This is a genomic window from Bacillus sp. SM2101 (assembly GCF_018588585.1).
In the GTDB taxonomy this organism is placed as follows: domain Bacteria; phylum Bacillota; class Bacilli; order Bacillales; family SM2101; genus Nanhaiella; species Nanhaiella sioensis.
In genome coordinates, this window is sequence record NZ_JAEUFG010000010.1 from 115,344 (window position 1) to 173,014 (window position 57,671).

At 35.4% G+C, this 57,671-nt stretch carries 54 protein-coding genes (1 of these 54 only partly in view); 39 read left to right on the forward strand and 15 right to left on the reverse strand.

What is annotated here, in order from left to right; all coding sequences use genetic code 11:
- Positions 1 to 193 precede the first annotated feature (193 nt).
- Positions 194 to 505 (forward strand): metal-sulfur cluster assembly factor, encoded by a 312-nt coding sequence (locus JM172_RS11800; protein ID WP_214482513.1) that lies wholly within the window; start codon positions 194 to 196, stop codon positions 503 to 505.
- Positions 506 to 1,231: 726 nt separating this feature from the next.
- Here the strand turns inward: JM172_RS11800 and JM172_RS11805 are convergent.
- The 4 genes from JM172_RS11805 to JM172_RS11820 are packed head-to-tail and all read right to left on the reverse strand — an operon-like array spanning position 1,232 to position 3,262.
- Positions 1,232 to 1,534 carry a metal-sulfur cluster assembly factor gene (locus JM172_RS11805; RefSeq protein WP_214482514.1) on the reverse strand — a complete coding sequence of 101 codons (303 nt, stop codon included), beginning with the start codon at positions 1,532 to 1,534 and terminating at the stop codon, positions 1,232 to 1,234.
- A gap of 13 nt (positions 1,535 to 1,547) precedes the next feature.
- Positions 1,548 to 2,792: a hypothetical protein gene (locus JM172_RS11810; RefSeq protein WP_214482517.1), complete on the reverse strand. Its 1,245-nt coding sequence runs from the start codon at positions 2,790 to 2,792 to the stop codon at positions 1,548 to 1,550.
- 16 nt (positions 2,793 to 2,808) lie between these two features.
- Positions 2,809 to 3,015, reverse strand: a complete 207-nt coding sequence (locus tag JM172_RS11815) for a DUF2249 domain-containing protein (RefSeq protein ID WP_214482519.1) — start codon at positions 3,013 to 3,015, stop codon at positions 2,809 to 2,811.
- Positions 3,005 to 3,262, reverse strand: coding sequence for a DUF2249 domain-containing protein (locus JM172_RS11820; protein WP_214482520.1), 258 nt, complete (start codon positions 3,260 to 3,262; stop codon positions 3,005 to 3,007). The genes JM172_RS11815 and JM172_RS11820 overlap by 11 nt, the downstream gene beginning before the upstream one ends.
- Before the next feature lie 200 nt (positions 3,263 to 3,462).
- Here JM172_RS11820 and JM172_RS11825 point away from each other — a divergent pair, with 200 nt between their 5' ends.
- Positions 3,463 to 4,584 (forward strand): TIGR04053 family radical SAM/SPASM domain-containing protein, encoded by a 1,122-nt coding sequence (locus JM172_RS11825; RefSeq protein ID WP_214482523.1) that lies wholly within the window; start codon positions 3,463 to 3,465, stop codon positions 4,582 to 4,584.
- A 208-nt stretch (positions 4,585 to 4,792) separates the two neighbouring features.
- Here JM172_RS11825 and JM172_RS11830 read toward each other — a convergent pair whose 3' ends face one another.
- From JM172_RS11830 to JM172_RS11855, 6 genes are all read right to left on the reverse strand, one after another.
- The gene (locus JM172_RS11830) at positions 4,793 to 5,854 is read right to left on the reverse strand and encodes an oxidoreductase family protein (RefSeq protein ID WP_214482527.1); all 1,062 of its coding nucleotides are present in this window, start codon (positions 5,852 to 5,854) and stop codon (positions 4,793 to 4,795) included.
- Positions 5,854 to 7,041, reverse strand: a complete 1,188-nt coding sequence (locus JM172_RS11835) for a carboxylate--amine ligase (protein WP_214482529.1) — start codon at positions 7,039 to 7,041, stop codon at positions 5,854 to 5,856. The genes JM172_RS11830 and JM172_RS11835 overlap by 1 nt, the downstream gene beginning before the upstream one ends.
- A gap of 15 nt (positions 7,042 to 7,056) precedes the next feature.
- Positions 7,057 to 8,199: a glycosyltransferase family 4 protein gene (locus tag JM172_RS11840; RefSeq protein WP_214482531.1), complete on the reverse strand. Its 1,143-nt coding sequence runs from the start codon at positions 8,197 to 8,199 to the stop codon at positions 7,057 to 7,059.
- Between the two features lie 46 nt (positions 8,200 to 8,245).
- Entirely contained in the window at positions 8,246 to 8,431 is a 186-nt protein-coding gene (locus JM172_RS11845; RefSeq protein WP_214482533.1) for a hypothetical protein, read from the reverse strand.
- Positions 8,415 to 9,086: a PIG-L deacetylase family protein gene (locus JM172_RS11850; RefSeq protein ID WP_214482538.1), complete on the reverse strand. Its 672-nt coding sequence runs from the start codon at positions 9,084 to 9,086 to the stop codon at positions 8,415 to 8,417. The genes JM172_RS11845 and JM172_RS11850 overlap by 17 nt, the downstream gene beginning before the upstream one ends.
- A 193-nt stretch (positions 9,087 to 9,279) precedes the next feature.
- Positions 9,280 to 10,332 (reverse strand): M42 family metallopeptidase, encoded by a 1,053-nt coding sequence (locus JM172_RS11855; RefSeq protein ID WP_214482539.1) that lies wholly within the window; start codon positions 10,330 to 10,332, stop codon positions 9,280 to 9,282.
- A 101-nt stretch (positions 10,333 to 10,433) separates the two neighbouring features.
- Here JM172_RS11855 and JM172_RS11860 point away from each other — a divergent pair, with 101 nt between their 5' ends.
- The 6 genes from JM172_RS11860 (at position 10,434) to JM172_RS11885 (ending at position 18,420) form a co-directional block, all read left to right on the forward strand.
- Positions 10,434 to 11,915 carry a helix-turn-helix domain-containing protein gene (locus JM172_RS11860; protein ID WP_214482541.1) on the forward strand — a complete coding sequence of 494 codons (1,482 nt, stop codon included), beginning with the start codon at positions 10,434 to 10,436 and terminating at the stop codon, positions 11,913 to 11,915.
- A 548-nt stretch (positions 11,916 to 12,463) separates the two neighbouring features.
- Positions 12,464 to 14,122, forward strand: a complete 1,659-nt coding sequence (gene hutU, locus JM172_RS11865; RefSeq protein ID WP_483297256.1) for a urocanate hydratase — start codon at positions 12,464 to 12,466, stop codon at positions 14,120 to 14,122.
- Between the two features lie 16 nt (positions 14,123 to 14,138).
- Positions 14,139 to 15,413 (forward strand): imidazolonepropionase, encoded by a 1,275-nt coding sequence (gene hutI, locus JM172_RS11870; protein WP_214482544.1) that lies wholly within the window; start codon positions 14,139 to 14,141, stop codon positions 15,411 to 15,413.
- On the forward strand, positions 15,406 to 16,416 hold the full coding sequence (locus tag JM172_RS11875) for an agmatinase family protein (RefSeq protein ID WP_352223374.1): 1,011 nt from the start codon (positions 15,406 to 15,408) through the stop codon (positions 16,414 to 16,416). The genes hutI and JM172_RS11875 overlap by 8 nt, the downstream gene beginning before the upstream one ends.
- A 373-nt stretch (positions 16,417 to 16,789) precedes the next feature.
- Positions 16,790 to 17,326 (forward strand): DUF4269 domain-containing protein, encoded by a 537-nt coding sequence (locus JM172_RS11880; RefSeq protein WP_214482548.1) that lies wholly within the window; start codon positions 16,790 to 16,792, stop codon positions 17,324 to 17,326.
- Positions 17,327 to 17,691: 365 nt separating this feature from the next.
- On the forward strand, positions 17,692 to 18,420 hold the full coding sequence (locus JM172_RS11885; RefSeq protein ID WP_214482549.1) for an MBL fold metallo-hydrolase: 729 nt from the start codon (positions 17,692 to 17,694) through the stop codon (positions 18,418 to 18,420).
- Positions 18,421 to 18,562: 142 nt separating this feature from the next.
- Here the strand turns inward: JM172_RS11885 and JM172_RS11890 are convergent, their stop codons facing one another.
- A complete protein-coding gene (locus JM172_RS11890) occupies positions 18,563 to 19,237 on the reverse strand; it encodes a Crp/Fnr family transcriptional regulator (RefSeq protein WP_214482551.1) in 675 nt (224 codons plus the stop codon).
- 541 nt (positions 19,238 to 19,778) lie between these two features.
- Between JM172_RS11890 and JM172_RS11895 the strand changes: the two genes are divergently transcribed.
- Together JM172_RS11895 and JM172_RS11900 are read left to right on the forward strand one after the other, a co-directional pair.
- On the forward strand, positions 19,779 to 20,345 hold the full coding sequence (locus JM172_RS11895) for an RNA polymerase sigma factor (protein ID WP_214482553.1): 567 nt from the start codon (positions 19,779 to 19,781) through the stop codon (positions 20,343 to 20,345).
- Complete coding sequence (locus JM172_RS11900) at positions 20,323 to 21,243, forward strand: hypothetical protein (protein ID WP_214482555.1); 921 nt, start codon at positions 20,323 to 20,325, stop codon at positions 21,241 to 21,243. The genes JM172_RS11895 and JM172_RS11900 overlap by 23 nt, the downstream gene beginning before the upstream one ends.
- Before the next feature lie 94 nt (positions 21,244 to 21,337).
- Here the strand turns inward: JM172_RS11900 and JM172_RS11905 are convergent, their stop codons facing one another.
- A complete protein-coding gene (locus JM172_RS11905) occupies positions 21,338 to 22,024 on the reverse strand; it encodes a Crp/Fnr family transcriptional regulator (RefSeq protein ID WP_214482558.1) in 687 nt (228 codons plus the stop codon).
- 206 nt (positions 22,025 to 22,230) lie between these two features.
- On the opposite strand from JM172_RS11905, the gene moaA reads away from it, so the two are divergent.
- Positions 22,231 to 23,253 carry a GTP 3',8-cyclase MoaA gene (gene moaA / locus JM172_RS11910; protein WP_214482559.1) on the forward strand — a complete coding sequence of 341 codons (1,023 nt, stop codon included), beginning with the start codon at positions 22,231 to 22,233 and terminating at the stop codon, positions 23,251 to 23,253.
- Positions 23,254 to 23,438: 185 nt separating this feature from the next.
- Here the strand turns inward: moaA and ric are convergent, their stop codons facing one another.
- Complete coding sequence (ric, locus tag JM172_RS11915; protein ID WP_214482560.1) at positions 23,439 to 24,137, reverse strand: iron-sulfur cluster repair di-iron protein; 699 nt, start codon at positions 24,135 to 24,137, stop codon at positions 23,439 to 23,441.
- Between the two features lie 479 nt (positions 24,138 to 24,616).
- Between ric and JM172_RS11920 the strand changes: the two genes are divergently transcribed.
- From JM172_RS11920 to JM172_RS11960, 9 genes are all read left to right on the forward strand, one after another.
- The gene (locus tag JM172_RS11920) at positions 24,617 to 24,874 is read left to right on the forward strand and encodes a FeoA family protein (protein ID WP_214482561.1); all 258 of its coding nucleotides are present in this window, start codon (positions 24,617 to 24,619) and stop codon (positions 24,872 to 24,874) included.
- On the forward strand, positions 24,834 to 26,846 hold the full coding sequence (gene feoB / locus JM172_RS11925; protein WP_214482625.1) for a ferrous iron transport protein B: 2,013 nt from the start codon (positions 24,834 to 24,836) through the stop codon (positions 26,844 to 26,846). The genes JM172_RS11920 and feoB overlap by 41 nt, the downstream gene beginning before the upstream one ends.
- Before the next feature lie 44 nt (positions 26,847 to 26,890).
- Positions 26,891 to 27,079: a FeoB-associated Cys-rich membrane protein gene (locus JM172_RS11930; protein WP_214482562.1), complete on the forward strand. Its 189-nt coding sequence runs from the start codon at positions 26,891 to 26,893 to the stop codon at positions 27,077 to 27,079.
- Between the two features lie 262 nt (positions 27,080 to 27,341).
- A complete protein-coding gene (locus JM172_RS11935; RefSeq protein ID WP_214482563.1) occupies positions 27,342 to 28,607 on the forward strand; it encodes a molybdopterin molybdotransferase MoeA in 1,266 nt (421 codons plus the stop codon).
- Complete coding sequence (gene mobB / locus JM172_RS11940) at positions 28,595 to 29,128, forward strand: molybdopterin-guanine dinucleotide biosynthesis protein B (RefSeq protein WP_214482564.1); 534 nt, start codon at positions 28,595 to 28,597, stop codon at positions 29,126 to 29,128. The genes JM172_RS11935 and mobB overlap by 13 nt, the downstream gene beginning before the upstream one ends.
- Positions 29,118 to 29,591 carry a molybdenum cofactor biosynthesis protein MoaE gene (locus JM172_RS11945; protein WP_214482565.1) on the forward strand — a complete coding sequence of 158 codons (474 nt, stop codon included), beginning with the start codon at positions 29,118 to 29,120 and terminating at the stop codon, positions 29,589 to 29,591. The genes mobB and JM172_RS11945 overlap by 11 nt, the downstream gene beginning before the upstream one ends.
- Entirely contained in the window at positions 29,584 to 29,817 is a 234-nt protein-coding gene (gene moaD, locus JM172_RS11950; RefSeq protein WP_214482566.1) for a molybdopterin converting factor subunit 1, read from the forward strand. Before JM172_RS11945 ends, moaD begins: the two co-directional genes overlap by 8 nt.
- 575 nt (positions 29,818 to 30,392) lie before the next feature.
- Positions 30,393 to 30,689, forward strand: coding sequence for a hypothetical protein (locus JM172_RS11955; RefSeq protein WP_214482567.1), 297 nt, complete (start codon positions 30,393 to 30,395; stop codon positions 30,687 to 30,689).
- A 23-nt stretch (positions 30,690 to 30,712) separates the two neighbouring features.
- Positions 30,713 to 30,898: a hypothetical protein gene (locus tag JM172_RS11960; protein WP_214482568.1), complete on the forward strand. Its 186-nt coding sequence runs from the start codon at positions 30,713 to 30,715 to the stop codon at positions 30,896 to 30,898.
- 123 nt (positions 30,899 to 31,021) lie between these two features.
- Here the strand turns inward: JM172_RS11960 and JM172_RS25435 are convergent, their stop codons facing one another.
- A complete protein-coding gene (locus JM172_RS25435; RefSeq protein WP_352223396.1) occupies positions 31,022 to 32,800 on the reverse strand; it encodes a sigma 54-interacting transcriptional regulator in 1,779 nt (592 codons plus the stop codon).
- A 588-nt stretch (positions 32,801 to 33,388) separates the two neighbouring features.
- On the opposite strand from JM172_RS25435, the gene JM172_RS11975 reads away from it, so the two are divergent.
- From JM172_RS11975 to argF, 19 genes are all read left to right on the forward strand, one after another.
- Entirely contained in the window at positions 33,389 to 34,918 is a 1,530-nt protein-coding gene (locus JM172_RS11975; RefSeq protein ID WP_214482574.1) for an acyl-CoA carboxylase subunit beta, read from the forward strand.
- Positions 34,919 to 34,933: 15 nt separating this feature from the next.
- Positions 34,934 to 35,719 (forward strand): enoyl-CoA hydratase/isomerase family protein, encoded by a 786-nt coding sequence (locus JM172_RS11980; protein WP_214482575.1) that lies wholly within the window; start codon positions 34,934 to 34,936, stop codon positions 35,717 to 35,719.
- Positions 35,720 to 35,722: 3 nt separating this feature from the next.
- Positions 35,723 to 35,935 carry an acyl-CoA carboxylase biotin carboxyl carrier protein subunit gene (locus JM172_RS11985; protein ID WP_214482576.1) on the forward strand — a complete coding sequence of 71 codons (213 nt, stop codon included), beginning with the start codon at positions 35,723 to 35,725 and terminating at the stop codon, positions 35,933 to 35,935.
- Positions 35,936 to 35,947: 12 nt separating this feature from the next.
- Entirely contained in the window at positions 35,948 to 37,312 is a 1,365-nt protein-coding gene (locus JM172_RS11990; RefSeq protein ID WP_214482577.1) for an acyclic terpene utilization AtuA family protein, read from the forward strand.
- A gap of 3 nt (positions 37,313 to 37,315) precedes the next feature.
- Complete coding sequence (locus tag JM172_RS11995; RefSeq protein WP_214482578.1) at positions 37,316 to 37,642, forward strand: AtuA-related protein; 327 nt, start codon at positions 37,316 to 37,318, stop codon at positions 37,640 to 37,642.
- Between the two features lie 71 nt (positions 37,643 to 37,713).
- A complete protein-coding gene (locus tag JM172_RS12000; protein WP_250886632.1) occupies positions 37,714 to 38,865 on the forward strand; it encodes an acyl-CoA dehydrogenase family protein in 1,152 nt (383 codons plus the stop codon).
- Between the two features lie 215 nt (positions 38,866 to 39,080).
- Positions 39,081 to 40,232 (forward strand): acyl-CoA dehydrogenase family protein, encoded by a 1,152-nt coding sequence (locus JM172_RS12005; protein ID WP_214482579.1) that lies wholly within the window; start codon positions 39,081 to 39,083, stop codon positions 40,230 to 40,232.
- Positions 40,233 to 40,527: 295 nt separating this feature from the next.
- The gene (locus JM172_RS12010) at positions 40,528 to 42,072 is read left to right on the forward strand and encodes an AMP-binding protein (protein ID WP_250886633.1); all 1,545 of its coding nucleotides are present in this window, start codon (positions 40,528 to 40,530) and stop codon (positions 42,070 to 42,072) included.
- A gap of 85 nt (positions 42,073 to 42,157) precedes the next feature.
- Positions 42,158 to 43,675, forward strand: coding sequence for an o-succinylbenzoate--CoA ligase (menE, locus tag JM172_RS12015; protein ID WP_214482581.1), 1,518 nt, complete (start codon positions 42,158 to 42,160; stop codon positions 43,673 to 43,675).
- A gap of 52 nt (positions 43,676 to 43,727) precedes the next feature.
- Positions 43,728 to 44,507: an enoyl-CoA hydratase/isomerase family protein gene (locus JM172_RS12020; protein ID WP_214482582.1), complete on the forward strand. Its 780-nt coding sequence runs from the start codon at positions 43,728 to 43,730 to the stop codon at positions 44,505 to 44,507.
- A gap of 32 nt (positions 44,508 to 44,539) precedes the next feature.
- Positions 44,540 to 45,511: an NAD(P)H-dependent flavin oxidoreductase gene (locus tag JM172_RS12025; RefSeq protein WP_214482583.1), complete on the forward strand. Its 972-nt coding sequence runs from the start codon at positions 44,540 to 44,542 to the stop codon at positions 45,509 to 45,511.
- A 643-nt stretch (positions 45,512 to 46,154) separates the two neighbouring features.
- Complete coding sequence (locus tag JM172_RS12030) at positions 46,155 to 46,868, forward strand: YwiC-like family protein (RefSeq protein WP_214482584.1); 714 nt, start codon at positions 46,155 to 46,157, stop codon at positions 46,866 to 46,868.
- A gap of 325 nt (positions 46,869 to 47,193) precedes the next feature.
- A complete protein-coding gene (gene argC / locus JM172_RS12035; protein WP_214482585.1) occupies positions 47,194 to 48,225 on the forward strand; it encodes an N-acetyl-gamma-glutamyl-phosphate reductase in 1,032 nt (343 codons plus the stop codon).
- Positions 48,226 to 48,286: 61 nt separating this feature from the next.
- Positions 48,287 to 49,513 (forward strand): bifunctional ornithine acetyltransferase/N-acetylglutamate synthase, encoded by a 1,227-nt coding sequence (argJ, locus tag JM172_RS12040; RefSeq protein WP_214482627.1) that lies wholly within the window; start codon positions 48,287 to 48,289, stop codon positions 49,511 to 49,513.
- 11 nt (positions 49,514 to 49,524) lie between these two features.
- Positions 49,525 to 50,292 (forward strand): acetylglutamate kinase, encoded by a 768-nt coding sequence (gene argB / locus JM172_RS12045; protein WP_214482586.1) that lies wholly within the window; start codon positions 49,525 to 49,527, stop codon positions 50,290 to 50,292.
- A 250-nt stretch (positions 50,293 to 50,542) separates the two neighbouring features.
- Positions 50,543 to 51,706, forward strand: a complete 1,164-nt coding sequence (locus tag JM172_RS12050; protein ID WP_214482587.1) for an acetylornithine transaminase — start codon at positions 50,543 to 50,545, stop codon at positions 51,704 to 51,706.
- A gap of 75 nt (positions 51,707 to 51,781) precedes the next feature.
- A complete protein-coding gene (locus JM172_RS12055) occupies positions 51,782 to 52,864 on the forward strand; it encodes a carbamoyl phosphate synthase small subunit (protein WP_214482588.1) in 1,083 nt (360 codons plus the stop codon).
- The gene (locus JM172_RS12060) at positions 52,857 to 55,997 is read left to right on the forward strand and encodes a carbamoyl-phosphate synthase (glutamine-hydrolyzing) large subunit (protein WP_214482589.1); all 3,141 of its coding nucleotides are present in this window, start codon (positions 52,857 to 52,859) and stop codon (positions 55,995 to 55,997) included. Before JM172_RS12055 ends, JM172_RS12060 begins: the two co-directional genes overlap by 8 nt.
- Positions 55,997 to 56,956 carry an ornithine carbamoyltransferase gene (argF, locus tag JM172_RS12065; RefSeq protein WP_214482590.1) on the forward strand — a complete coding sequence of 320 codons (960 nt, stop codon included), beginning with the start codon at positions 55,997 to 55,999 and terminating at the stop codon, positions 56,954 to 56,956. Before JM172_RS12060 ends, argF begins: the two co-directional genes overlap by 1 nt.
- Positions 56,957 to 57,059: 103 nt before the next feature.
- On the opposite strand, the gene JM172_RS12070 is transcribed toward argF, so the two are convergent.
- A protein-coding gene (locus JM172_RS12070) for an undecaprenyl-diphosphate phosphatase (RefSeq protein WP_214482591.1) crosses the window boundary here: on the reverse strand, positions 57,060 to 57,671 show its 3' portion. The gene runs 216 nt beyond the window's last position; 612 of the gene's 828 nt are visible here — the last part of the coding sequence; its start codon lies beyond the right edge, outside the window; its stop codon occupies positions 57,060 to 57,062.

A 57,671-nucleotide genomic window follows, 5' to 3' on the forward strand; every position in this document is an offset into this window, starting at 1 on the left:
AGAGCAAGTACGATTCATTGATATCTCACTACGTTAATTCATTCCCATATCGCTAGTATCTGCGACAATAAATGTAACAAATCGGTCATATTTTCTATAAGAAAATGTACTGAAAAGAAGTAATTTTTTTGCTAATTAGTACATATATGATATAATGAAAATGATTCTCAAGTAGGTCGAAAGGGTGAAAAACATGGATAAAGCTTTAGAAGAAAATATAATGGGTGCACTTGAAAATGTGCTTGATCCAGAATTAGGTATTGATATTGTTAATTTAGGCTTAGTGTATGGTGTTGATATAGATGATAATGGGACTGCGACTGTTACAATGACTCTCACTTCTATGGGATGCCCATTAGCAGGAACTATTTCTGAAGATGTAAAGAGAAATTTAGCAGATTTACCAGAAGTAAAAGAGACAGAAGTTAGTATTGTTTGGAGCCCACCTTGGAGTAAAGATCGCATGTCAAGATATGCAAAAATTGCTTTAGGAGTTCATGGATAATTATGTAGTAAAATACATCTGATGTATAAATATTTTAGATATTATTGTAAGAGAGGTGGAGATTAAATAACTTCATCTCTCTTTATGCTGTCATAAGTTAAGCTTTTTTCTATTCTAGCCGAAAAAATGACTTAGCTTTGTTACTTTTACGCCTAATCTATAAGATAAAATTGTTGTTTTACTACCCATTAGTCATCGATATATAGAAGGAAAGATGCAACTTGTTTATTTCTTATGAAAAAAATAACAATTCATGAAAAAAAGCCCTTGGCTAAGAGCGGAATTGTTTCTTGTTTCAAAAGTAATGTTGTTAGGGTAAATGGCTAGCATCACAGTTTCAATATGATGCTATTCTTAACAAATTTGTACTATAAGAAGTAGCTTTAAATGTTAGTCATCATATTAGAGAAGAAAAGATCCCCAAACTCTAGTTGTGTGCGTGTTTATTAAAGGCTCTTTTCGCAAACTTAGTTGCTATTTTAATTTAAAATGGACTATATTACGATTTTTATGAGACTCAATAATTGTATAAGTAGAAAAGATCCAAGAAGGCTAGAAATATAAGAGCTAATATCTTTGAACGAAAAGCAACAATCAATGCGAAAACAGTCTTATTAAAAAGAACAATCAATGCGAAAAGAGCCTGCTATTAAGATTCAACAACCAATCAGGTGGAGGAGAGTTACCACCTGATTCACCGAGTTCGAGTTTATTTACATGCAGTCACTATATTCCTTGTAAAGTTTGTAAGGCTCTTTGTGACATGCGTTGCGGTGTCCATGCTGGCTCCCATACAAGTTGCACGTTAACTGTATGAACCTCTCCCAGTTGCTCGATAACATGCTTAACACCATTTACAATGCTATCGTGTAAAGGGCAACCAGGGGTAGTTAATGTCATGATAATTGACACATCATTAGCTGTGGATATAGTAACATCATAAATCAAACCGAGGTCAACAATATTTATGTTTAACTCCGGATCAATTACTTCATATAGACGACTGTACACTTTTTCTGTTAAGCTCATTAAAATCTCCTCCTTATTTCCGAATGACGTTGCCAATTGAAAAACAAAAGGTGGCAGTAGTTAATAACATTACTAATTGACTGATCGTATATAACGGAACACTCTTTACGATAATAGATAAAGCTATTCCAACAATGCTTATTAGAAAAGCAAGAAAAGTAGGTATGCTCATTTTCTCATTAATCATATCTTTTAACGTAGGAACAGTTTCTTTACCTATCTCTTTGCTATATCGATGCGTCCACCATAAAAACGGAACTATTTTGTATAGGTACCCCATAATACTTAATACAATCCAAGCGATAATATAGAGTAATATAAGTATTGGAAACCAATGATGGAGACTAGGGAAAAAAGAGATAATCATTGCTAAAAAATGAATGAAAAACCCATTTATAATAGCTAATAATGAAAACATAAAAGGTTTATCAAGCTTTTTCTTAATTCTTTTAGTAAGAATGTTATTTATATGCCCCGCAAATAGATTAAAGCCAATGAATAATCCACTGACACCTATTGGTAATAAAATTGAAATATCTAGTAAAAAAGATAATCCTGTTAAAAATAAGCCGCATACATAAACACTATACACCCAAGCGGCTAATTTCATTGAAAATCCGTGTGCAAGAGCAAACATCGGCACCATTTTATAAGAAAAACCAAAAATCAATAAAGTAAACCAGCCTGTGATTCCAAATAAAATATGTGTTTTTAACAGTGGGATATGTTGAAATAATACTGTTCCGAACTGCAAATTATATGCTAACAATATCCCTAAAGCCAATGTAAGCAATAAGCAAATGAGTGCACTGCCAACAAACAATGTAAGTATATTGAATTTTTCTTGTTTTTTCATAGTCATCAACATTTGAATGATAAATAATAATATTGAAAATAAAGCAATACTTCCACTGTATAGAATTGTTTTAGGTGCAAATACAAATGATAAAGCCAGGCTAGAAACTCCTATAGCACTTAAGAAAAATTGAAGAAAGCCTAAGCGTTCACTCCAAATAGGAGTAAGAAAGACAACAGGAACAAGTTGGTACATTGCCCCCATAGCCACCATCACTGCCCATCCGAGAATAAGCAAATGTGCACTACTCCATATTTCAGGTATTCTATATAAACCTTTTACGATATTCTCACCTTGAAAAACCAGAATAAATTGACTTGCTAGAAAGGCTAATAAACTAAAAAAAATAAATAAAAATGGAAGCTTTATATTAGTTTCAGTCGTAGCTTGCTTTGGAAACATAAAGTATCACCCGTTTTCATCTTCTAATATCAATTTGATAAGTACCATCGTCTAGCTGTTTAGTATGGTGCGTATATTTGAGTTCATCCAATTGCTCATATAAGAACATAGGTCGTCTATCATTAATAATTGAAAGAACTTCGTTATCTTGAAGTTTTTCCAATGCTGCAAGTGTTCTCATCATTGGTTGGGGAGGCTCTAAACCTCGATTATCAAGAATCATTTTTCTCACCTCGCACGAAGGTCACTTTCCAATGCTTTGCTGCTACCTTCTCAACGGTATAAGTAAAACCTTTTGTTTTCATAATTGTAAGTAGCGGTGTAGGTTTAATAGGTGCGTGTAATATAAAAATGTCATCATCTTTCAATGAAGAAACAGTATTTGTTATTTTTTGAAATGGCTGAAGCTTTTTATTTATATCTTCTCTCACATCTAACTCAACGATGTTCTTTGCTTCTATATCGTTCATTTTTTATTCCTCCTCGTCATATCCTTTGATTTAATGATAATAATTTTCAATTATGTTTGGTGTGATTCAGTTCACTTGTTAATAATTTTTTCAATAGTTACCATTCACAATTTGTCCACAAGAATATGTGATGCATATCACATACATACTCAAATCAAAATAATTACAATATTTACATGAATGTTGAGGAGGTAGTCCTTATGTTTGATCGAGATTTTAATAAAAATCCATTTATAGTCATTTGGGAATTAACGCGTGCTTGTCAATTACACTGCTTGCATTGTCGAGCAAAAGCTCAAACTAGACGGGACCCTAGAGAATTATCCTTTGAGGAAGGTAAACAATTAATAGATCAGATTTATGAAATGGATAATCCAATGTTGGTGTTTACAGGTGGAGACCCTTTGATGAGGGAAGATGTATATGATATTGCAGATTATGCGATAAAAAAAGGTGTAAGGGTATCCATGACACCTAGTGCCACTCCCAATGTAACTAAACAAGCGATTGAGAAGGCAAAAGAGGTTGGTTTAGCACGGTGGGCTTTTAGTTTAGACGGTCCAACTGCTGAAGTACATGATCATTTTCGTGGAACGAAAGGATCATTTGATTTAACAATGAATGCCATAAAATATTTACACGAGTTAGAAATTCCAGTGCAAATTAATACAGTGATTTCTCGCTACAATGTTGATGTGCTAGAAGAGATGGCTAAGGTTGTAGAAGAGTTAAAATGCGTCCTGTGGAGTGTATTTTTTCTCGTTCCTACCGGAAGGGGGAAAGAGTCAGATATGGTATCCCCAGTACAACACGAACAGATTTTTCACTGGCTATATGAATTAAGTAAAAAGGTACCGTTTGATATTAAAACAACAGCAGCACAACATTATCGTCGTGTCGTTATTCAACAGAAAATGAAAGAAGCAAAAGATACAGATCGAGCTATCCGTTATGCAGATGCCTTAAACGAAGGAAAAACGGGTCAAATTGATGGTTTAGGTCGAGCACCAAAAGGTGTCAATGACGGCAATGGTTTTGTTTTTATATCTCATATTGGTGATGTATTTCCTAGTGGATTACTGCCTGTCAAAGCTGGAAATATTAGAGAGAAGACATTAGCGGATATTTATAGAAATTCTCCTATCTTCAAAGATTTGCGAAATCCAGACAAATTTAAAGGGAAATGTGGTGTATGTGAATTCCGCTTTGTTTGTGGTGGCTCACGTGCAAGGTCGTATGCAGTGACTGGAAATTTTTTAGAAAGTGAACCATTCTGTGTGTATATACCGAAAGCATTGCGGTCAAAATCAGTGAATACTTAATATAACAAGCTGAAGTAGGTGTAGCCTTCCTCTATATCTTTGAGTGGGATACACCTTTTTGTATGTAGCTATGTTAAAGCTCGGCCTCTTTTCATAACTAGCGTTAACTGTAGCTTTTCTTCGTTAACAAGATAGCAATTTCGTACAATCTATAATTTTTGAATAGTGCCTTTTTAACGAACGTTTTGTTTGAACATCTAGAAAAGCATTAGCTATACAAATTGAGTTCTTTACCCCAAATCAAAACTTTGTCTAGATAATAGGTAAGCAATACACCTTTGTTACCATCAAACTCTTTTTGTAATTGTACTAGTAAGCCAGTTTCAAGGACGTACTGTAAATAAGACATTTTATATAATATCATAGGGTCACCTTGAAAGGAGATTCCTCTTTTGTTCATTTCCTTAGTATATAATTGAACACAATGGTTTCGAATGCTATCATCATTGTTTTTCTCGGAATTACGTAACCCAAGATATCTTTCAACTAGTAAATTGATATCAAACCAACCTGATGCAAATCTAGACGATTCCCAATCAATCATTTGAATATGGTTGTTAGTATTTTGATGAAAATGATTGCAGCATATATTTTGTAAATGAAGGTCACCGTGTACGATGCATTGTCCATTCTTTACTAGTTCAGAAAATGATAAAGAGCTTTCACTTAATATTTGTTGTATTATGCTGTGCGTAGGTTCTATCATTTTCTTTAAGCGCTTATGGTGTAACGCATCAATAAGATACAATTTTGTTTTTTGTATTTTAGCTTGTCTTCGTGTTTTCATTTTCTTCGAATGAAATGTTGGAAACCAGGGGTTAAACAAATCGATATTATCGTAGAAATTTTGCTCATATGAGTGGGCATGTAATTTTGCAATTGTTGGTATGATATAGTCAAAATGATTTGGAGGAGGTATTCGTCCACGCAAAGGCTCAATATATTCTATTAACATCCATGTTTCGTTATCAAATATATTTGATTTAGTTGCGTATATTGTTGGCATGAACTCTTTTAGAAAGGGGAGAGCTTTTTCATATAAATTTATTTCTACAGTATTTCTATTTTTTGACCCTATATAACGTTTAAAAATAATTGGTTGAATACCAAATTCTGTTGAGATGTCTAATTTATAAATCATACTTTTCGCAGATGCTCTTAATTGCTGAATTGAATCAGGAACAAATGACTTAAATTTGCCAAACTTATGTTTTATTTGATGATGAAAATCGGTGTTTTGAAAAACCTTTTTAATGTTGGCGATATCCATTATGTGTTTTCTTCCTGTTTTTTAGTTTTCCAAGAATTATAAAGATGAGAAAATGTACTGCGCAAAAATGGCATCGGGTCATCCCATGCGAATAGTGCATATTGTTTGTTTCCAGATAGTCCCTTCTTGAAGTCATTAAAAGTCATTTCACCATATTCCCTTTTTTGGAGGTAGGCAAGGTAATACCGTACAAGATAAATCCATTTAATGTCTTCTATTTGATACAATCGCGGTTCAGGGTCTTGACCTGTTAAGTATAGGTAGTATAAATAAGCAAAATCTATACCACAAGCCTCTGTTAAACTATGAGAAAGCCATAATCTAGAATTGATCTCAATAAACTTAAGTTCACCATCACGGGGATCTTTTTTAAATTCGGCCATGGCTACTCCCCTACACTCCAATTCTTTTAGAAATGGTAAGCCAACATCAATAATTTCTTCATCTCTTTTACTAATAATGAGGGCACCTGTACCCATATTTGGCGGGAATTGATGAATTTTTTGTAGTGTGAAAAGAGCCTTTACATTCATATCTTCATCAAGAAAAGTCGCCAGTTTGTAAAAAGTGCTGTCATCACCGGGAATAAATTCTTGTAGCATTAACTCACCAAATTGCCGATAGTAAGGAAAAACAGTTTTTAATTCTTCTGCACTATGAACCATGATAATTTTTTTATTAATATGTTGACGAAACTTATGTCCATAAACAGGCTTTATAATACACGGAAATGTTAATTTGTTAAGAATATCTTCCAATTCCTCTTCCAGATCTAAAAAAAAGGTTGTCGGGCATGGAATATTATACTTTGTAGCTAGTTCATACGTTAAACGTTTATCGATTAATGCATGAATAGTTGAGTGCTCAGGTAATAAAAATAAATAATACATAGACAATATTTCTCTATGCTTTGACATAAAATAGAGAAAATCATCTGAACCAGCATATAGCACAGCTTTACAACAAAATGTCTTACCTAAATTTAATAGGAAGGTAAGCAAGCCTTCTTCATCTTTAATAGGGTCAGGACAACTCTTACATGTTGCATAACATGTTTTGCCGATTTTGTATTTTTTTCCTGTATCAAAGGCGTATACATCCACTCCTTTTCTACCTAAACTTCTTACAATACCAATTCCATTTGCACTTAAATCAAGAACGATTGCAGGATGCTTACGCTCAACCATATTTCAACTACCTTTCTATAATAAAGATTGGTACTCCTGTTCAATTTTTCTTGACATCTCGTTAACTGTTAGCTCAGCTTGTGCAAACTTGCGGGCATTTTCCCCTAGTTCGTTTCTTAAAGAGGGATTTTGGATAAGTAGTAGCAGATGCTTTGAGAGTGTTTCAATGTCACCTGGTGTTGAAAGTAAACCTTCCTTCTGATGATGAATTAATTCGGGAATTCCTCCTACATATGATGAAACGATAGGTAACCCCATATGCATCGCTTCAATGATAGAAATTGGTAGACTATCATTTATAGTAGGTAAAACAAAAATGTCCGTTTCCTTTAATAGCTGAGGGATGTCGTCTCTACTTCCTAAGAACACTACATTTGACAAACGTAAATGTTGTGCTTGTTGTTCTAAATCCTCTCTCGTCTTACCGTCACCAATAATCCTAATTTCAACATGATCTAAATGCTCTTTAATCATGTTTAGGGCTTCTAACAAAATATGGTGACCCTTACGTTGAGTAAGACGAGCAATACAAGAAATGATCGTTTGATGACGGTTTGCACCTTTGGTGTACTCTATTTCTTCATTTTCTTCTATTCCTGTATGAACTGTTAGCATTTTTGAATCGTGTGCACCTAGTTGCTTTAGCGGTTCACGGAAATGATCTGATAGGATGATAATCTTATCCGCATATTGAACAGCCCTTTTATCAATTTCAATAAAGTACCTTGCTGAAAGTGAATCTTTGTCTACTTCTTTAAATTTTATTCTAGTGAGGCTTAAAATCCCGTGAGGAGTATAAAGTAGTGGTTTTTCATAATGTTCATTAAGCATACCTAAAATATACGCAGTTGCTAAATCCTGAGCGTGTAAAATATCATAACCCTCAAGGTTTTGTTGACTTAAATGTGTTAAATATGTGTAAAAGTTAACGTCAAGCTGAAAAAACTTCTTCTTATCTTTACCGTAGCGTTGTTGGTAAAATTTCCACAAATAGTCACTTATGTTGTTCTTTGTGTTTACATAACCATCAAACTCGTTTGGACATGTAATTTCAACGACATGGCCACGATTCTCCAGGCCGTGTTTTAGATTAGTGATATAGTTAGATAAACCTCCAACATGAGGATAGTTCCAGAAAGTCGTTAGTAATATTCTCAATGTCCACTTCCCCTTTGTGCCCTCTAGTTTGATTTGTCATCATGTTTCATGTTGTTGAAGATTGAATGTTGTCGTTATTTGAATCCTCGAATGGATCTTTCTTGTCTTTCTTAAGTATCTGTTGTTGGAAATGATGATCCATCATGGCAAGTAAATCTGGTGCGGGAACTTGTAGTTTCGCTAACTTGGAAATTGTTATCTGTTTATTTGAAAAATCACCAATTGTCTTCATGTTGGATCCTCCTAATAATTTCAAAAGCCTCAGCATAATGTACACCAACTGTCATCCCTCTATACCTTGCTAAAAACTTTATTCCATCAAACGAACGGGGGTGGGGGAAAAGGCGCATTTCAACATCGTAATGTTTAAGGGCATTCAATTTATTATCGATTGTATCAGTTACGTCAACATAGTAATTTGGTTTAAAAGTTTGATCATTGGTATGGTGAGTCCATTCGGTAGATGAAACTGTTTCAAAGCAAATTATGTCGATTGGGGCACTTCCAGCTATAGGACGTGCAGCAGTCATAACAGCTTGAAATGTAACTTGATGGTCCTTATTTAAATCGCCATAATGGTGAGTGAATATTTTACAAGGTTGATATATTGTAATTAACTTTTCAATTTTCTTATTAATAAGGTGAAGTGGGAAAGTTTCCATTTCTAAATTAGGATACTCGAGGAAAATAACTTCTTTTACACCTAACTCTTTATTTGCTTCTATACAGCAGTTGGTGATATATTCATCTTCTTTGTTACGGCCTTGAGCAGTTATTACAGTAATAACTTCATAGCCACCATTTATTAATTTTTTTATAGTTGCACCCGAACCAAGCAGCTCGTCATCAGGATGGGATGCAATAATTAAGACAGTTTTTTTTAGCATCAATCCTTCATCTCCAAAAATGTGTAATCTATTTTAGGTTATGTATATGGGTTTAATGAAAGAGTTGATACAGACATATGCGGATAATGACTACCCATTTTTTACAGAGGAAAACATGTACGGATGAATCTTAACCGACAAATGAAGGAAAAAAAAGAGTAGATGGAGTAAAGCTCCACCTACTATACAAGTCTTAACATATTGTTGCTGTTTGAACATATGAAAGAAGTAGCTTTTCAGTATTAATTATTGAAGTTTGATGGGTACGCTCAAAGGCGTGTGATGATTCAATACCAGGGCCAATAAGTCCGTGAACAATATCAAATCCTGAACGTATAGCTGCGGATGCATCAGATCCGTAAAAAGGATATATGTCAACCTTATAGTCAATATTATTATCGTTAGCTAATTGAACTAACTTTTTTCTAAGGCCATAATGATACGGGCCGCTAGAATCCTTCGCACAAATAGACACTGTATATTCATCAGAAGCTTGACCATCTCCAATAGCTCCCATGTCAACTGCCAAATATTCAACGGTTTCAGGTGTAATATTAGAGTTTCCACCATAGCCAATTTCTTCGTTATTGGAAATAAGAAAATGTGTTGTATGTGGTAGCTGTATGTTTTCTTTTTTGATATGTTCAATTAGTTGTAGTAAGATAGCTACACTTGCTTTATCATCTAAATGTCTAGATTTTATAAACCCGCTTGAAGTAACTTCAACTCTAGGATCAAATGACACAAAATCTCCAACTTCGATACCTAGAGAGCGAACGTCCTCTGCATTCTCTACCTTTTCATCAATTCTAACTTCAATATTCTCCTCATTTCGTTTAGCTTCACCAGCATTTTTATATACATGTACGCTCGTTTGATGCATCAGAATGGTACCTTTATATGTCCGTCCGTCCGAGGTTTCAATTTGACAATACTCTCCTTCAACAGAATTCCACCGAAAACCTCCGATCATCGAAAGTTTTAACCGACCATTACTCTTGACTTCTTTAACCATAGCACCAAGTGTATCTACATGTGCTGTTAACATTCGATGTTTCGTGCCGTCAGTTCCAGGAAGAGTTGCAAGCAGTCCACCTTTTCTATTGCGGCTATTCTCGACCCCAATGTTAGTAAGTTTATCTTCAATAAATTGAATGATGTTGTCTGTATGGCCAGATGGACTTGGAATAGATACTAGTTCTTTAATAAGCTCAATTGTTGCATTTGTGTTTGGATATGTATTCATCTTAAATCTCCTCTCTTAATAAAAATATATCTCTCATTACTTTATCATATAAATTAGTTTTCTTATAATGTATAAAAGAGACTTACATAAGGAGAAGTCATATGAAATTACTTATTGCAGACCGTGATCAAGATGAAAGGATAGGGATACGTTGGTTAGTATCGGCAAACTCATTTTCATTTGAGCAAATATTGCTAGCTAGTTCATTTGACGAGCTTATTATCAACCTTGAAAATGATGTTCCAGAAGTAACAATCATAGAGCTTGATATGATCCCAAGAGAGCACTGGAACATACTATTGAGTAGGATAAAACAATATACACAAATCGTCATAGCTGTTTCAGCCGAAGCGACATATGAGCGTGCAAAGCAAGCGATAGAGCTGCAAGCTGTTGATTTATTAGTAAAACCAAATTCACCAGAGTCATTAAAGAAAACTTTGTATCGTTCAGTTAATGTTTTAAGAGCGGAACATAGCTCTAAACAACGTCAAGCTAATAAGTATAATACTACAACTTATCGTTCGCTTTTTATCCAAGATCACCAAAATGAAACGGCTGATTCTTTAATGGTATTACAAACTGAAGATCAAAATAAGTTAGCTGAGCTTCGCTTATTTCTTGAAACCTATTATGTAATGGAGGATGTATTACTATTACCTGTCAGTGATTTAATTGTATTAGTTTTTCAAAACAAAAATACAAAACAGTTAGAAGCAGTTGGAAATCGACTCCTTCAAGATTGGGATGAAGAAAAAAATGAACCAATGGCTATCGTTATTCATAGCCAAGGGATAATTAAGTCACTTCACGAAGCATACATGCAAGCAAAAGGGGCATTACAAGTAACATACTTTAAAGGATACAGGCAACTTATACATGTAAAGCAAAATGTTGAATGGCATACTATTGACCCTTTTTTAACTCCTCAAGAGCAAAGAGAATGGATAGATATGCTTAATAATAAGGATAAGGATATGGTTAAGTCATGGATGTACCGCCATTTTCTATCAATTTCAGAGCCTTTTCCCGAACCAGGATTAGTACGAACTAGATTAACAAGCATACTAGCACAAATACGTCGATATATGAAATCGTTTTATTTAGATCAAGGGGTGTACGAAGAGTTATACCATAAGGTTTTTGAAGAAATTTTATATAGTCCAGTCTTATACCGCTCTGTTCAACAAATGATTCTGTTTACGGGTCAATTATTTGATGGTGCTCAAAATCAACTAGAATCTTCACGTCACGATGTCGTCGAACTAGGCGTGGCATATATTGAAAGGAATTATCATCATCAAAATTTATCATTAGAGGACGTTGCTAAATACACAGGTAGAAGCCCCAGCTATTTTAGCCATTTACTTAACAAAAAAATGAACATATCTTTTATTCAGCTTGTGACCAACCTTCGGGTTCACGCTGCGAAGAGATTGTTATGGGAAACAGATTTATCAATTAAAGAGGTTGCAAATAAAGCTGGTTTTCGAAATGCAAATTACTTCAGTAGAATTTTTAAGCAGGTGATGGGTGTTACTCCTAGAGAGTATAGAATGGAGAAAGATATAGATTTAAATTAGGTCTATGTTTTAACACGGGTGTATTAGTGAGTGAGCTTTGCTGTCATGTTATTGAATGAAAACAGCTATGTATAGTCACTCTTCATAATGACTGTTTTCGCATAACATGTTGTTTTATTAGGTAATAAATACATACACAACTGGCGTTGGGGGGATCTTTTCTTTTGCAAAATGATGACTTACATATAAAGCAGCCTCTAATGGTACAAAGCAACAAAGTGTACGAAAAGAGTTTTTCGCATAGTATGATTTTTCTCACTAAGAAATAAACAACTTTAGTTTTGTTGCACCTTTACTCTTTCAAACGATGATAAGAACATGAACCCCTATTTGTATATGTGTTATCTGTAAAATGGCAAAACGATGAATACATCTAAAATCAAAAAAAAATACTAATAACAAAATAAATTACTATTATTTCACGTAAATCCTTCTATTTTAATGATGCCAACTTGATATCGTCTTGAATTTCACAAAGTTTTGTTCTATTTTTCTGAAATCTCCCCTAGTATACTTACTCATAAGAAATGAATAATGGGGTGTTTATGATGAGTACAAATAAGCGTAGCATTGAAAATTATACAGGATCAGAATTACATGCAAAAGGTTGGATTCAAGAAGCAGCATTAAGAATGCTCATGAATAATTTAAATGAGGATGTAGCAGAAAGACCTGAAGATCTCGTTGTATATGGAGGTATTGGCAAAGCTGCTCGTAATTGGGAAAGCTATGATGCGATTATAAAAACTTTACACAATTTAGAAGACGATGAAACGATGCTTGTTCAATCTGGGAAACCAGTTGCGGTGTTTAAAACACACACGGACGCACCGAGAGTGTTAATTGCAAACTCAAATCTTGTGCCAGCTTGGGCAAATTGGGACCACTTCCATGAGCTTGATAAAAAAGGCTTAATGATGTATGGACAAATGACAGCTGGAAGCTGGATATATATCGGCAGCCAAGGGATCGTTCAAGGCACATATGAAACGTTTGCTGAACTTGGACGCCAGCATTTCAATAGTACACTAAAAGGAACGATATCTCTAACAGCCGGATTAGGTGGTATGGGTGGAGCACAGCCTTTAGCTGTCACTTTAAATGAAGGTGTTTGTATTGCTATTGAGGTAGATCGAACTAGAATTCAACGACGCATTGAAACACGCTATCTAGATATAATGACAGAAAGTATTGATGAAGCTATTCAATTGGCACGTGAAGCGAAGGAACAGGGGAAACCACTATCGATTGGCTTATTAGGAAACGCTGCAGAAGTATTACCAGAAATGATTAGCAAAGGATTTACTCCAGATGTACTAACAGATCAAACGTCCGCACATGATCCAATTAATGGATATATACCTTTAGGCTATTCTCTAGAGAAGGCAGATGAGTTACGTAAAGCTGATCCAAAAGCATATGAGAGTGAATCTAAAAAGAGTATTGCTGAACATGTAAAAGCGATGTTAACAATGCAGAAACTGGGTGCGATTACTTTCGACTATGGAAATAACATTAGGCAGGTAGCAAAGGATGAAGGAGTGGACAACGCTTTTAATTTCCCTGGCTTTGTACCAGCTTATATTCGACCACAGTTTTGTGAAGGAAAAGGGCCTTTCAGATGGGTTGCTTTATCAGGAGACCCAGAAGATATTTATAAGACGGATGAAGTCATTTTACGTGAGTTTAGCTACAATAAACATTTATGCAATTGGATTAAAATGGCTCGTGAAAAAATCCAATTTCAAGGGTTACCATCTCGTATTTGTTGGTTAGGTTATGGAGAGCGCGCTAAATTTGGGAAAATTATTAATGACATGGTTGCTAGCGGTGAGTTGAAAGCACCAATTGTTATTGGACGTGATCATCTAGACTCCGGTTCAGTAGCTTCACCAAATCGTGAAACTGAAGGCATGATGGATGGAAGTGATGCAGTAGCTGATTGGCCAATTTTGAATGCCTTAATAAATAGCATCGGTGGTGCAAGCTGGGTGTCTGTACATCATGGTGGTGGTGTAGGAATGGGATATTCATTGCATGCAGGTATGGTCATCGTTGCTGATGGAACACCAGAAGCTGCAAAAAGGCTTGAACGTGTGTTAACGACAGATCCTGGTATGGGAGTTGTTCGTCATGCAGATGCGGGGTATGATTTAGCGAAAAAGACAGCAAAAGAAAAAGGTATACACATTCCAATGATGGATTAAGGGGAGGAGGGTAATTATGAAACCACTTTTTATTAGAAATGCAAATGAAGTGATAACGCTGAAAGGTAGTTCAGAACATCCACGTAAGTTAGAGCAAATGGAAAACCTTGAAGTAATTAAAGGCGGCAGTGTCTGGTTGGAGAGCGACAAAATCATAGCTGTTGGTACGGATGAACAACTACATGAACAATTTAAGAATCGAATTGATGAAGCAGAAGTGATTGATGCGCGAGGCAAAGTGGTTTTACCTGGCTTAGTAGATCCGCATACACATTTAGTGCATGCAGGAAGCCGGGAAAATGAATTTAATATGCGCCTAAAAGGTGCGAGCTATATGGATATTATGAATGCTGGTGGTGGCATTCATGCATCGACAAAAGCAACGAAGGAAGCTAGTCATGATCAATTATATGTGGAAAGTAAACGTAGACTAGATCAGTTTTTACTTCATGGTGTTACGACTGTGGAAGCGAAAAGTGGCTATGGCTTAGCATTAGAGCATGAAATAAAGCAGCTTGAAGTAGCAAAACAGCTCAATGATGATCACGTCATTGACATTGTTTCTACTTTTATGGGTGCACATGCGGTACCTGCCGAATATAAAGATCGACCTGATGAGTTTGTAGATGTCGTTGTAAATGAAATGATCCCTAAGGTTGCTCAGACAAAACTTGCTGAATTTAATGACGTATTTTGTGAACACGGTGTGTTTACACCAGAGCAATCAAAGCGTATTTTACAAGCTGGATTGGAACATGGCTTACTTCCTAAAATCCATGCAGATGAGATTGAGCCATATGGCGGAGCAGAAACTGCAGCAGAAGTTGGAGCAGTGTCGGCTGACCATTTGCTTAAAGCTTCGGAAAAAGGTATGGAAATGATGGCAGAAAATGATGTTATAGGCGTGTTGCTCCCAGGAACAGCATTTTTCCTCATGGCTGAATTTGCAAATGGGCGCAAAATGATTGATAAAGGTGTCCCAGTAGCTTTATCCACTGATTGTAACCCTGGGTCTTCACCTACTGTTTCATTGCCATTTATTATGAATCTGGGCTGTTTAAAAATGGGTATGACTCCTGCTGAAGTCATTTGTGCTGCAACAATCAATGCTGCTCATGCGATTAAACGAGGACAAGAAATAGGTAGTATTGAGGTCGGTAAAAAAGCAGATATATTAATTGTCGATGTACCGAATTATATGCAATTACCATACCATTACGGCATGAACCATACTGATACGGTTATTAAAAACGGTAAAATTGTCGTTGATGGAGGGAAGCTTTGTGTCTAATTATCCGTACCCGTTGCTTAAGCGACCACCATTTAGCTGGGATAGAAACGAGAATATAACAGAACCTAAAGTACATGAATGGATTGAAACATTACCTGTAAATCATGATGTTAAGTGGGAGAACTTTGATATTTCTATTTTAGGAATACCTCTTTCACGATCATCAATTAGTGCATCAGCCGCCAGTGAGAATCCTGAGGCGATGCGCAGAGAATGGAAGTCTTTTACGACATATAATATTGATTATGACATTGATTTAACGGACCTTTCTGTAGTAGATTTAGGTGATGTCAAACAGCATGTTACAGACATTGCATTGTGTCATCAAAATATTACCGATGCAATGGTAGCAATGCGTCAACATCATCCACATGTGTTCCCAATCATGCTCGGTGGAGATCATTCTATTACTGCAATGCTAGTGAAAGGGTGGAAGCAGTCACATCCTAATGAGAAAATAGGTATTTTACAGTTTGATACTCATTTTGATTTACGAGATGTAGATGAATTTGGTCCAGCAAACGGTACTCCAATTAGAAATCTTATTGAAAACGAGATAGTAGAAGGTAAGCATGTATATAATATAGGTCTTCACGGTTTCTTTAATGCGAAATCATTAAAGGACTATGCGGACGAGTGTGGGCTGAATTATACGACACTACGTGAGGCACGTAAGCAAGGGATTGAACACGTAGTAAAGCGAGCAATAGATGAACTGAGTAATCAGGTAGATACAATATATTTGACTGTTGATATGGATGTACTAGATATTACTGCTGGACCTGGGGCACCGGCTGCAACACCAGGTGGGATGAGAGCAGATGAGTTGTTTGATGCAGTTTATATTGCTGGTCAAAGTGACAAAGTGAAGGCAATGGATATTGTTTGTCTCGATCCACATAAGGATCAAGCAAATTCAACTGTCAAAGCAGGCGTACATGTCATGCTATCGTTTTTATCTGGATATATAAATAGATCAGGTGAGAAGAGCTCTTTTCGTTAATTCTCTCATTTTAACAAGGATGCTTTGATCAACTTGTCAAAATGTAAATATCAATTCTGAAAGCTTTTAGATGGAGCTTATAAGATAGTGCTATAATATAAATCCTGTTGAAATATTGGCAGGATTTTTTCTTATTCGATCAAAGGTGTCAGGTCGACATATAACTTTGTATTATTAAGTTATTGTTTTTTTACCTAAAGCAAACAGCTTGAATACTTAATTTTAAACATGTTTAATGTCTTATAAGAAAAACATAAACTAAAAGGGACCTTTTCGGTAGACTTTGTTGCTATTTATATTGATTTCTAGTTATGTCATGATGAAATGTATATAACCACGACAATAATATTGACATGTTTTTAGGAGGGAAACGGTGTATAATTCTCTGATAAGTTTAAAAGTGGGAACAGCAAAACAGCGTAAAGCATATAGTGCCATAGAAAATTTAGGAATAATGAAAGACTTAGTTGAGTATGATCCTGTAGTATGTGGAACGATACCAATTGGTGTTGATGTAATCGATTCTGATTTAGACATTATTATGGAAGTTGATCATTTACATAAACTAAGATTTGAAAATAAAGTAAAAAAACTATATGAGAATGAAATCGATTTTAAGATCACCAGAAAAAATATTAGAAATTTGGAAGTGGTCAAGGCCAATTTTATATATCACGGCTTTGAATTTGAAATATTTGGGCAATCTCAGCCAGTTTTACAACAATATGCTTACCAACACATGGTTATAGAGAGATTTATAATAAAAGAGTTTCCAGGTATAAGGGAACAAGTCATTAATCTAAAAATAAAAGGATATAAGACTGAACCAGCATTTTGTGAAATTTTAGGTCTATCTGGAGATTCTTACGAAGCATTATTAAATTTTGGTAGAGAAAAAGGGATTATTTAATGTTCTTTAATTTTTTCTCTACGTGAGAAACGACCTAAATCCTTCAATAATGAAATTACTAATAACGGCCGTAGTAAAGCTGTTAATAAAATTGAAAAAGAAAGTATGCCTATATTTTGTAACGTAAATTCGGAATTTTTTATGGAATTTATAAGAACTCTTCACTATTTATCATGATCTTAAAATTTGTATAAGTTAGCCGCTGCACTAAATTATGAAAATTACCATGATGATGCGTAGTAAAAATCACAACAAATAAGCTTGCGGACCAATTAATAATCTGAAAATTATGAATATAAGTATGATTTATATGTATTTTATGGTAAAATCAATGTGAAAAATTTAACATTTTAGGAGGAATGTATTTGTTCTCAAAGCGGAAAGTTACTATATTTGCATGTTTATTAATCACTTCACTATTTATATTTGGCTGTAGTAAGGAGGATGCTAGTACTACAGAGGGACCTCCATCACTTCAAGTAATTGGCCACGCAAGTGTGAAAATTAAAACGAGCGATGGGAAAGTCATTTACATCGATCCATGGGCAGGTGATGAGGAGGATTACTCTGAACCAGCAGATATAATTCTATCCACTCATGGACATTATGATCACAGTGATTTGTCAAAAGTAACGAAAAAAGATCAAACAGAAATCATTACACAATTTTACGATTTTGAAAATAAAAAGATTGAGAGTGACTTACCTGGTAAAAACATTGAGGTATTAGGTATTCATATTAGTGCAGTCGCAGCTTATAATGATCACCATCCTATAGATTTATCCTATGGTTATGTACTAGAGTTTGATGGACTGCGAGTTTATCATACAGGAGATACTGGAAAAATAGATGAAATGAATTTATTGTCTGATAAAAATATAAATTATGCCTTATTAGGTATGGACGGTACATATGATAATATGAATGTAGAGGAGGCGATAGATGCAGCAATAATGATTAATGCTGATCATGTCATTCCTATTCATACAGATGCACCTGGCATTTATAATGAAGAAAATGTTGAGAAATTCGAGGTGGAAAATAAATTAGAAGTAAAACCAGGAGAAACGATACAGTTAGCAGAGAAAAACTAGATTAAAAGTTTCCAGCTTCTTTGTAAAATACTAGACTAATTAATAAAGAAAACAAGGGAACTCCAAAGGGGAGTTCCCTTGTTCGTGGTATCTTGCCAGTTGTAAAAGAATGCCCCAATAACATTAAAGATAATAAGACGGGTTAATCAATACTACAAATAATAGCAGGGCACTCTTCACAATTAATTTCTGTTTTTAAGAACTCTAAATCAAGAATCGTAATAAATCCTTTATTCATTGATATTTTCTTTTGACGTCTCAAGTCATTTAACATGCGATTGACACTTTCTCTAGTTGTACCACAAAAGTTTGCCAGCTCCTGATTCGTAAGAGGTAAGTCAATAAAAATTCCATCTTCTTTCTTAATTCCATAGCTGTTTGACATACGAATAAGAGTAGAATATAGCGCACCTTTTTTTCCATTTAGAACTAAATCGCGAAATTTCGTTTGCGTTTTCCGAAAGTGATCACTCATCCATTTCATAAATTCAAATGCAAGTTGGCTATTTTGAAAAAATTGCGTCTCGAGATGGTCTTTTTTTATGACAGCTACTTCACAATCCTCAAGCACTTTTGCATTGAGAATATATTTTGCATCATCAGTAAAAAGTGTAAGCTCACCTACGATGTCATCTTGTCGACATATTCTTAATGTAAGTTCACGTCCATCTGCAGAAATTTTACTAATTTGTATTCTTCCCGAACGAATGATGTAAAGTTCTGTAGCCTCCATCCCTTCTTGAAAAAGGTATGAGCCTTTGTTAACTTTCACGGTGTACTCAGAGGAATTCAACAATTCTTTTAGCTCAACAGACATGGTCGGTTTTGTAGGCTGGGGTTGAGTTTTTATTGTTACCACCTACCTTATGGAAGAATTAGTTGTTACTTCTATTAAATATGAAAACATTCAAAACTGCAACGTAAATATTATCATTCTACTGGGTTATCGAAAGGATTATGATTTTTTTTGATGTTGTACCACAAAGATAATAGTATTATAAAGTTTGAATCCTACACGTTGAACTTAATTTATACTTTCTCATTCATTCTAACTTAAAATTAATTAAAATTTTTCATAAAATGTCACAAATTGATGAGTAAAATTGTTTTAATTATGAAACGCTTATTTATCAGGCTCTTTTCGTAAACTTAGTTGTCATTGTCACTACATTAGAAATACCAATAAGTATTGTATCATTGCCGTAAGTGCTAATGAAAAGATGCTACAAACGGTTGTTTTTTTACATGTAGTAAACAGATTTAAAACAGCTTTGAACATAACTTTTAATTATAAGGACGAAAAAAACAACAGTCAATGCGAAGATTGCCTTTATCAAAGAAAAGAGGAGGGATGGAAGTTGAAAAAGGTAGCAGAAAACAAAGACAAAATATTGAACGATTATAACGTTGATTTTAGCCAATTGATTAGTACAAATTATCAAAGGATTCATACATATTGTTTTCATATGCTTAGAAATGTCCTAGATGCTGAAGATGCTACTCAAGAAGTGTTCGTGAAGGCTTATAATAACTTGCATAAAATAACCAATGAAACCAATCTATCTGCTTGGTTATACAAAATTGCATATCATCATTGTTTGAATGTCATAAAAAGACAAAGGTTAATCAAATTTATACCATTTCAACCTCATAATGAACCGCTAGCTCATAATAATGCAACAATGCATGAAACAGAGTTTAGTGAAGAGATTTCAGATGCTTTACGAGAATTATCAGCAAAAGAACGTACGATTATTATTTTAAAAACAGTTCAGGAGCTTTCATACACAGAAATTGAGCAAATTATGAGTAGTAATCAACCTGCAGTGCGCAAATGCTATGAGCGGGCTAGGAAAAAGCTAAAAAGATATTTACTAGCAAACGAGAATAGGAGGATAAAAGATGAAGAAATTTCATTCCTTTGAAGACTTTGAACGATCATTGAAAAATGAACAAATCCCTACAATGAATGAACAACAAATACATGAAGCTGTGTTTTACAAGAAAGATAGTAAAAGAACAAGCTTCTTTGTTAACCGAAGGCTAGTGTTAATGACAACGGTATTACTCATTATTTTAACAACGTCAGTCGGTGTCGCTGCAAAATTAAATGGCTGGTCGTTGTTAAATACAAAAGGTGAAACGATGCTAGAGGTTACAAACGAAGAGTGGGATCATCCAAGTTTGAAACAATATGATGATAAAATCGATGAGTTAAAAAATACGCTTGAACCAGGTGATTCTCTTTATTTTCTACCTATTGATCAATACGAAAGATATGGTCCAAGTGCTGTACGAACTGTTAAAAATGATACATATTTTTCTGATTATACAAATATGAAAAACTTTATTGAAAATAAAGTCTTATTACCAACTGAATTTCCTGGAGCCTATGAACTAGATAAAGGACAAATACAATACACTATTAAAAGTGAAGAAAACCTCTTAAATGTATATGAAGAAATGTATAAAGAGGGTAAAAGTAAGGGTCTAGAGTTTGTTACAAAAGAAGGAGAACTAAGTTCTAACATAGTTGTAATTTCAATGACCTTAAAAAACGAACTATACGAAAAGGTTTATATTAATATAATTTCAAGTACAAATGGCACTACATGGCATATGAGTGATAAAGAATTAGAGCAATCAGAGAAGAGAAACCTAAATGGCGTAGATTATATATATAATTCAGATGAAGATAGAATATTATTTGCTGTTGAGGACGGAAAAGGAGAAAACTGGATTTATAGCATGCATCAAGTTAATAAGAGATCACCTGAAAACCCTGTACTTGATTTAACGGAAAATATTTTAAAACAACAATAAGGTTAACGCCATATTTAAAGAGTAAATCAGGTGGAGGAGCACTCCACTTGATTTTAATTATGAGAATATTAATTGCTCAACTGTGCGACAAGAATTAGTGTTTATACATCGTCGAAAATTGATTCCAGTCACAAATGATGATTTTCTTTTCTTCAATGTCTATAATATGTTCACTTTTTAATTTTGAAAAAACTCGGCTTACGCTTTCACGGGTAGCTCCAATTATGTTTGCAAATTCTTGTACTGTTAAAGGCAGTTCAATTTGAACACCTTTACTTTTTTTACTTCCAAATTCTTTTGCTAATCGATCTAATGTTGAAATTGTTTTACTATATACATCCAGTAAGGCGATATCTCTTATGATTGATGTAAAGCTACGTAGCTGCCGACTCATATAACGAATCATTTCGACAGCTATGTCTGGGTTTTGCATCAATTCAACTTGCAAATGATTCGTGTCTAAGTATAAAACTTCCCCCTCTTGAAGCATTTGAGAAGTTGCAGGGTATCTTGTTCCTTCTTCGCTAAATAACGCTGCTTCAGCAAATATATCTCCTGCTTTTTTTAAACAAACAACAATCTCTTTTCCAGTCTGGTCTCCTTTTGTGAGGCGAACAATGCCAGATTTCACAAAAAAAACTGATGTAGCTTCCTCGACTTCAGAAAAGATAATCTCCCCCTTATTAAAATATTGAGATTTAAGATTTTCCGAAATAAAGGCTAATGATTGCTCTGGTAAATCTTGAAATATATTTATTTTTCGTAACATCTGGACATACATGTTAAAACCTCCTTAACTGAGATAATAAAGTAATAATAGGAGAAATCGCTCCAAAAAAATATTTCCCAGTTAAAGTGTATACGACAAGTTAATTTCTTTAAGTGACAAGCATCACATTGTTTATAAATATATTTTGCTTTAATATGTATATAATAGGTTAAATATGCTATTACTGACTTAAATAATTTATGGGGGAGAGATTGCTTATGGTCAATCAGGCAATATCAATTCAAGACCAACATCATCGCCCTTTGCGGGATATAAGAATATCAGTTACAGACAGATGTAATTTCCGTTGTTCATATTGCATGCCAGCAGACATCTTCGGCCCTGATTTTCCATTTTTACAAAGGAAAGAACTATTGACGTTTGAAGAAATTTCTAGACTCGTCAAATGCTTTGCTGAGATTGGTGTGAAGAAAGTAAGGTTAACTGGGGGAGAACCGTTACTTAGAAAGGATCTTCATATTTTAATTAAGCAACTGTCATTAATAGATGGGATTGAGGATATTGCTCTTACGACAAACGGAATATATTTACCAAAATATGCGAAAGAGTTAAAGCAAGCTGGTTTACAGCGTGTAAATATAAGCTTAGATGCTATTGAAGATGAAATCTTTAAAGAAATGAACGGCAGATCTGTAGGTGTATCACCAGTTTTAAAAGGTATAGCAGCTGCTAAAAAAGAGGGCCTAATCGTAAAAGTTAATATGGTTGTTAAAAAGGGCTTAAATGATTCACAAATCATACCGATGGCGAAATATTTTAAAAAGGAAGAGATTCCTATTCGCTATATTGAGTTTATGGATGTCGGTAGCACAAATGGCTGGAATTATGATCAAGTGGTAACGAAAAAACAAATATTTCACCAATTAGAAGAACACTTTGAATTAGAACCAGTGGAGCAACGGTATTTTGGCGAAGTAGCAACATGCTATCGTCACAAAGGCACAGATACAGAAATAGGGTTCATTACATCTGTTTCAGAGTCATTTTGTTCTAGCTGTACAAGGGCTCGTATATCAGCAGATGGGAAAATGTACAATTGTTTATTCGCATCGAAGGGCCACGATTTTAAGAAAATATTGCGCGCTAATGCATCAAGCGAAACAATTATAGAGGAAATTAAAAAGGTGTGGGGAGCACGACACGATCGTTATTCAGATGAACGTACTGAACATTCAGCAAAAATGAGAGAAAAAATCGAAATGTCCTACATTGGTGGGTGAGAAGAAAAGGGTAAGTATCCTGAACATACCCGCCAAGCAAAGAAGAGTGGGATGAAAAGTCGCTTGTTAACCTTCATATGGTTTGGCTTATGAAAACAAGCAGATAAGCCCTGTAGGTTTCATATCATGCAAAGCAGCAAACTCAATAACAAACCCTCTGACACAATTTGTCAGAGGGTTTTAATTTATGAAATCTTATTAAATAAAATATTATTTTCTAGATGAATATGTTCAAATAAATCAGATTCTAGCTCTTCTAAGCGATTAAATACTAATTGATACGTTCTACATGCACCTAATGGTGGCGTGAAATTATTCGTAACGGTACGTAGTTCCTTTAAGATATCACCTGCAGTTTCATGTTCATTTTTCGTAGCTTCGAGAATATTGACGATTTTGTCTCGATTACTATTAGAAGGATCGTGCTCGAACGCTAAAAATGATGGAAATAGCTCAGTTTCTTCACCCATAAGGTGCTCTTCTAAATCTGCTTTTAACGTGTTGAATAGCTTATGAACTTGAATAAGTTCTGGGTGGGCTTGTCCATGGACCCTCATCACCTTTGTTACATACGGGCTTAATTGTGGAAGCTCCTCTTCTAAATAACGATGATGTTTATCTATTATGCGGTTGATAAGTTCGGTAATAGATGCTGAATTCCAGTTGTGTTGAGAACTTGAATCGTTTTCTTTCTCTTCATATAAATTGTTTAGCTCTGCAATTATTTTTTCTGTAGAAACATTTCTTTCAAGAGCTGATTCTTTTATAGGTCTATTCCCATTACAACAAAAATCAATCCTATACGATTTAAAAATATCACTAGCTTTAGGAAATTCTGCTACAACTTCCCCTACAATCATGTTTTCATCAAATTTATTTGGCATTTCTATTCCCTCCTCATTATTAAAGATGGCTGTTTTCGCAATGGTTGTTGTTTTTCGTATTAAATAATAAACCGTACCCAACTAGAGGTCGTGGCATCTTATCTTCTGTACAGAGATGACTAACAATATTTGGTACTAAATTCATAACAATAGCAACAAAGTTTACGAAAAGAGCCTAAAAAATAAATTCTTACGTATAGCATAGACAATCCAAATGCGTAGCGTGGTGATTGAGATCACAGGTCTTTCATTGTATGTAACTTTATGGACAGGAAATGCGGTGTCAATTGGGTAAATTGACAATTGACGTCACACATCTTTCATAATATCGCAACTGTATTGTGACAAATATTACACAAAAATAAAAAAATCTATTATATGATGAAATTACAATGAGAAGAATTATCATTATCATATAAGATAATAATTTGTAAATTTAGCTATGAAGAACTTTTCAGCTATTTCAGGAGGAATATCATATGAACATGGCTAACTTGAAAAAAGGCTCTACAGCAAAAATTATTGATTTGTCATTAGCAAGTGATCTTGTGAAGCAACGGTTATTATACATGGGCGTCGTAGAAGGTGAAAATATTTGCTTAAAGTGTGTCATGCCATTTGGAGGTCCAGTATTGATTGAGTGCTGCGGACAATGTATAAGCATTAGACGTAATGAGGCAGAGAAGATTGGAGTGGATGATATTGTCCTCACAAATTGCACTATTCGGGAATCCTAATACGGGGAAAACATCGCTGTTTAATAATTTGACTGGATCATATGAATACGTTGGCAACTGGAGTGGGGTGACCGTTGAGAAAAAAATTGGTATCTTAAGAGATAAACAAGGCCAGCTCATTGATCTCCCAGGAGTGTATTCATTAAATCCACTTTCAAAGGATGAAGAAGTTGTCACAAATTTTATGCTGACAGCATCATTTGAAAAAATTGTTAATATTGTTGATGCTTCTCAATTAAAGCGGAATTTACACTTAACAGTGCAGTTGTTAGAGTTTGAGAAACCTATCATTATCGGTTTAAATATGGTTGATGTTGCAAAAAAAAGAGGCTTGATAATCAATGCTGAAAAATTAGCTGATAACCTTGATGTCATAGTAGCTCCTATTATTGCTAGAACTGGAATGGGCTGTGAAGAACTTACAGCTAATCTTGCGTTACTAAATGAATCTAATGAACGAATATTTACATTAAATTATGGCTCTATTTTAGAAGAAGCAATTCAGCAAATTGAAGAAATACTACCCGACAAGTTATCCATATCAAAACGGTGGTTAGCTATACAATATTTGGAAGGTAATAAACAAGTAGAATCCTATGTTAGACAATTTTTAGAACCAAATATACTTGAGCAAATAAAGCACCAAACGGAACAGATGATATCAAAAGTTACAGAAAGTGGAACAATACGTCAATTCATCTATCATATACGTGATCAGTTTATCGGTGGCTTAATAGTAAACGTAATGGAAGTGTCAGAGACAAAGGAAAGAACTACAACGGAATTAATTGATAATATAGTCACCAATAAATACTTCGGGTTACCACTATTTTTACTATTTATGTATATCATTTTTATGTTAACTTTTGATTGGCTCGGTTCGCCTTTAGCGGATTTGTTGGATGGCTTTATTTCAGGACCAATATCATCATTGTTAGCAAATGGACTTGAGGTAATCGGTGCTTCGGAGTTTATTCAATCGTTGGTACTTGATGGCATTGTGGCAGGGGTTGGTGGAGTATTAGTATTTGTACCACAAATTTTTATCTTGTTTCTATTAATCTCATTCCTTGAAGATTCAGGATATTTAGCGAGAGTAGCTGTAGTGATGGATAGATTAATGGAGGCAATTGGCTTAAATGGAAAGGCATTTATTCCTATGATTATTGGTTTCGGATGTAACGTCCCAGGTGTTATGGCAGCTAGAACAATTGAGCAACCGAAAGAGCGACTGTTAACAATATTATTAACTCCTTTAATGTCTTGCTCAGCAAGATTACCTGTATATGCGTTGTTTGCAGGGGCGTTCTTTATTAAACATCAAGCTGTCATCGTATTTTCATTGTATGTATTAGGAATTGTTGTTGCGATGGTGCTAGCAAAATTGTTCTCTAGTATATTTTTCAAAGGAGAAAAATCACTGTTCGTCATGGAACTACCTCCTTATCGCATCCCTCAATTGTTAACATTGTCACGTAGTACGTGGGAGAAGGGAAAGGGATTTTTGAAAAAAGCGGGAACAATCATTTTTGCAGGTTCTGTTTTTATTTGGTTGTTAACATACTTTGGACCAAGTGGTGTCGCTGAACAAATGGATAATAGCTTTTTAGCTTTAATAGGTGGTTATATAGCTCCTTTATTTGCCCCTTTAGGATTTGGCACATGGCAAGCTGCCGCTTCGTTGATGACAGGTTTTTTTGCAAAAGAAGTTGTCGTATCGACGATGAATATTATTTACTATGCGCCTAACACAGACTCTTTACAAGGCATGCTATCACAATATTATACACCAATCTCCGCTATTAGCTTTATGTCATTTGTCCTTTTATACGTACCTTGTCTTGCAACAGTAGCTACGATAAAAAAAGAATCGAATTCGACGAAATGGACACTTTTTTCAGTTGGATATGCCCTAGTAATTGCTTATGTAATTTCTTTACTTATTTATCAAGTCGGAAAAATGTTTTTATAGTAGTAAGTATAGATCACTGACTAAATATTAAAGGAAGTGATAAAATGGTAATAAATATTGTCCTTGGAACATTGATTATCGGTTATGCGGCATTCATGCTCTTAAAATCATTAAAACGTAGCTCAAAAGGAAAATGTGCAAATTGTTCAAGTGCTTGCCAGCTTCCATGTGATCATACTTCAAAAGTACATGATGAAGTTTCACAAGCTCCAGAAGAGCATACAGTTAAATAATGGAGGAGCATGGTTTCTTTTAGAGGAGATTTAACAAGGATGAGAAAATAAACCAATTTAGTAATTTGGCAGTCGTGGTCAAGGACTTTTCTATTAAAAAAGTTTCATCACCTTAAGGCATCATTTTATGTAATGAGTTCAGCTAAACAAGCTTTAAGCTATCGTTAAAAAGAAGAAAAGATGTTGGAAACTTTTGTTGTATACCCGTAAATAATTAGAATGTATAAAAGTCTGTTAGAAATAACTATAAAGGAGTAGGCCTATGGTGGAAAAAAGACAATTAACACCAGTATTAGAAGCTGTTAGTAAGGTTATGACACATGCTAAGCATGGTGAAATAGAAGAAGTATCAATAGATGATTGCTATGGTCGTTTTCTTGCAGAAACGATTGTTGCAGATCACGATGTACCACATTTTGATCGCTCTGCTTTTGATGGCTTTGCGATACGAGCAGTAGATTCCATACATGCGAATCAACATAATCTTATTGAATTTGAAGTGGTTGAAGAAATAGGTGCTGGGCAGGTAGCATCAGAGACATTAACAGAAGGTCAAGCGATACGAATTATGACCGGAGCACGAATGCCTTCGACTGCAGACGCGATTGTAATGCTCGAATTAACTAAGCAATACGAACGTGATGGAAAAAAGTATATGTCTATAAAGCGACCTTTTAAAGAAGGTGATAACGTTTCTTTTAAAGGTGAAGACACAAAAAAAGGTACTGTATTAGTTGAAAAAGGACATGTTATAAATCCAGGTATAAAAGCGTTATTAGCTACATTTGGTTATAGTACTGTAAAAGTAGGAAAAAAACCAAAAGTAGGTGTGTTTGCAACAGGGTCAGAACTACTTGATGTAGATATGCCTCTAGAGCCAGGAAAAATAAGAAATAGTAATTCCTACATGATCTGCGATCAAATAGAACGTTGTGGTGGAGAGGCCGTTTATCTTGGAAAGCTCATGGATGATTTTCAATCATGTTACGAGGCGATGAAAAATGCACTTCAACATGTTGATATTCTTATTACCACAGGCGGTGTTTCTATAGGAGACTTTGATTACATACAAGAAATTTATAACAAGCTAGGAGCTGAACTCCTTTTCAACAAAATTTCAATGCGACCAGGCAGTGTGACTTCAGTTGCACAGTTAAATGGTCAGCTATTATTTGGCTTATCTGGGAATCCATCAGCCTGTTATGTTGGTTTTGAACTATATGCTCGTCCAATCATAAGGAGCCTATTATTTTCAGCACGTCCACACCTTCAAAAAATTCAAGCTACGCTTAATGAAGACTTCCCTAAAGCTAATCCTTTCACGAGATTTGTAAGGAGTAAGCTGTCATACCATGAAGGAAAAGTTTTTGTAGCACCGAGTGGTTTAGATAAATCAAATGTAGTTGTTTCTTTAGCTTCTACGAATGCGTTAATGATGTTACCAGGTGGCACTAGAGGATTTCAAAAAGGAATGCTGGTAGACGTGTTGTTACTTGAAGATCAAGAAGGTTGTCAATGGCCGTGGTGAATACACCAGTAATTTTACAAATAGTAGGGTATCAAAATAGTGGGAAAACCACTTTAGTTGAACGCTTTGTGCATGAATCAGTCAAACAAAGTTTAAAGGTTGGCACAATTAAACATCACGGACACGGTGGCAAACCAAAGGCAAATGATGTAGGGAAAGACACATATCGTCACCGGCAAGCTGGTGCAGTCATAACTGGGGTTGAGGGGGAAGGGACTGTTCACATTCATATTGAAAATGTCGAAACTTCCTTGAAGCAATTACTACACATGTATAATCCATTTGGCCTAGACATCATTTTTGTAGAGGGTTATAAACAAGCACAATTTCCGAAAATTGTTTTGTTACGGTCTGTAGAAGATATCCATTTATGTAACGAATTAACGAACGTGTTAGCTATTATAAAATGGTTCGATCATCATCAATTTGATGAGATTCCATATAAAGTGTTCAATATTGGTGAGCATGAAAAATATATTCCGACGATTTTACAAAATGTGAGGAGACGACATGGACAATAAAAATTTTTCATTGACTGAAGATCCAATTCGAGTTCAAGAATTAATAGATAAAGTAGTTAGGCGTGAAGCAGGAGCGGTAACTACTTTCATCGGTACAGTGAGAGAGTTTACAAAGGGAAAGCGAACTTTATTTTTACAATATGAATCATATGTTACGATGGCTGAAAAAAAACTAGCACAAATAGGTGAAGAAATAACAGAGAAATGGCCTGATGCTAAAGTAGCGATCACTCATCGAATCGGTAGGTTAGAAATATCAGACATTGCAGTGGTCATTGCTGTATCAACACCTCACAGAAAAGATGCTTATGAGGCGAATGAGTATGCGATTGAACGTATAAAGCAAATTGTTCCTATTTGGAAAAAAGAGCATTGGGAAAATGGTGAAAAATGGATTGGAGATCAACTGGAACAAAATGAATACCCAACAGGACAACCTGAGGAGGAGCATATCAATGATTAAAGTTTTACTTTTTGCACATTTGCAGGATGAGGTAGGTAAAGAAACGATAACGATAGATAAGGCACCTCTAACAATTGCTGAATTAAAAGTATTGCTATCAGACCAATTTGAACTACAAAATGTAGAACAATTAATGTTTGCTATAAATGAAGAGTATGCACAAGTGAATGATGTCATCCAAGCAGGGGATATTGTTGCACTTATTCCACCTGTAAGCGGAGGGTGAAAATAAAGATTATATTAACCACCAGAAAAAGTGAGTCGACTGATGACTCACTTTTTTGTTAGCCAATATTTCATCAGTGTTATGTTGATTAACCTTCTCTAATAAAGCATTATCCTTACATTTATAATGAGAATTCAGAAAATGTACAAATGATAGAGATATATAATACGCTATACTCTGTTTTAGAGGAACATTTTGGAATGTACATTAAAAAAGGGGAAGAAAGTGAGTTGGAAAATGAAAAAGGATAATTAGATATAACTTATTTTACTTATCTATTTTAGTGTATCAGGATATTCGTATACATTATGTAGTGAGAAAAAATACTAATGGATTTTTTATAACGAAATCTCAGATTATAGCCGTAGAGCCAGTATTGTTGCTCTATCTAATATTACTTTAATCTTTCCATAAATTATTTTGGTTGAACTGAGCCAAAATGATACAAGTAGTGAAGAATTCTGAATAACTTCTGACATTGAAACGGCATCAAGTGAAGAAGTACTCGAAGCTTATTAAAATATTATAATTGGGGTTTTACATCTTTTGAACGATTAGGGAAAGGAGGGAGAAGGATGAAGTTTAGCTGGAAAAATCTTATTATTATAGTCATTTTAACTAACTTAGCTACCTTTTATTGTGTTAAGGTTTTTTTTCCAACAACAGTTATAAAAAATAATTATCTATTTAAACTCGCAGGTAAGGGTGAGTATTGGGAGGTGAAAGATTATCAAATTGCATGGAAATCTAATAAAGGAGCAATTGAAGGTAGCGAAGAAATAACCTATCTGGGAGATCCTCAGCAACTAGAAGGAAAAATTGAAGTAAAAGTATATGATTATTTTAGAGATGCATTGTACCTCACAGTGTAGGAGAAACAGATGCGGAACAGTTTGTGAAATATGTCTCAATTAAAAGAGGTGGTGGAGGGGCTTATCCTGATAATAGCCTGTCTTTTGAAGATATTATGGAGCAAACTATTTTTGAATTTAGCTGGAGAACCAAAGATGGAAAAAATCATAAAGAGAAAGTTAAGTTGGAATTAGATTATGACCAACGATATATAAACCATATAAAATGAACAATCCAACCATTTCTAATGAGCTATTTATCTACACGAAAACAAATCCAATACTCCCATGAAAGAATGAGTCTGGGGTTATTGGATCGAGAATTTTACGACTATATTATAGGAAGATATTTCTTACATATAATGGGTTTGCTCTTTTATAGCATAGTTTTTTATTTTTTCATAAAGCGTGGAGCGACTAATTCCTAACAAATGAGCGGCTTTAGTTCGATTACCGTTTGTTTGGATAAGCGCTTGAATGATCAGTGATTTTTCAGACTCTTTCAGTAGATTTTTTTGATTAGTAAAATATCCATTATTAAAGCTATGAAAAGTAGGTTGTGTTTGTTGAAGTCCATGTGTAAGCTCTTCAAATTGAATATGTAGTGGCTCAATCCATTTTGTATTAGTAAAGTGATAAGCTCGTTCAATAATATTCTCAAGTTGTCGTACATTGCCTGGCCAATCATATTGTTGAAGCTTTTCAATGCCACCGTTTGAAATACCAACGATAGTGCGCTTTGTTTTGGCATTACATTTTTCAATGAAGTGATTACATAGTAAAGGGATGTCCTCCATACGTTCATTTAAAGGAGGGATATGGAGTTGAATGACATTTATTCGATAGTATAAATCTTCTCTAAAATTTCCTTTAGCTATTAACTCAATTAAATTCTTATTTGTAGCTGCTATAATTCTCACGTCAACCTTGATCGTTTTTGTGCCACCAACTCTTTCAAACTCTCTTTCTTGTAAAACACGTAATAGCTTTGCTTGGAGAGATAAGGGCATATCACCTATTTCATCTAAAAACAGGGTACCTTCATGGGCTAATTCAAATTTACCTGGTTTTCCTCCTTTTTTCGCACCAGTAAAGGCACCAGAAGTATAGCCGAAAATCTCTGCTTCTAACAGCTCTTCAGGAATGGCTGCACAGTTAATTTTGATGAATTTCCCTTTTCTACCTGATGAAAAATGGATACCATCTGCTATTAATTCTTTCCCTGTGCCACTTTTTCCAGAAATTAGAATAGTAGAAAACGATTGTGCGGCTATTAGTGCTTGTTGTTTTAAGTCTTCCATTCTTTCACTTCGAGAAATAATGTGTGTAAAATAATTTGCGCTTTGTTTCGTAGATACTAAATCTCTAGCAACCTGCTCATAATCAGTAATATCCTTTAAAACTACCATTCCCCCAGTCACTGTTTGCCATTGTAGCAGAGGAATAAAAGAAGCAATCACTGATGTTGTACCTATCGATAGTTGCTTATGCTTAATAATGGTCTTAGATTGAATTGTAGATTTTAAATAATTTGAAATTGCTGGAGAGATTTCTTCAATAGAGTGATTTATAAGTTGGTTTTTTTCATAGTTAAGGATATTAGTTGCAGATGTGTTAACGGATGTAATTGTGAGATGTAAGTTAACAGAGATAACGGACTCTTCTAAGTTATTAATTAATAAATTGAGACGTTCTGTTAAGCTTTGACTTTCTGTTATTAATCCTCGAATGAGTTCAGACTTTGTAAGTACGCCTACCACTCTTTGTTGATCGTTTAGAACGATGGCATGACCAACATTTTCTTGCACTAGCAAGTCTTTTGCATAATATACATTATCATTTTCATTAAGTGTTACTACGTTTTTTTTTATGTATGGAGTGATTTCTTTTGCTAAATCTCCTGAATCAAGTAAACAACGATAGAGGGAATATTTGGTGACAATTCCTACGAATTTTTTGTTATTTAATACGCAAGCGATATCCTGACGAAAGTGTAAAAAAGCTTGAAGAACTTCACGAACGGAGCTCGTAGGTACTACTTTGATAAATTGAAATGAAGTGATTTGACGAATTTCTATAAGGATAACCCCCTTTTCCGTATGTTGTAATTGTATTAAAAAAATTTTGAATATTCAACACATTTGTCCGGTTTCTGTACAGTCGTAAGTTACTACGGACATATGTAACGATGCTAACAGCAATATATAATCGATATTTTCTAAGGAATATTTGTGTATGAAATTCCGTCGTATGAGTTAAGTACACCACATTTATGGATCAAATACTTAGTTATATGGGTCAAATTACAATATTTACGGGTCAAAAACTCAGTTATATGGGTCAAATTACAATATTTACGGGTCAAAAATTCAGTTATATGTGTCAAATTACAATATTTACGGGTCAAAAATTCAGTTATATGTGTCAAATTACAATATTGACGGGTCAAAGACTCAGTTATATGGGTCAAATTACAATATTTACGGGTCAAAAATTCAATTATATGGGTCAAATTACAATATTGACGGGTCAAAAATTCAGTTATATGTGTCAAATTACAATATTTACGGGTCAAAAATTCAATTATATGAGCTAAATCACTATATTTATCGGTCAAATTCATTGATTTACTTATTTGGCACAACATTTGCATAAAGCTATTTGTAGGATTTCTTTTATATTCATCTACTTATTTTTCTTGCTTATAAGGGGGCTAATTAATGAGAGAAGATTATGAGCTATATTTGAGAGAAAAAGAAAGAATTTTAAAAGGTGGGAAAGAAAAATATCATCAGTATAACGCAAATAAAGGCAAAATGTTCGTTCGAAGTAGGTTATCGAAGCTATTTGACGAGGGGTCAATCGTTGAGGACGGATTATTTGCCAATGCGGAGGAACCTGAATTACCTGCTGACGCTTGTATTACTGGTATAGGTAAGATTAACGGGAGAACGGTATGTTTTTTGGCTGCCGATTCAACAGTAAAAGCAGGGTCATGGGGACCAAAATCAGTCGAGAAGAATATACGAATTCAAGAAAAAGCGATGGAACTACAAGTGCCAATGTTATACCTTATTGATTCAGCAGGAGCTAGAATAACTGAGCAATTGGACGTTTTTCCTGGGAAAAGACAAGGTGGAAAGGTTTTTTATAACCAAATCCAAATGTCTGGATCCGTACCGCAAATATGTATTTTATTTGGACCGTCACCAGCTGGTGCTGCCTATGTACCTGCTTTTTCTGATTTGGTTATTATGGTAGATCAAAATGCTTCAGCATATTTGGGATCTCCAAGGATGGTTGAAATGGCGATCGGTGAGAAAACGACGATGGATGAAATGGGTGGTGCGAAAATGCATTGCTCAGTGAGTGGACTTGGTGATGTTCTCGTTCAATCTGAAGATGAAGCGATCGAAACATGTAAGCAGTACTTAACATTTATGCCACAAAATTGGCAAGAAGTGCCGGAGGAGGGCGTAAGTAAAGAACCAGTAAAAGGAAGAAAAATAGAAGAAATTATTCCTCAAAATGAAAACGTTCCTTTCGATATGTATGAACTGATTAATCAAGTAATTGACGAAGATAGCTGGTTTGAATATAAGAAGTTATTTGCACCAGAGCTCATAACTGGTTTTTGTAGGATTGGTGGAAAAGTAACTGGGTTAGTTGCAAACCAACCAAAGGTAAAAGGTGGCACCTTATTTGTAGATTCGCCAGACAAAGCAGCACGCTTTATAAAAATTTGTAATGCCTATAGTATTCCTCTGTTGTTTTTATCAGATGTTCCAGGCTATATGATTGGATCAAAAGTGGAAAGAAGCGGAATCATTAGGCATGGTGCAAAAATGATTTCTGCATTATCAGAAGCAACAGTTTCAAAAATTTGTGTCGTTGTAAGAAAGTGTTACGGTGCTGGATTATATGCGATGGCTGGACCTGCGTTTGGAACAGATGCAGTGTTAGCCCTGCCGAGTGGATCAATAGCTGTAATGGGACCGCAGGCAGCTGTAAATGCAGTATATTTAAATAAAATACTCGAGCTTCCTGAAGAAGAACGCCAGGCTTTTGTTCAAGCTAAGCGAGAGGAATATGCAGAGAATATTAATATCCATAAGCTAGCTTCAGAGTTAATTATAGATGATTTAATCGGCTTTGAAGAGTTAAGATCGGCAGTTATTCGCAGGTTTGCATTATATAAAACGAAAAAAGTACATGTGCCCGAAAAGAGAAACGCGATTCATCCAGTATAGAAAAGAGGTGTAATAGTGGAATTCCAAACAATTTTATACGAAGTGAAAGAGCATATCGCAACGATTACTCTTAATCTACCTGAAGTGAGAAATCCATTAACAGAGAAGTTAGTTACAGAGCTTATCCAAGCGATAAAGCTAGCTGACTCAGATGAACAAGTTCAAGCCATGATTTTAACAGGGCGTGGAAAATCCTTCTCAGCAGGTGGAAATCTGAATGAATTTAAGCGGACTTCTGAAAAGGATGTTCCTACATTATATTTTGAAGGAAAAAGTAGTACAGAGTTATTTAAACTAGGTGCAACGGTACAAACACCGATGATTGCTGCTGTGAACGGTGCGGCACTTGGTGGTGGAACAGGTCTAGTTGCAATGTGCCATATAGCTATTGCATCCACTAGTGCAAAATTAGGCTTAACAGAGCTGAAGCTAGGTATTGTTCCATTTGTCATTTTGCCATGGGTAAGAAGAGCAGTAGGAAACCGTAAAGTAATGGAAATGATGCTTAAGGCAGAAGTGTTAACCGCTGAAGAAGCATGTAAATATCATTTAGTTCATCAAGTTGTGGAACCAGAGAGATTAGATGAAGAAGTCTGGAATACTGCAAAAATAATAGCATCTCATAGTCCACTTGCTGTAAAGCTAGCACTAGATTCATATTTTACGACTGAACAGATGGATTTTATGAAATCCTTTGATTATTTATCAAACTTAAGGCTTGTATCTTTTAAGAGTGAGGACCTAAAAGAGGGTGCTTCAGCATTTTTAGAGAAACGAGTGCCCGATTGGAAAGGGGTATAAACAGTGAATTATGAAGCTCCTATAAGTGGGAATGTTTGGAAGGTTTTAGTGAAGGATGGCGATCATGTCCAAATTGGTGATGTTCTTATCATAATGGAATCTATGAAGATGGAAATTCCAATCGAAGCAACAGCTGAAGGGACAGTAAAAAAAGTAATAGCTAGTGAAACAGATTTTGTACAAGAAAGTGATATTGTTATAGAAATGGAAGACTAGGGAGGTGGTTATGTGAAGTCAATTCGAATAGGCGCTGCTCAAGGATTTTATGGGGATACAATTGAACCAGCAATTGCAACAGCAAAGCACGGTAATGTCGATTATTTATGCTTTGACTGCCTAGCAGAATTAACGATGGCAATATTATTAAAGGACCAACAAAAAGATCCTCATCTAGGATATGCAAGGGATATAACTTTATCAATGAAAGCACTGTTACCATATGTGAAGAAACAAGGAATGAAGATCCTTACAAACGCGGGAGGTTTGAATCCACTAAGAGCTCAACAAGAAGTCATTCAAATTGCAAGGCAAAATGGGTTTGAAAACATAAAGGTTGCTGTCGTCACTGGAGATCATATTTATGAAGATTTAGAGGATTTAATAGAACAAGGGGTTTCTCTTGATCATTTTGAGACGAATGAGTCCTTTCGTACAGTAAAAGATAAAGTATTGTTTGCAAATGCTTATCTCGGCGCACAGCCCATCGTAGAAGCATTGAAAGAAGGAGCAGATATTGTAATCACTGGACGGACGACAGATACCGCGCAATTTTTAGCACCCTTAATATATGAATATAATTGGGGAGATCAGGAGTGGGATAAGCTTGCAAGTGGTGTGTTTATGGGCCATTTACTAGAGTGTTCTGCGCAATCAACTGGGGGAAATTATAGCGGTGAATGGCATGAAGTTGCTCAAATGGACGAAATAGGTTATCCGATTGCTGAATGTCAAGAAAATGGAGAGTTTATCGTCAGTAAGGTAAAGGAGCGCGGCGGTCTTATTACACCAAATACTTTGAAAGAACAAATGCTGTATGAAATCCATGATCCATCAGCATATATTACGCCTGATGTTGTTGTTGATTTAATGAATGTGAAGCTCGAACAAGTTGCTGAAAATGAGGTTTTAGTCACAGGTGTGAAAGGCAAAGCTAAACCAGCTGAATTAAAAGTCGTTATGGGGTTTGACAATGGCTATATGGGGCAAGTAATAACTGGCTTTGCTTGGCCAAATGCATTGGAAAAAGCGAAAAAAGCAGATGAAATTATTCGCCTTCAAGCAGAGAGGAGCAAACTTCAATTTGATGAGATCAAAACTGAATTCATCGGTTACAACGCGCTACACGGTCCTTTGGCAACAGAAGTGAGTACCGATTCAAATGAGATTTTTCTTAGAATGGCCATTCGTACAAAATCTAAAAGAGACGCCATTTCTTTTTCAAGGCTATTTCCACCACTTGCTTTAAATGGCCCACCGAGTATGGGGGCGTATATAGGAAACATCCCACCTAGAAAGCTATTTGGTATGTGGGCAACGCTTATACCTCGACACCTTGTAGAGGCTAAGATTTCTGTTACGGTTCAGGAGGTGTAAAGGATGTCGAAGATACTACTTGCAGAAATAGCTCAAGCTCGTTCAGGTGATAAAGGCAACACCGTAAATATAGGACTTATTGCTAAAGAGGAACAATGGTATGACATACTCGTTGACCAAGTAACGAGTGCAAAGGTGAAGGAGCATTTTGAGGGAATAATACTTGGAAATGTAACAAGGTATGAGCTACCAAACATACACTCACTTAACTTTGTATGTACTAATGCTTTAGATGGGGGTGGATCAAACTCATTACGATTAGATAACCTCGGAAAATGTTTTGGTTCCAATTTACTGAGGTTAGAAATTGATATATCTCAAGATTTATGAAGTATCGACGTTTTTAAAATTCAGCATCTCAAAAACTAACGTTTACATATTTCATTAAGAAAGGAGTGGTAATGATTAAGTATGAACCGTATTTTTCAGATGAACACGAACAGTTAAGAAAAACGATAAAAAAATTCGTTCAAAAGGAAGTAATTCCTTTCGTAGATGAGTGGGAAGAAGCTGGCGGCTTTCCTAGAAAAATGATGGCAAGAATGGGTGAGCTCGGATTTTTAGGACTGCGTTACCCTGAAGAAGTTGGAGGGCAAGGCTGGGACTATTTCTCTGGTATTGTGTTAGCTGAAGAGCTTGCGAAATGTGGAGCTGGTGGTTTTCCAATGGCTGTTGCTGTTCAAACTGATATGGCAACTCCACCTATATTGGAATTTGGTACAGAGGAACAGCAACAAAAGTTTTTGAAGCCAGCGTTACGAGGTGAAAAAATCGCTTCAATTGGGATTACAGAACCAAATCACGGATCTGATGTAGCTTCTATTGAAACGAGAGCTAAACGAGATGGGAACGAATGGGTTATCAATGGAGCAAAAACGTTTATTACAAATGGTCCGAGTGCTGATTTTATTACACTCGTTACACGAACTTCTGATAGTCCAGGGTATAAAGGTATCAGTCTGTTTTTAGTTGAAACGAATCGTCCTGGCTGTACTGTCAGTAGAAAGCTAAACAAGGTAGGTATGCGCTCATCTGATACTGCTGAATTTGTATTTGAGGATGTACGTGTACCACATGAAAACTTGTTAGGGAAAGAAGGGCGAGGTTTTGCACAAATTATGTGGGAACTACAAGGAGAGCGATTAATAGCTGCCGCTGGGGCAATCGGTATGGCTGATCATGCGTATAATTTAGCTTTGGAATATGCCAAAACGAGAAAGCAATTCAATCAAACTATTAACAACAATCAAGTCATTTCACACTTGTTGGTAGAAATGAAAACTGAAATAGAGCTTTGTAGAGAATTAACCTATGCTACTGCGTACAGGTTTGCAAATGGTGAAGTACCTAGTAAAGAAATATCCATGGCAAAGTTAACATCTGCAAAAATGTGCCATTGGGTAGCAGATCGAGCATTACAAATTTTCGGAGGAAGCGGATATATGCTAGAAAATGAAATTCAAAGAATTTGGCGTGATTCTAGAGTGTATCGTATTGGCGGAGGAACCGATGAGGTTATGAAAGAAATTATCGCTAAGCAAATGGAGCTATAAGAAAGAGTTTTGCTGTATCGAAAGCTTTTCTGACTGTTTAGCCACTGAACCCAACCTCTCTAGCTGTTTCAACTATTTTTACGCCTTTAGCTCACTTGTCTAGAAAAATTTAACTCAAGTCATTCATTCGAAGCGAACAGAAATGACGACAGTGCATGTGTTGGTGAGGTGTGTGCTATTTTTTGAATTTCAATTTTTTTGGGGGTGAATTGTTCATGACTCACTGGATCTTCACTGAAGAACACAAATTATTTCGTAGAACCGTTCGAAAGTTTGTGGAAAAGGAAGTCAAGCCTTATGTTAATGAGTGGGAAAAGGAAGGTGAAATCCCACGCAGCCTTTTTAAGCGAATCGGAGACCTAGGTTATTTAGGTATTAAAGTGCCAAAGAAGTATGGAGGATTAGGTTTAGATTATATTACTGAAGCCGTTTTTCTTGAGGAGTTAACAAAATGTGGCTCGGGTGGTGTAGGTGCTGCGATTGGAGGCTCCATTGGAATTGCCATGACTCCTCTTTTGAATTTTGGTAACGATCATCAAAAGACAAAATATGTTCAACCTACGATTGCTGGGGATATGGTGGGAGCCCTTGGGATAACTGAGCCAAACGCTGGAAGTGATGTCTCCTCTCTGCGTACGACTGCTACAAAAAAAGATGGATATTATGAGTTAAATGGATCAAAGACGTTCATTACAAATGGTGTAAATGCCGATTATGTCGTAGTTGCTGCCAAAACGAGAAATGAGCCACTGCATAAAAATATTAGCTTGTTTATCGTTGAAACAGGATGGGATGGCTTCGATGTTGGAAAGCCTTTGCAAAAACTAGGTTGGCGAAGCTCTGATACTGGGGAGTTATTCTTTGAAAACGTAGCAATACCTGAAGAAAATCTAATTGGAAAAGTGAACGATGGCTTTTATTATATTATGAAAAATTTTCAATGGGAAAGAATTATCTTATCGTTAGCATGTGTAGCTCAGGCGGAAATGGCACTGGAGGCAAGCATGAAATATAGTTCCGAAAGAATACAATTTAATCAACCAATTTCAGCATTTCAAGTGAATCGACACAAAATGGTTGATATGGCTGTAGATATTGAAAAAGCAAAGCATATGACTTATCGAGCGTTATATTTATTCAATGAAGGTAAAGACATCACGACTGAAGCGACATTTGCGAAAGTTTATGCTGGGGAGATGGTAAATAGGGTCTGTGATGAAGCTATGCAAATCTTTGGTGGGGCAGGGTACATGATGGAATATGATGTACAACGTTATTGGCGAGATGCTAGAGTCCAATCGATTGGAGGTGGTACGACACAAATTATGAATGAAATTCTATCAAAGCAACTACAAATAGTAGATTAGTAAATTAAGAAATGAAGTCGTTAATAGATCGATTTTACAAACTGATTTTTACTCTATTGATGATGTTAAAATTTCACATCAAATATAACAACTGTTATGCTGAATTAGTTTAACCTTATGTCAGAGGGATAGTATACCCAACTCTATTAAGTATATATCAACTCTTTGGTCGACGGGATTTCATTCGCTCTCCGTTAATGAAAGCGCTTTAATATTATGTAAGTATCTGCTCTATAATAGCAAGCTGGTCATGGATAAGTAAGGCTTAAATATCAAAAAAAGAGGTGTTCATATGATGATTAACGAGATCAACAGAATTGCCATTGGGGATATGTTAAGAAGAACAGCTAACAGAGTGCCTGAAAAAATAGCCCTTGTTGATGGTGACGTTGAGTTAACGTATAAACAACTAGACAATGCAGTTAATCAATTTGCTAACTATTTGTTAAATAATGAATTTAACAAAGGTGATTGTGTAGCTACCATTGCTGGGAATTCCTACGAACATGTAATCGCTATTTTTGGTATAGCAAAAGCAGGATTAACATGGGTACCCATTAACCCGCATATATCAATCCAAGAAAAGCTATATATTCTCGATGAGGTGAAGGCATCGATCATCCTTGGTGATGCACCGTTGTTAAGGCAAGATTATGAGAGCTTAAAGGCAAAACACTTATTATATTTTAATAACACCTCAGAAGAACAATTAGCATTTCTTGCTGCTTTCAATGACGAATCTACAGATGAACCGGTAGTTGATATTCATGATCGTGATGTAGCTCAAATTATGTTTACGAGTGGAACGACAGGAAACCCGAAAGGTGTCATGATCAGTCATACGAGTGTCTATGTATCAAGCTTAGCAAACATTATTGAAAACAAATTGAAGCAAGAGGATGTCGTAACGATTATGTTACCGATGTTTCATTGTGCGCAACATGCATTTCTTACATCGTTTATAAATATAGGGGCAAAGAATATCATTTATAAAGCTTTTGAACCAGAGGCTTTTATGCAAACAGTCCAAGAGGAAAAGGTTACGGTTATGTTTGCCTTACCTATTATGTATCGAGCCATTATTCATCATCCAAAAAGAGAACACTATGATCTTTCATCTCTCGAAACGTGTATGTATGGGATGGCTCCTATGGATAAGTTTACTTTAGAAAAAGGCATAACCGAATTGAATGCAAATTTTTTATTAGGTACTGGGCAAACAGAAATGTATCCAGGTACGATGTTTTTTAAACCAGAAGAACAGTTACGCCGATTCGGATCTTATTGGGGTACGAGTAGTTTAATTAACGATACAGTGATTATGGATGGCGAAGGTAACATCCTCAGTAAAAATCAAGTCGGTGAAATCGTCCACCGTGGTCCGAACGTCATGAATGGATATTTAAATAATAAACAAGCTACCGAGCAAACGCGTATGTTTGATTGGCATCATACAGGAGACTTAGGTTATTGGGATGATGAGGGACAAATGGTTTTTGTAGATCGAAAAAAAGACATGATTAAAACTGGTGGAGAAAATGTGGCATCTATAAAGGTAGAACAAACAATTATTAATCACGCTAAAGTTCAAAATGTAGTAGTTGTAGGGTTGCCACACGATCACTGGAGTGAGGCAGTGACTGCATTTGTAATTCCAAAAGAGGGAATGGATTTAACGGCTGAAGAAATTATTGCATATTGCAAGCAATATTTAGGAGGATTCCAGGTTCCTAAGGATGTCGTTATCGTAAATGAATTACCTATGACATCCACTGGAAAAATACAGAAACATCATATTCGAAAACAATATCAAGAACACTATGCTCACGCGAAGTCTTAATAAAAAATACCATTCACTCTGACAAAAACATTTTTTCGAAACAAGACTAAGTAACAAGTAAATAAGTGAAAGGTGGGTTAACACAATGAACAAAGGAATAGGGTCATGGCTAACATATCATAGTGAACAGAGACCTGAACAAGCTGCTCTCATATACAAAGATAAAACAATCACGTATAAGGAGTTAAATATTAGAGTTAATAAACTGGCTAATAGTTTTCTTAAGCTAGGAGTTCGATTTGGAGATAGAGTTAATGCTCTCCTTTTTAACTCAAATGAATGTATGGAAACGATGTTTGCTTGTGCTAAAATTGGTGCTATTTTTGTACCGATAAATTTTCGTCTTAGCATTGATGAAATTGAATACATTGTTCGAGATTCTGGAACAGGTCATTTAATCTACGATGAAAGAATGACTCAAGCAGTGAATGCATTGCGTGAAAGAATAAAAGACTTAAATTATTTCATCCATGTTGGTCACTCTCCAGATTTAGTAGATTTATCTTACGAAAATTTAATAGATCAGTCATTGGGGAATGAGCCTGAATTTGAACTGAGCGAAAAAGATGTTCATATGATGATGTATACGTCTGGTACGACTGGAAAACCAAAAGGAGCAATGTTAACTCACGGAAATACACAATGGAATGCAATTAATGCGATTCAATTTTTGGCTTTCAAAGAAGATGACATTACTTTAACTGTGGCACCTTTATTCCATATTGGTGGGATGAATATTCTTACGACCCCTGTACTATATAAAGGAGGGACTGTCGTTCTTCAAGACCATTTTCAACCAGATAAGGTACTACATGCGATCCAAGCTTATAAAGTAACTAGTCTATTTCTTGTTCCTGCAATGTGGATGGCTCTCTTACATTCTAACCTCATTAATGACTATGATGTATCATCTTTTCGATTTTGCATTTCTGGTGGCGCACCATGTCCTCTCACAGTGATTGAATTTTTTCAGCAAAGACAAGTACCGTTATATGAAGGGTTTGGATTAACTGAAACAGCTCCATTTGTAAGCTTACTAGATGCTAAAAATGCTTATCGAAAGATGGGTTCAGTTGGTAAGAACCCTATACACACGGAAGTGAAAATTGTTAATGACTTAGGAAGCCGTGTAGAACATGGTGAAGTTGGTGAATTATTAGTCAAAGGCCCTAATGTGTTTGCTGGATATTGGAATAAACCACTTGAAACGAAGAAGGCTATTAAAGATAGTTGGTTCTATACAGGTGATTTAGCCAGAATGGATGATGAGGGTTTTATTTATATTGTAGATAGAAAGAAAGATATGATTATAAGTGGTGGAGAAAATATTTATCCTGCAGAAGTGGAACAAGTTTTATATAAGCATCCTGATATCAAAGAAGTTGCCGTAGTTGGGGCAGTAGATGAGACATGGGGTGAGGTCCCTAGGGCATATATTGTCCTACATGATACCGACAAAAATTTGACAATCGAACACTTCACAACATTTTGTAATGGAAAGCTCGCAAATTATAAGATTCCTAAACATATAGAGTTACTTTCTAATCTACCTCGAAATGCAACTGGCAAAGTGTTAAAAACTCAACTAAGAAGCATGCTGTGATAGTACTTAAACTGTCTTAGTTTTATAAGAGAAACAAAAGGAGGAACATAAAATGATGAATAATTTAGTATTATACGAATTGCTAGATCGTACAGCTGTAATTACGTTGAATAATCCTGATAAGCTAAATGCACTGTCTTTTGATTTAATTGAGGAACTTGAAGGAGCTATTCGAAAAGCGGAGAAGGATGAACATGTGCAAAGTATTATTTTGACAGGTACTGGTCGTGCATTTAGTTCAGGAGGGAACGTAACTGATTTTCCAGATTTGAATGCAGTGAACGGGCGTAAATATTTGATAGAGGGACATGATTTACTTAAAAGAATTTATGCTTTGGAAAAGCCAGTTATTGCAGCTGTCAATGGATTAGCAGTTGGAGGAGGGTTTAATTTAGCTCTTTGTTGTGACTTTGTTTTAGCTTCAGAGAAAGCTGTTTTTTCTCAAATTTTTTCAAAAATTGGTCTAGTTCCTGATATGGGAGGAATGTTTCTTTTACCGCGCACCGTTGGGTTACAAAGGGCAAAGGAGCTTATGTATTCAGGACGAAAAATTACTGTAAAAGAAGCGTTTGAATATGGTATTGTGCTTGAATTAGTATCTGCAGAACATTTAATGGAACGAGCAGTTGAATTTGCGAAAACAATAACAGAAGGTGCTCCAAATGCAATTGCATTAGCTAAGTCAATTTTAAACCATAGTTTTGAATCAAGCTTTGATCAAATTTTAGCTGAAGAAGCTATGGCACAAGGTATTGCCTTTACAACGAAAGATCATAGAGAAGGAGTAACGTCATTTTTTGAGAAAAGACAACCACAATTTTCTGGTAGGTAATTAGTGTATGAATTAAAAAGGGGGGAAAGATAATGAACGAAAAACTGCCGAAACATATGACTACAAATATAACTTTACCAGTCATTTCAGCACCAATGTTTCTCATATCAAGTCCAAAGTTAGTTATTGAAAGTTGTAAGTTAGGTGTCATAGGTTCGTTTCCAACATTGAATGCTAGAACAGTAGATATATTAGAAGATTGGATGGCTGAAATTTCAACAGAGCTAGCTATTGCAAAAAAAGAAGACCCTCAACTGAAAGTTGCACCATGGGCTGTCAATTTTATCGTTCATCAAACAAATCCGCGATATGAGGAAGACTTACGGTTAATAACTAAATATCAGCCCCCAATTGTTATTACATCACTTGGAAATCCGTCAGCTGTTGTTGAAATTGTTCATCAATACGGTGGTCTTGTCTTTGCTGATGTAAGTAACATTCCTCATGCTCGCAAAGCTGCGAAAACGGGAGTTGACGGCTTAATTCTAGTATGTTCAGGTGCAGGAGGGCATGCTGGAACAATTAATAGCTTTGCTTTTGCAGGAGAAGTAAGAAAATTTTGGGATGGCATTACAGTCTTGGCAGGTTGCATCACGACGGGACGTGATATTCTTGCAGTTGAAGCTTTAGGTATGGACATGGCTTACATTGGAACGAGATTTATAAGTGCAAAGGAGAGCTTTGCAAGTGAAGATTATAGAGATATGTTAATAGATGCTTCTGTAGATGATCTTATTTATACTGATGCCATTAGTGGTGTATACGCTAATTACCTAAAGGAAAGTATTTTAAATGCTGGTATTGATATAAATGAACTTGAAAAGAAACAAACTGTTGACTTTTCATTTATGAACCAAACAAATGCGAAAGCATGGAAGGATATTTTTTCAGCAGGGCAAGGAGTTGGTCAGATAAGTAGAGCTCAAACAGTTGCTGAAATTATTGAGGAAATGCAAAATGAGTATCATTTAGCTAAAGGTAGGTTGTCTGAAACGCTCGTTTAGCTTTAAGGCTCTTTTCGTAAACTTTGTTGCTATTGTTATCAAATTATTACCAAGTACTATATAAGTGGTTTATATGTAAGTCAACTATGTACAGCAGAAAAGCGCTAGTTGACTATTTTTTAATAAGAAAATCAACAATCAATGCAAAAACAGCATTACTAAAAATGGACAGTATGATGAGTTGTATAGGTGCACAATAATTAAAAAGTTATCACGTACGCTAAATGTATACGTGCTTAAATCTTATAAGGAAAATGTGAAAACAGCCAAAGGAAAACATGCTGTATGGACATCACTCTCATCTAATGAAGTTAAAATATCGGAAGGTTACCCATGACTTTAACCTTATTGCTGTTTTTAGCCTTAATAGACGGAAAGGTGTCACGAAACTTTAGTTGCGCTTATTTTCAGCGTGAGAAAACAACAATCCTTATCATAACCACTCTATTGAAAGGCTAGGACCAGAAGTTATTCTAGCCTTTTAAGAGCTTACAATTAGGCTATACACAACATTTTTGTAAATTGTTAATAAAAAGTCAAAGATGCCTTGGAAGGGACTGTAACTTTGTGATTTATCTCACTTATTGTTTTATGTTGTTTCATTATAATAACATCTAAGAAAGTTTAGGTGAGGTGAACGAGTATGAAACCTTTGATTCCGAAACAACACGGTGCATGGGCTATGTTACTCATCCCATTTTTGGTAGGAATATTTGCAGGGCAGCCTTCTATGATACATATCCCCTTATTTGGTGGCTGGCTATTACTTTATTTAGGTACATATCCTTTGCTCATGTTTTTGAAAGGAAAGCGACGCGAATTTTATCTAAAATGGACATTTATTTATATGTTTCCAGCTCTAATTTGTTTAGTTGTAGCATTAATTATTAATTATAAACTTATTTATTTTGGCATCGTCATGTTGCCTTTTTTCGTGGTAAATGTGTATTTTGCAAAGAAAAACCAAGAACGTGCTCTACTAAATGACATGAGTGCAATTACATCATTTAGCATCGGTGGAGTAGCTAGTTATTATGGGGGGACTGGTACGATAGATTTTGTTGCTATTGGTATTTTGTTACTATCAATGTTCTTCTTTATAGGAAGTACATTTTATGTGAAAACAATGATAAGAGAGAAGAAAAATAATGCATACCGTTGGCTTTCTTGGGGATACCATCTAGGAATCATAGTTATATTATTTGTAAGTGGCTACCCTTGGTTTATTATTGCGTATATACCGAGTGTAGTCCGTGCTTTTTACTTTTATGGAAAAAATGTTTCTGTTTTGAAAGTAGGTATCTGGGAAATTATAAATGCTGTTTATTTTTTCTTAGTCGTTGTAGTGTTAGTCTAAAATAGCATTGAAATGTATATCGTATTTATAATGAGAGCTAACCTATTAAAGGTTAGCTCTTTTTATTTCATAAGGTCAATATTCAACTAAGCTACAAAATAGGTAGATTTAATGTTTGTTCTATTTTTACAGCGTAATTAATAGTATTTATATAATAGTTTATGGTTTTTATAATTTATTTATAAAAATACAATTGATTTTATATTTATTCAGTATTATAATGAAAACTAATTTTACGTGATGTTCAAAAAAACATGACAAAGACAGAGGTGTAGCTTTGAATTGAGTGAATCAATGCTGCCTAAGAAATAGAGGGGGATCGCAGATGAGAGCTGCTGTAATCGGTGCAACAGGTTATGGAGGAGTAGAACTATTACGTTTATTGCAGCAACATCCAGTCGTTAATGTTCATTCTGTTCATTCATCTTCTAATGATGGATTACCATTAGGGCAGATGTATGGACATTTATCTGGAAGTTTGAAATTTCAGTTAGAAAGTATTGATATTGACAAAATTGGTAGTGAGGTAGATGTGGTATTTATGGCAACACCAGCTGGTGTATCTAGTGAATTGACATCACAATTCAGTGAATATGATACACATATCATTGATTTATCAGGTGATTTGAGGCTACAAGATAATAAAACTTATGAAAGATGGTATAACAAGACTCCAGCTCCATCTCAAATTGTCAAGGAAGCTGTATATGGATTATCCGAGTGGAATAGCAATAAAATTAGTGAAGCTAAGATTATTGCAAATCCCGGTTGTTACCCTACGGCGGTACTGCTAGGTTTAGCACCTTTAGTTCAGATGGATTTAATTAAGGAAGAATCGATCATTATTGATGCAAAATCAGGTGTTTCGGGTGCAGGAAGAAGTTTAGCTACCTCTGTTCATTTTGCTGAAACAAATGAGAATCTAAAAATCTATAAAGTAAATCAACATCAGCATATTCCAGAAATAGAGCAAATGCTCCTTAATTGGAATGGTAGCATTCAACCAATTACATTTAGCACCCACCTTGTTCCAATGACTCGAGGTATAATGGCGACAATGTATGTTGAGCCTAAAAAACAGCTCAAAACGGAGGAGCTGTATGATATTTATAAGTGTGCATATGATGAGCATTATTTTGTACGAGTAAAGGATGTATTTCCATCAACGAAGGAAGTTTATGGGTCAAACTATTGTGATATTGCATTGATGAATGATGAAAGAACAGGAAGAATTACAATTGTTTCAGTGATTGATAATCTAGTTAAAGGAGCAGCAGGTCAGGCTATTCAAAACTTAAATATTTTACTAGGTATGGATGAACATACTGGCTTAAATTTACTACCTGTTTATCCATAGATGTCATATATATTTTTCTTTCTCTTACGAAAAAAATAATGGAGGAATAAGTTTGATTAATATGAAAACAAAAGTAGGTACTGTTAATGTATTGCCAGAAGGAACGATAACATCTCCTGAAGGGTTTCAAACGGATGGGGTTCATGCAGGTTTAAGATACACAAAAAATGATCTAGGTATTGTTCTCAGTGAAGTACCAGCCACATGTGCTGCAGTATATACACAAAGTCATTTTCAAGCACCTCCATTAAAAGTTACGCAACAAAGTATTGCAGTTGAAAACAAGCTTCAAGCTATTGTTGTAAACAGCGCCTGTGCCAATGCATGCACCGGTGAACAAGGTATGCAGGATGCATATGAAATGAGAAATTTATGTGCTACACAATTTTCGATGCGAGAACACCTCATTGCAGTAGCTTCAACAGGAGTAATAGGTGAATTATTACAAATGAATAAGATCCGTTCTGGAATAAAAAAACTTAAACCTAACAAAACGAAAAAAAATGCACAGCACTTTGAATCAGCTATTTTAACGACTGATACCGTTACAAAAAAGGCATGTTATCAGACAGTTATTGATGGAAAAACAGTGACAATAGGTGGAGTAGCTAAAGGTTCTGGTATGATTCACCCCAACATGGCTACTATGCTTTCATTTATTACGACAGATGCCAATATTGATTCAGCAATTTTACAAAATACTTTACGAATAATAACGAATCAATCATTCAATCAAATAACTGTTGATGGTGAGACATCTACTAATGACATGGTTATTGTGATGGCTAATGGGCTAGCTAATAATGAACCATTAACCCCAATACACTCTGAATGGAAGCAGTTTTACACAGCTTTAATGCATGTTTGTGAAGATTTAGCTAAACAAATTGCTCGTGATGGGGAAGGAGCAACAAAGCTTATTGAAGTGAAAGTGAAAGGTGCAGTAAACGACGATGAAGCAAGGGAAATGGCTAAACAAATTGTCGGTTCTAACCTTGTTAAAACAGCGATTTACGGTAATGATGCGAACTGGGGAAGAATAATTGGGGCGATTGGACATAGTAGTGGATCAGTTAATCCAAATACTGTAGATATTACGGTCGGTTCAATAAAGATGTTAATTGCGAGTCAACCACAGCCGTTCTCCGAGGAAAGAGCAACAGCATATTTAGCAAATGATGATATTTATATTGAGGTACATTTGAATATAGGTGATGGCGAAGGAGTAGCATGGGGCTGTGACTTAACTTATGATTACGTCAAAATTAATGCAAGCTACCGAACGTAAGGAGGATGGAGATGAGTAATGACATCATCGTAATTAAATGTGGAGGAAGTGTTATAACAGAGCTTTCAGCACAGTTTTTCAAAGCGCTCCATGAACTTCAAAAACGAGGAAAGAAAGTGGTTATTGTACACGGTGGAGGGCCAGTTATTAACCAATTATTGTCACGTATGAACATACGAGTGGAATTTGTTGATGGCTTACGTAAAACGACAATAGATGTGTTAGATGTAGTAGAAATGACTTTAGCTGGAAAGGTTAATAAACAATTTGTGACTAATTTATCTCAATATGGTCTCAAAGCTGTAGGACTATCAGGTTGTGATGGCAAAATGTTGCTAGTGAAGCCTATTGAATTTGAGAAGCTAGGTTACGTAGGTGAAGTTGATCATGTAAACGTAGATTTGCTTATAACGCTACTTAACGATGACTACATCCCAGTTGTTGCACCAATAGGCATGAGTTCACAAGGGGGGAAATACAATATTAATGCTGATTCAGCAGCAGGGAGTATTGCTGAAGCACTCAATGCAAAGCAATTATTGTTTGTTACAGACGTTCCAGGTATATTACAAAATGGTATTCTTTTAGAAGAAGCATCTGAAAACCAAATTAATGGCATGATAAGTGATGGGACGATTTATGGAGGTATGATTCCAAAGGTCAAAGCAGCAATTCACTCATTATCAGACAAACTACAAGAAGTGATGATTGTCAGCGGGAAAAATAGCATCTTATCTGCCAGCGGGTCGTTGCACGGAACGAAAATAAGAAAAATGTAAGAGTTTTTTATAACTCTTGATCAATAAAGAGTGCATTATAAGAATTTGTTTAATAAATGGAAAGTATAATATTTTTGCAGAGAATCATTCGCTATACAGGGGTTATCTATATCTAGCTCTAGCACCTATCCCTCGAGACCACTTCGCAATTTCAACCGAAGGAAAAAAGACGCCTTCATGTGAAATGTGTCCAGTGCTTGTCGGGGATGATACAGTCGCTTGCGCTTTTCTAATTGGGAGGTAGCTTACAATGACGAAAGAAACATTATTTCCTACTTATCAGCGTTGGGACATTCATGTTGCTTCAGCTGAAGGTTCACATATCACTGATGAAATGGGCAAAAGTTATCTAGATTTTGTGTCTGGAATAGGCGTATGTAATCTAGGTCACCGTCATCCAAAAGTTCAACAAGCAATAGAAAAACAATTACAAACATTTTGGCACGTCTCAAATTTGTTTCATGTTGACTCACAGGAAGAAGTCTCACGTCTACTTGTTGAAAATAGTAACGGTTCAGCAGTCTTCTTCTGTAACAGTGGTGCTGAAGCAAATGAGGCAGCAATTAAACTAGCAAGAAAACATACGAATAGATCAAGAATAATTACATTTAAACAGTCATTTCACGGCAGAACATTTGCTACGATGACGGCTACAGGGCAGGATAAGGTTCATGATGGATTTGGACCTTTATTAGAAGAGTTTCTTTATCTACCATTTAATGATATCGAAGCGATAGAAAAAGTGATTGATAGTCATGTAGCAGCCGTTATGCTAGAAATTGTTCAAGGTGAAGGTGGAGTTGTACCAGCTGAGCGTGATTTTTTACTAAGGGTTGAGGAATTATGTAACAAGTATGGAGCACTCCTTATTGTTGACGAAGTACAAACAGGGGTTGGTAGAACGGCATCTAAGTTTGCATATCAAAAATTTGGTATTTCACCACATATTATTACTGTTGCCAAGGGGTTAGGAAGTGGTTTACCCATCGGTGCAATGATTGGGACTGAGAATCTAATCAATACATTTGGTCCAGGCTCTCACGGTTCAACATTTGGTGGAAACCCAATAGCTATCGCTGCAGCAAAAGCAACATTAGAAATCATATTTGATGATGTTTTTTTACAGCAAGTTGAACAAAAAGCAGCCTATTTAACGAATAAACTGAGTGATGTTTGTAAGGATGTAAGCTTCATAGAAGAAATTCGCGGGGAAGGATTGATGATAGGGATTGCTTGTAATATCAATGTTACAGATATTATATCGAAAGTCCGTGAGGAAGGACTACTTGTATTACCAGCAGGTCCACATGTGATTCGGCTATTACCACCACTTACAGTAAGCTATGATGAAATAAATTATGCAATAAATATCATTAGTAAAGTTGTATCAGATATAACAATGGTAGCTAAATAACTATCGGGTTATTTTTTTAATCCAAAATGCATAAAAATTCAATAAAATAAATAAAAATACAAAAAGAGGTGTAGCATGAAAGCATATTTAACGTTAACGAATGGAAATGTCTACGAAGGGGACATAAAATCACCTCTTTCGACTAATATATCTGGTGAAGTTGTGTTCTTTACAGGAATGACAGGATACCAAGAGGTTCTCACTGATCCTTCGTATAAAGGACAAATTATTGTTTTTACTTATCCTTTAATAGGGAACTATGGAATTAACGCTGTAGATTTTGAAAGTAACAAACCACATGTTGCTGGAGTAATCGTGTACGAAGCGAAAGAATCATTAAATCATTTTGAAGCTGAGAAAACACTAGAACAGTATTTGAGGAAATGGAATGTTCCATTAATTGCACATATTGATACGAGGGCCATCGTCAAAACAATTCGGGATAGTGGCACTATGTTAGGACAAATATCTCATATACCGCATACGCATTTTAGCAAAATAAAGCATTTACATGAAGAAAAGTTGGCTGTTGCTGAAGTATCTACTAAGAACATTCAAACATTAGGTACGGGATTTCCACACATTGTAGTTATAGACTTTGGATACAAACAATCAATTGTTGAACAATTGATAAAACGTGGCTGTATGGTAACGATCGTACCATATTATACAAACTATAACACAATTACTGAAATTCAACCTGATGGTATATTGTTATCTAATGGTCCAGGAGACCCAAAGGCACTTGAAAACATCAAAAGTGAATTAAAAAAAATATTATCTAATTACCCGACCTTAGCAATTTGTTTAGGACATCAGCTCGTTTGCTTATCATTTGGAGCGGATACATTAAAGTTATCTTTTGGTCATCGCGGTGCTAATCAACCAGTGCGTGATTTAACAAATAATAAAGTTTTTATGACATCACAAAATCATAGTTATGTTGTGGATGAACATAGTCTCAGTGAAACTTCATTGCAACCACGTTTTGTCAATGTAAATGATCGTTCGATAGAAGGTGTAACACATAAAACGTTACCTATATTAACAGTTCAATACCACCCTGAGGCTAATCCAGGGCCTGTTGAAAGTGAATGGGTCTTTGACGAATTTATAGATAGTGTTTGTGCGGTTAGGGGTGAGAAAGTGTATGCCTAAAGATACAACAATTCAAAGCATCCTAGTCATTGGGTCAGGTCCAATTATTATTGGTCAGGCAGCAGAATTCGATTACTCAGGCACACAAGGATGTAAAGCATTAAAAGAAGAAGGGTACCGAGTGATTTTAATTAACAACAATCCGGCAACAATTATGACAGATGATTTGTATGCTGATGTTGTTTATTTTGAACCATTAACAGTTGACTGCGTAACAAAAATTATTGCTAAAGAAAGACCAGATGGATTGTTAGCAACACTAGGTGGTCAAACTGGGTTAAATCTTGCATTTTCATTATATGAAGAAGGTGCATTAGAAAAATATAGTGTTCGCTTATTAGGCACTTCAATTGAATCGATAAAAAAGGGTGAGGATCGAGAAGAATTTCGTGAACTTATGAAAAAACTAGATGAACCAGTTCCTGAAAGTGAAATTGTCACAACGTTGGAAGGTGCTCTAGGTTTTGCAACAAAAGTAGATTTTCCCATAATTATACGCCCTGCATATACATTAGGAGGAACAGGTGGTGGTATCGCCTACAATGAAGAACAGTTTAAGTCATTCGTAACGAATGGGTTATTAGCGAGCCCGATTTCTCAATGTTTAATTGAGAAAAGTGTAGCTGGCTTTAAAGAAATAGAATATGAGGTAATGCGTGATTCAACGGGAACATGTATTACGATCTGTAATATGGAAAATATTGATCCTGTCGGAATACACACAGGGGATTCAATCGTTGTTGCACCTTCTCAAACAATTTCTGACAATGAATATCAATTGCTAAGAACAGCATCTATAAAGATCATATCAGCTTTAGGTATTATCGGTGGGTGCAATATTCAATTTGCACTTGATCCATACAGTAAGCAATATTATTTAATAGAAGTTAATCCAAGAGTAAGTCGTTCATCTGCATTAGCATCAAAAGCTACAGGTTATCCAATTGCAAAAATAGCCGCTAAACTCGCAGTTGGCTATTCATTAGCAGAATTAACCAATCCAGTAACTGGTTATACTTTTGCAAGCTTCGAACCAAGTTTAGATTACACTGTGGTTAAAATCCCGAGATGGCCGTTTGATAAATTTCCGGCTGCGGATCGGACATTAGGTACACAAATGAAGGCAACAGGAGAAGTCATGGCACTTGACCGGAATATTGAAAGGGCCATTCAAAAAGCAATTCAATCACTTGAACTTGAAAGCATCGGATTGTTGTTAAAAGAGCTATGTGAATTTGCTACAGAATCCCTCCTGAAACTTCTAAAGGAAGCTGATGATAGAAGGTTATTCGTAATTCTTGAATTATTACGCAGGGAAATTTCAGTCGATGTTATATTTGAGCATACGAAGATTAATTATTTCTTTTTGCATATATTTTCGCAACTAATTGACTTTGAACAGAAAATAAAACAATTGTCATTAAATAGTGTTACAAAAGAAGAAATGCAACAGATGAAAGAAAAAGGCTTTTCAGATGAGTACATCGCTTTGTTATGGAATGTCAATGAGCTTGATGTAAGAAGTAAAAGAAAGGCGTTAGGAATTGTTCCTTCTTATAAAATAGTAGATACTTGTGCAGCTGAATTTAAGACGAAAACAGCCTATTATTATTCTAGCTATTTTGGAGAAAACGAACTAGCAGCTTCTTCAAAAGAAAAGGTACTCATTATTGGTTCTGGTCCTATACGGATTGGTCAAGGAATCGAGTTTGATTATAGTTCAGTTCATGCTTGTTTTGCCTTACAACAAGAAGGGTATGAAACGATTTTGATAAACAATAACCCAGAAACTGTAAGCACGGATTATGAAACAGCAGATCGTTTATATTTTGAGCCATTGATCTTTGAAGATGTATTAAATGTTATAGAAGCAGAAGGTGTCGAAAAAGTAATCGTTCAGTTTGGTGGTCAAACTGCAATTAATCTTGTTCAAAAGTTAGAAAATTATGGTGTTGAAATTGTTGGAACCTCCCATCATAGTGTAAACCTGTTAGAAGACAGAGGTCTTTTTTACAAGCTTCTATCGGAAATTGATGTACCACATGTACCTGGCAAAATAGCGTTAAATGAGTATGACATATTAGAGAAAGCGCGTGAAATGGGTTATCCGATTTTACTGAGACCTTCATACGTTATTGGTGGGAAGGGCATGGTCACGTATTCATCAGAGCAGGAATTAAAAAAATATATGAATAAACAAACACAGAGAATGTACCCGGTATTAATAGACGCCTTTATCCCTGACAAAGAAGTGGAGATTGACGTGTTATCGGATGGGAAAAATATAGTCATTCCAACGATCATTGAACATATTGAACGAGCAGGAGTTCATTCAGGTGACAGTTATGCTGTTTTACCAGCATATAGTTTAACAGAAGAAGAAAGAGACAAAATTGTTGCCTATACGGAAAGAATTGCTCAAAAGCTATCTTTCACAGGTGTGATGAATATTCAATTCGTCATAAACAAAGGTGATGTTTTTGTACTTGAAGTTAATCCAAGGGCTAGTAGAACAGTTCCTATTGTGAGTAAGGTAACAAATATACCTATTATACAAATTGCGACAAAATTATTGCTTGGGAAATATACATTAGATCAACTGTATGGCAACAAAGGGTTACTAGAGAATCAACCGTATTACACTGTGAAATCCCCTGTTTTTTCCATAAACAAGTTGAATGGGGTCGACCCGACTGTTGGACCAGAAATGAAAGCTACTGGAGAAGGGATTAGCATTGCGTTAACGATAAATGAAGCACTCGCAAAGACATTTCATTCTTATCTTCAGTCAAACGAAGGAAGTAATGAAATATTTATTGACCTTGATGACGAACAAGATGAATTAAAGGACACGCTATATCACGAGATTGAAGCAGCTGGTTTAATAGCAGTAGAAGATGTAAATATTGATGTTTGGCTGAAGAAAAAAGAAGCATTAGCAGTGATTAGTATAAATGAAGGAAAAAAAGCATTGACTAATCGCATAAAATCTATCGCTCATAATAAACAAGTATTCACTCAATATGAGACAGTGAAAGCGTTTTTCACAGCAATTTCTCACAAGAAATTTACGATGCATTCGATACAAGAGTGGCAAGAAAAATCTAAATTAACGCAGGAAGTGGTGATATAATGGCAGCTCTACCAAAAGTGAAGACCAATATTCAATTAAAGGGTATGGATTTGCTGACACTAAGTGAATTGAATATCGACGAAATCATGTATTTATTAAACACTGCATTATATTTGAAGAAGGCAAGTAAAAGCGGAAAGCATAGTAAGGTACTAGATGGTCAAACATTAGCTATGATATTTGACAAGCCTTCAACACGAACGCGTGTGTCGTTTGAAGTAGGGATGACGCAATTAGGTGGTCACGCGCTATTTTTGAATAGTAATGATTTACAATTAGGTAGAGGAGAAACAATAGCAGATACCGCAAAAGTATTATCACAATATGCAGATGCCATTATGATTAGAACGTTTGCTCATAGCACAGTTGAAGAATTAGCGTTACATGCTAAAATTCCTGTCATTAATGGTCTTACAGATCAATTTCACCCATGTCAAGCATTAGCTGACTTATTAACAATCTATGAAACGAACAAAACTTTTGAAGGTGTTAAACTAGTTTACGTTGGAGACGGGAATAATGTGGCCCATTCATTAATGATAGCATCGGCTAAAGTAGGTTTAGATTGTTTCATAGCTTGCCCTAAAGGATATGAACCTGATAGTGAAATTTTTAAACTAGCTTCTCAATTTGCTAAAGAAAGCGGGGCTTCGATTGACATTTCTCATGATCCATATCATGCTATAGAAATGGCTGATTTTGTTTACACTGATGTGTGGGCAAGTATGGGCCAAGAAAAGGAGCAGGCAGAGCGGTTACAAGTGTTTCAACAATTTCAGGTGAATGAAAATTTAATCAAGAAAGCTAAGTCTAACTTTAAATTTTTACATTGTCTACCTGCACATAGAGGTGAAGAAGTTACTGCTGAAATTATAGATGGCAATCACTCTGTAGTATTTGAACAGGCTGCGAATCGTTTACACGTTCAAAAAGCATTATTGCAAGAGATACTCAGTTAGTTAGTTAACATAAACATCGTAGTAAAAAACTCCCTTTTATAAATTTATAAAGGGAGTTTTTCTTTACACTCTTTATTGTTAGTTATAATTTCAGCGTGTGAGCCTAAAATAACGCATAAATTGTTACGAGCGTTCCTACGATAAAGCAATATATTGCAAAATATTTCAAGTTTCCTCTTGCCATGATGCCCATAAACCACTTTAAAGAAAAGTAAGAAGCAAATAGTGAAGCAAAGAAGGCAACTGTATATGGTATGGCTAATGTTTTTAAATTCTCGTCAGTTAAAATATCTGTAAAGCCTAATACCATCCCACCTGCACTGACTGGAATATATAATAAGAAAGAAAAACGTAACGCAGTTTCTTGCTTCATGCCGAGTAACATAGCAGCAACAATCGTTGCTCCAGATCGGCTAATTCCAGGAATGAGTGCAACAGCTTGGGCAAACCCTACAATAATGGAATCTCTAAGTGTAAGCTCAGCATCATTTTTTCTCCCGCGTAAATTACGAATCGCCCATAGTGCGATACCAGTAATTAATAAAGCAATTCCAAGAACATAAATTTTCTTCAAATGATAAGAAATGAAATCATCAAATAATACACCAATGACTCCAGCAGGAATTGTTCCGATAATTAAATAAATGATAAAACGAAAATCTGATTTTGCACTTTCATCTTTTTTTATAACATATGCAATGCCATTAGTTGTTAA

Bases quoted from the DNA above. Each gene is read 5' to 3' on its own strand.
- JM172_RS12025 (WP_214482583.1), top strand. From the start codon at position 44,540: ATGAACGAAAAACTGCCGAAACATATGACTACAAATATAACTTTACCA.
- JM172_RS11800 (WP_214482513.1), top strand. From the start codon at position 194: ATGGATAAAGCTTTAGAAGAAAATATAATGGGTGCACTTGAAAATGTG.
- JM172_RS11945 (WP_214482565.1), top strand. From the start codon at position 29,118: ATGGACAATAAAAATTTTTCATTGACTGAAGATCCAATTCGAGTTCAA.
- JM172_RS11935 (WP_214482563.1), top strand. From the start codon at position 27,342: ATGGTGGAAAAAAGACAATTAACACCAGTATTAGAAGCTGTTAGTAAG.
- JM172_RS12010 (WP_250886633.1), top strand. From the start codon at position 40,528: ATGATTAACGAGATCAACAGAATTGCCATTGGGGATATGTTAAGAAGA.
- JM172_RS11860 (WP_214482541.1), top strand. From the start codon at position 10,434: ATGAAATTACTTATTGCAGACCGTGATCAAGATGAAAGGATAGGGATA.
- JM172_RS11830 (WP_214482527.1), bottom strand. From the start codon at position 5,854: ATGGATATCGCCAACATTAAAAAGGTTTTTCAAAACACCGATTTTCAT.
- argJ (WP_214482627.1), top strand. From the start codon at position 48,287: ATGAAAACAAAAGTAGGTACTGTTAATGTATTGCCAGAAGGAACGATA.
- JM172_RS11920 (WP_214482561.1), top strand. From the start codon at position 24,617: ATGAACATGGCTAACTTGAAAAAAGGCTCTACAGCAAAAATTATTGAT.
- hutI (WP_214482544.1), top strand. From the start codon at position 14,139: ATGAAACCACTTTTTATTAGAAATGCAAATGAAGTGATAACGCTGAAA.
- JM172_RS11805 (WP_214482514.1), bottom strand. From the start codon at position 1,534: ATGAGCTTAACAGAAAAAGTGTACAGTCGTCTATATGAAGTAATTGAT.
- JM172_RS11975 (WP_214482574.1), top strand. From the start codon at position 33,389: ATGAGAGAAGATTATGAGCTATATTTGAGAGAAAAAGAAAGAATTTTA.
- JM172_RS11995 (WP_214482578.1), top strand. From the start codon at position 37,316: ATGTCGAAGATACTACTTGCAGAAATAGCTCAAGCTCGTTCAGGTGAT.
- JM172_RS11930 (WP_214482562.1), top strand. From the start codon at position 26,891: ATGGTAATAAATATTGTCCTTGGAACATTGATTATCGGTTATGCGGCA.
- JM172_RS12060 (WP_214482589.1), top strand. From the start codon at position 52,857: ATGCCTAAAGATACAACAATTCAAAGCATCCTAGTCATTGGGTCAGGT.
- JM172_RS11855 (WP_214482539.1), bottom strand. From the start codon at position 10,332: ATGAATACATATCCAAACACAAATGCAACAATTGAGCTTATTAAAGAA.
- argB (WP_214482586.1), top strand. From the start codon at position 49,525: ATGAGTAATGACATCATCGTAATTAAATGTGGAGGAAGTGTTATAACA.
- moaD (WP_214482566.1), top strand. From the start codon at position 29,584: ATGATTAAAGTTTTACTTTTTGCACATTTGCAGGATGAGGTAGGTAAA.
- JM172_RS11825 (WP_214482523.1), top strand. From the start codon at position 3,463: ATGTTTGATCGAGATTTTAATAAAAATCCATTTATAGTCATTTGGGAA.
- JM172_RS12020 (WP_214482582.1), top strand. From the start codon at position 43,728: ATGATGAATAATTTAGTATTATACGAATTGCTAGATCGTACAGCTGTA.
- JM172_RS11845 (WP_214482533.1), bottom strand. From the start codon at position 8,431: ATGAAGACAATTGGTGATTTTTCAAATAAACAGATAACAATTTCCAAG.
- JM172_RS11815 (WP_214482519.1), bottom strand. From the start codon at position 3,015: ATGATTCTTGATAATCGAGGTTTAGAGCCTCCCCAACCAATGATGAGA.
- JM172_RS11890 (WP_214482551.1), bottom strand. From the start codon at position 19,237: ATGTCTGTTGAGCTAAAAGAATTGTTGAATTCCTCTGAGTACACCGTG.
- JM172_RS12000 (WP_250886632.1), top strand. From the start codon at position 37,714: ATGATTAAGTATGAACCGTATTTTTCAGATGAACACGAACAGTTAAGA.
- hutU (WP_483297256.1), top strand. From the start codon at position 12,464: ATGAGTACAAATAAGCGTAGCATTGAAAATTATACAGGATCAGAATTA.
- mobB (WP_214482564.1), top strand. From the start codon at position 28,595: ATGGCCGTGGTGAATACACCAGTAATTTTACAAATAGTAGGGTATCAA.
- JM172_RS11850 (WP_214482538.1), bottom strand. From the start codon at position 9,086: ATGCTAAAAAAAACTGTCTTAATTATTGCATCCCATCCTGATGACGAG.
- JM172_RS12055 (WP_214482588.1), top strand. From the start codon at position 51,782: ATGAAAGCATATTTAACGTTAACGAATGGAAATGTCTACGAAGGGGAC.
- JM172_RS11810 (WP_214482517.1), bottom strand. From the start codon at position 2,792: ATGTTTCCAAAGCAAGCTACGACTGAAACTAATATAAAGCTTCCATTT.
- feoB (WP_214482625.1), top strand. From the start codon at position 24,834: ATGATATTGTCCTCACAAATTGCACTATTCGGGAATCCTAATACGGGG.
- menE (WP_214482581.1), top strand. From the start codon at position 42,158: ATGAACAAAGGAATAGGGTCATGGCTAACATATCATAGTGAACAGAGA.
- moaA (WP_214482559.1), top strand. From the start codon at position 22,231: ATGGTCAATCAGGCAATATCAATTCAAGACCAACATCATCGCCCTTTG.
- JM172_RS11835 (WP_214482529.1), bottom strand. From the start codon at position 7,041: ATGGTTGAGCGTAAGCATCCTGCAATCGTTCTTGATTTAAGTGCAAAT.
- JM172_RS11900 (WP_214482555.1), top strand. From the start codon at position 20,323: ATGAAGAAATTTCATTCCTTTGAAGACTTTGAACGATCATTGAAAAAT.
- JM172_RS12050 (WP_214482587.1), top strand. From the start codon at position 50,543: ATGACGAAAGAAACATTATTTCCTACTTATCAGCGTTGGGACATTCAT.
- JM172_RS12005 (WP_214482579.1), top strand. From the start codon at position 39,081: ATGACTCACTGGATCTTCACTGAAGAACACAAATTATTTCGTAGAACC.
- JM172_RS11905 (WP_214482558.1), bottom strand. From the start codon at position 22,024: ATGTATGTCCAGATGTTACGAAAAATAAATATATTTCAAGATTTACCA.
- ric (WP_214482560.1), bottom strand. From the start codon at position 24,137: ATGCCAAATAAATTTGATGAAAACATGATTGTAGGGGAAGTTGTAGCA.
- JM172_RS11820 (WP_214482520.1), bottom strand. From the start codon at position 3,262: ATGAACGATATAGAAGCAAAGAACATCGTTGAGTTAGATGTGAGAGAA.
- JM172_RS11955 (WP_214482567.1), top strand. From the start codon at position 30,393: ATGAAGTTTAGCTGGAAAAATCTTATTATTATAGTCATTTTAACTAAC.
- argC (WP_214482585.1), top strand. From the start codon at position 47,194: ATGAGAGCTGCTGTAATCGGTGCAACAGGTTATGGAGGAGTAGAACTA.
- JM172_RS12030 (WP_214482584.1), top strand. From the start codon at position 46,155: ATGAAACCTTTGATTCCGAAACAACACGGTGCATGGGCTATGTTACTC.
- argF (WP_214482590.1), top strand. From the start codon at position 55,997: ATGGCAGCTCTACCAAAAGTGAAGACCAATATTCAATTAAAGGGTATG.